Genomic DNA, 56840 nt, shown 5'->3' with positions numbered 1-56840 from the left:
ACGATGTGCTGCGCAGAATACCCACTCAGTGTGATTTTAATTTGGCCTTTAGCACTCAGCGTAGGCAAGCTATTCGTTCTGTTTTGCGCTGGTTAAATGCGCTTGATGAGTTTTTGTTGGGGCGGGGCTATCGCTTGTGTGCTAGCCAACAGGCTTTATTGCCGGACAGTCATTGTGAGGCAGAGTCTGGCAGAGCATTTTGTAGCACTAGTAGGCTGCCGAGCGGGCAAGCGATTACCATTATTGTAACAGAGCAAGGTAGCGCCAACACACGTAATGGCAAGGTTTATCTTAATGAACACGCTAGTTGGCAAGTATTGCTACATGAATTAGGTCATGCGCTAGGGTTGGCCGATGAGTACCCAATGGCACATGAGCTAGCTCAGCGCTTTTGCTCGGGAGATTACAATTTTAAGGCCCGCAACATAGTTTTAGCCGAGCCCCGTATACTAAGTGTTACCGCAGTGGAGCAACTGCGCGAAAGGTTACCCTGGCGTGAGCAACTTACTACGGCGATAGCCTTACCAGTTGCGATTGGAGCAGGAACCTATTTCCGCCTGGGCTCGAGCGAACCCGGTAAAATAGGGTTATATACCACCGCCACTTGCCAAGCTACTCGACTACAGGCGTGGAAGCCGGTACAGGCAGTGACCTTTATGGAGCAGCACGAGGTAAGCTATGTGCCCGACTTGTATTTACAGTGGATGGCAGAAGAAATGGCCAACCGCTAAAGGCTTAGCTTAAGGTTTATATAAACATAACGGCTCCCTTAGGAGCCGTTATGTTATTCAAATATTATACCAATTACTTCACTTCTACCCCAGCAGCCTGTAGGTCGGCGTGGTAAGAAGAACGCACTAAAGGGCCTGAAGCGGCTTGAGTAAAGCCCATTTTGTCGGCTTCGCGCTTAAACATGGCGAATTCTTCGGGGGTAACATAGCGTTTCACTGCTAAGTGGTGGCGGCTAGGTTGTAAGTACTGGCCAATAGTGAGCATATCGACGTTATGGCGGCGTAAATCGGCCATGACCTCTAATATTTCTTCGTTCGTTTCCCCTAAGCCAACCATTAAACCCGACTTTGTGCGTACGTCGGGGCGGCGCTCTTTGTACTTTTTAAGTAAGTCGAGTGACCATTGGTAACTGGCACCAGGGCGGGCAGCACGGTATAAACGCGGCGCAGTTTCCAGGTTGTGGTTAAATACATCAGGCGCTTCCGCTTCAAGAATATCTAGTGCAACGTCCATGCGGCCACGGAAGTCGGGTACTAATACTTCTACTTTAATGTCTGGTGTACGGGCGCGAATTTCACGAATACAGTCGGCAAAGTGCTGTGCTCCACCGTCGCGTAAATCATCCCGGTCAACGGAAGTAACCACCACATAATTTACGCCCATATCGGCAATGGTTTCGCCTAGCTTAATGGCTTCATTAGGATCAACGGGTAACGGCCGCCCATGAGCCACATTGCAGAAGGGGCAACGGCGGGTACAAATGGCGCCAAGAATCATAAAAGTAGCGGTGCCATGGTTAAAACACTCGGGTAAATTGGGGCAAGAGGCTTCTTCACATACAGAATGTAAACCGTGTTTACGCATAGCTTTCTTAATATGATCAATGCGCTCGGTATTGGCTGGTAAGCGTACCTTCAGCCATTCGGGCTTACGTAACATGTCTGCCCGCTCAGTAGGTACCACTTGTATAGGAATAAGTGCCATTTTGTCTGCGTCGCGGAGCTTTACTCCTGGTTCTATTCTAACTGGCTTGGACATAATTGTTTGCTAATCCCGTTGCTGTTGCCACTTCTGCATAGTGCATGTTAGCGGCGAAGTGTTTGGTAATTAATGAAGCAGCCTCTGCAACGGTTTTAGGACCGTTGTGATCAGCTGTTTGCGTCATAACCATGCCCGCGTAACCACAAGGGTTAATACGCAGAAATGGGCTTAAATCCATATTTACGTTTAAGGCTAAACCGTGGAATGAACACCCACGGCGTATGCGTAAACCTAATGAGCATACTTTTTGTTCGCCAATGTATACCCCTGGGGCGTCGGGCCGAGGTGCCGATTCAACACCATATTCAGCTAAACTTGCTACAACAGTGTTTTCAATCGCATTGACTAAACCACGCACACCAATTTTTTTCCGCCGAATGTTAACCAAAAAATAAGCTACCAATTGGCCGGGGCCATGGTAAGTAACCTGGCCACCGCGGTCGACAGGCACCACCGGAATATTGCCCGGCGCAAGTAAATGCTCTGCTTTGCCCGCTTGGCCTTGGGTAAATACGGGCGGATGTTCTACCACCCATAGCTCGTCGGCAGTTTGTTCGCTGCGCTGATCGGTAAAGGCCTGCATAGCTTCCCACACAGGTACATAGTCAGCACAGCCAAGTTGGCGAATAATTAATTTTTCCATGGGTTAATTATACTCTTTCAATAACAGAACAACACCCGGCCGTTTGTAAGGGCATTACAGTACGCGTCGTACACCTTCAATTGCGGCTAAACTTTTATAAAGGGTTTCGATATGCTCTTTGCTTTCAACGCGTACACAAATACTTACAGAGTGATAGGTACCTTTTGTTGAAGCACGTGTGGTTGGGGCATAATCGCCAGGTGCGTGTTGCTGCACTACTTGCACAACTTCGTCAGGTAGTGTGGGCCGAGCCGTAGCAACTATTTTATAAGTAAAGTCACAGGGAAACTCGAGATACTGGTCGAATTTAGTGTCCATTAGCGGTGCTCTTTTACGATTTGATGTGTTACATGGGGTCGGTTTGAACGAAATAGTTCAGCCAGCTGCTGTGTTATCGGCCCTGTTTTACCATTGTTAATTGGCTGGTCACCAATAAAGCCAACGGGCTGAATTTCACGAGTGGAGCTCGACAAAAAACATTCGTCGGCGTCCATTAACTCTTGAATTGAGAAAGCGTCTTCCTGTACTTCAATAGCGGCTTCTTCGGCTAAGGTAAGAATCCAGTCTCGAGTAATACCCGCTAAAATAAGTTGATCTGCCGGGGGGGTATACAGCACGTTATTTTTAACAATAAAGTAATTGCAGCTAGCCCCTTCAGTAATACGACCAGCCCGATGTAAAATAGGCTCGAAGGCGCCAAGCTTATCTGCTTCACGCTTTAGCATAATATTACCCAGCAAGCTGACACTTTTAATGTCACAGCGTAACCAGCGAATATCTTCCATTAGCTCAACCCGTACTGGCTCCGACGTGGCAGTAGGTGGTGCCCAATGGCTGGCAGTGGCCATAACTGTAGGTTCAATTTCTGTACTTGGTAAGTGTTGGCGTGGAAATTCAGCGCCACGGGTTACTTGAATGTAAACCACCGCGTTGGCGTCGGTTAAGGACTCGGCTAAGGTTTGGCAAATACTTAGCCATTGATCACGGGGGTAAGGGTTGCTAATGCCAACTTCACCTAATGAACGGTCTAAGCGGTCTAGATGGTCATTAAATAATAAGGCGTGGCCCGCATAAAAAGGCACTACCTCGTAAACACCATCGGCAAACAGAAAGCCCCGATCAAAAACTGATATAACCGCCTCTTCAGGTCGGTACCATTGGCCGTTTATAAATACATGGCTCATTCGTCGCTAAATCTCTGTTTAAGGCTGTCTATAATGCGTTTTATAAATCCACCGCGTTCGACTGCATGTAGGCTTACCAAAGGGAAACTGGCAATGTCTTCGCCTTGCAGAGTTAAATAAACCGTGCCTATAACTTCGCCTTGGGCAAGCGGAGCTTCAAGGGGGCGATCGAGAACGAAGTTAGCTTCTAAATGTTGGCGCTGATCACGAGGTAAAGTCACTACCACAGCGTCTTTTACGCCAAGTTGAATGTCGTCGCGGCTGCCGCCCCAAATTCGTTGGGTAACAAAGCTTTCACCCGCTTCATAGGCGGTAATCGTTTCGTAATAACGAAAACCATAATTCAATAGTTTCTTCGACTCAGTAGCCCGCGAGCGTTCGCTGTCTGCACCCATTACCACGGTAATTAAGCGCGTGTCTTGATCGGTAGCAGAGGTAATTAAGCTGTAACCAGATTCTGCCGTATGGCCGGTTTTAACGCCATCAACGTTTAAGCTGCGGTCCCAAAGTAACGAGTTGCGGTTATATTGCCGAATGTCGTTGTAGGTAAATTCGCGCTCGCTGTGCAGGGCATAAGCGTCGGGTAGTTCACGAATAAGTGCTTGGGTAAGTAATGCCATATCATACGAAGTAGTTACTTGTTCTGGCGCAGGTAAACCATGGGGGTTGGTAAAAAAGGTATTGGTCATACCCAGACGTTGAGCGTGAGTATTCATTAAGTCGGCAAAAGCGTCTTCACTACCGGCAATGTGCTCGGCCATGGCAACAGAAGCGTCGTTACCCGATGACACCACAATACCCCGTTGCAAGTCGGCTACTTTCACTTGCTTACCAACTTCAATAAACATTAACGACGAGCCAGGGAAATTTCGTGCCCAAGCCCGTTCACTTACGGTTACTTCATCGTCAAGGCTAATACTGCCGCGCTCTAACTCTTTACCAATAATAAAATTGGTCATAATTTTGGTTAAGCTGGCTGGCCCGTGTTGGTCGTGCTCGCCACTAGATGCAATAATTTGGCCCGTTGTGTAGTCCATCAGCACATAACTACGTGCATTAATGGTAGGGGAAGGGGGAACAATGGCAGCTGCGGTAAAAGAAAAAAGGCCGACCGCAAGGGTGCTGACACTAAGTAAAGACTTTCGACGTATATTGTTCATCTGTCGGAGAACTCTCTTCATAGTTAATGTGTGTTAACAAGCTCAAAAATGCACTTATTTTGCCGCCGATTATAGCAGAAAATTAGTGTACTTCGGTACTTTCTGAACCACTGGTTAGGCGGTTGGTCGTAATAGGTATTACTTCTTGCACCCGAAATACGCCTTGGTAGCCGTTTTCTTGCAGGGTGTCTAACCAACGTGCTGCTTCAAGCTCTGTAAATGGGCCTACTAATATACGGTGTAGACCTTCACGTTCAACAAGGGTTGCAGTTAAAGCATAAATATCATGTAAACGGCTACTTAACTGAACTGCATTGTCGCGGTTTGCGGTGGCGGCCACTTGAACAAAAAGTTGCGCTGTAGCTTTGGTCGTGGCGCTTTCGCTAACTTGCGGGGTAGTTGTTACAGTTTGTCCGAGATCTTTCAATGGCGGGGTAACTACGTCAATACGCACGTTAGCAGTACCCGTTGCGGTTACCCCAAGTTTATAGGCTGCTGCGTACGACAAGTCGATAATACGACCTGGATGAAAGGGCCCGCGGTCGTTTACTCGAACAATAGCTTCGCGGCCATTGTCTAAATTAGTTACTTTTACATAAATAGGTAAGGGTAATGACTTATGTGCCGCGGTCATATTAAACATATCGAAATATTCGCCATTTGAAGTTAAATGGCCATGGAACTTTTGTCCATACCACGAAGCTATGCCTTGTTCAGAATAGCCTTGCACGTTTTCAACAATGTTATATTGCTTGCCAAATAGGCTGTACGCTCGGTTTCCCTGGCGGCTAAAAGGCTCGTTACGCGGGATTGGATCAGCTAATTCTGCTGCTGTAGGTAAACGTTGCGGCGCAGTGTCTTGGGCCATTTTATAGCGGCTACTAGGGGTTTGGCTGCAACCATTCAAAAGGCCAATAAGCGCTATTAAACACAGAAGCTTCTTCATTATTAGAAACCTTGTGCGCCACGGCGTAACTGCTCAGACAGTTGAAAAACCACCATGGCATAAAGCGGGCTATGGTTATAGCGGGTAATAGTATAAAAGTTAGGCAGCGCCACCCAATAAGAGGCGTTGGCCGCCGGCTCGTCGAATTTAAACAAGCGCGCTTTGGTGTTTCGCTCTGCTTCGGTGGTGAAATGAATTCCGGCGTCTAATAACTCGCCAACTGTATGCGTAAGTTGCTGTCCACGGTTAGAAACGAAGTTGTCTACATTGGTGTCACGGCTTACCCAAGCGGGTGCTGCAATAGGTTGGCCTGCTTGCCAGCGGTGTTTGGCAAAGTAGTTTGCCACGCTACCTATGGCGTCGACGGGATTGGTAAGTAAGTCACGTTGGCCGTCACCGTCAAAGTCAACAGCATAGGCGCGATAACTAGAAGAAATAAATTGGCCAAAGCCCATAGCTCCAGCATACGAGCCTAATAATTCAGTGGCGGGTAGTTTCTCTTCATGTACCAAGGCAAGGAAATGGCCTAATTCGCTACGAAAGAATGTTTCCCGTGGTGGGTAGTGAAAGGCAAGGGTGTACAAAGCGTCGAGCACTTTATGTCGACCCAAGTATCCACCGTAAAAGGTTTCAACGCCAATAATAGCCACAATAATCTGTGCAGGAACACCATATTCTCGCTCGGCCCGTTCTAGCGTAGTTTGGTGTTCACGCCAAAACTTTAACCCGGCTTCTAGGCGCCGCTCAGTTAAAAATATAGGGTAATATTCAAACCACGGTTTTGCTTCCCAAGGTGTAGATATTGCTGTTAGTACGTCGTCGCTTAGCTTTGCATGTTGCAAAATTGCTATTGCATCGGCTTTATTAATATTGTGCTGGCTTTGTAGCTGTTGAAAAAACGCCCTATGTTGAGCCGAGTTAAACTGGGTGTCGGCAGCATAGGTGTTCGGTGCCAGTATAGGCTGAACTAAGCATAATAAACTCAACAGGGTAACCAGCGTGCGCTTCATAATATAAAATCCTTATTGACTCATAACTAAACGTCGGTGGGTAGCAATAGCCATTAAAATACCAAAGCCCGCCATCATGGTAACCATTGAAGTGCCGCCGTAGCTAATTAACGGTAGGGGCACGCCCACAACAGGCAAAAGCCCAGACACCATACCAATATTAACTAAAACATAAATAAAGAAAGTTAACGTTATGCTACCGCCAAGTAAGCGTGAATACATGTTTTGTGCACGCACAGAAATTAGTAACCCGCGAACAATAATAAAGCCGTATAAAGTAAGCAGGGCAACCACTCCCATTAACCCGAATTCTTCACTAAATACTGAGAATATAAAGTCTGTATGGCGCTCAGGTAAAAACTCTAGTTGCGACTGGGTTCCCTGCAACCAGCCTTTCCCTTCAATACCGCCTGAACCAATGGCTATTTTCGACTGAATAATATGATAGCCAGCGCCTAATGGGTCACGCTCAGGGTTTAAAAAAGTTAACACCCGGTTACGCTGGTAGCTATGTAAACCAAAAAACCATAATACCGGCAGGCTGCTTGCCACCATTAATATGCCTGCCGTAACTACACGCCAGCTCATGCCCGCTAAAAAAAGCACAAACACCCCAGACGAGGCCACTAGAATGGCGGTGCCTAGGTCGGGCTGTAAAAAAATAAGCATGGTGGGTATGAGTGTTAGTAGCATGCCCATAGCCACCTGCCACACCCTAATAGGGCTAGCGCCACGGCAACAGTACCAGGCAAGCATAAAAGGTACGGCAAGTTTTAGTAGTTCCGAGGGTTGAATACGAGTGATGCCTAGATCGAGCCAGCGCTGAGCGCCTTTGCCAGAAACACCTAGAACTAATACCGCCACTAATAAAGCAATGCCAATAACGTACAGGAAAACCGACCAACCCTTGTAATGCATTGGGTTTATTTGCGCAATAATGAACAACACGACAAAAGACACGGCAATGCGGGTTGCTTGCGCCCAAACCAACTCAAGCTCTTGGCCGCCAGCACTGTAAATAACAAATAAACTGGTAACACATAGGGCAACCAAGGCTAAAAATAGCAGCCCGTCGATATGTAAGCGTGCTAGCCATGGGTGCCTGTCGCGCTCTTCAGTTGTTTGCATCGGTTACCTCCGTATGGGCCGTGCCAGGAGCTGCAGCAGGTAGTTGTTCTTCTTGAGAGTTTATAAATGAGCGTGGGGCGTTATTTTCTCGCAGCGAAGAAAAGTAGCTGTCCATTAACACACGGGCAATAGGCGCTGCATTTCGGCCTCCACCACCAACGTTTTCGATGGCAATTGCAATAATTATTTCTGGCTGTTCAACGGGGGCAAAACCAATGTAAGTAGCGTTATCTCGTAGGCGCTCGGCCACGTCTTCATTTTTTATGCGATTGTCGTCGGCGTCAACGGAGAGTTCAGCAACTTGAGCGGTACCAGTTTTACTGGCCGCCGTATAGCTAGCGTCTTTAAACGAGTTATGCGCGGTACCATGAATATTTGTTATAACCTGAGCCATAGCCGACTGAATAGTAGCCCAGTGGCGTGGGTTGTTTATTTCTAGTGCGGGCCGCTCTTGTATAGGGTTAAATACAATTCCCTGTTCATGATTAGTCGCCCGTAATAAACGCGGAACATATTTACGTCCGTTGGTTGCCAACAGTTGGGTGGTGGTGGCTAATTGCATAGGCGTTACGGTCCAATAACTTTGCCCAATACCAACCGAAACAGTTTCGCCCGCATACCAAGCTTCACCATAACGGCCCCGTTTCCAGTCACGCGAAGGCAATAAGGCAGAATTTTCTTCATGAATATCGATACCGGTACGCTCACCAAAACCCATTTTGCTCATAAACTCTGAAATACGATCAATGCCGAGCTTCAAGGCTAGGTCGTAATAATAAGTGTTACAAGACTCAATAATAGCCTTGTCAATATTTACCCAGCCGTGGCCATAGGTTCGCCAGTCGCGGAAGCGGCGTTCAACACCTTCAATTTCAAACCAGCCGGGGTCCCAAACACGGGTTTCTCGGGTTACTATTCCGTCTACTAAGCCGAGCAAGCCCAAGTGTGGCTTAATAGTAGAAGCGGGAGGGTAACGGCCTTGTGTCGCTCGGTTAATTAGCGGGTTGTCAGGGTTCTCTAACAGCGACCGATAGCGAGCAGACGAAATACCACTAACAAACCAGTTAGGGTCGTAGCTAGGCGCCGAAGTAAATGCTAAAACGCCGCCTGTTTGAGCGTCGAGCATGATAATAGCCCCGCGGCGACCTTCTAGTTGCTCGTAAGCAAGGCGTTGTAATTCTAAATCAAGTTCTAAATAAATATCATGGCCGGGCTTTGGCGGGTTAAATTCGAGGGTACGAACCACACGGCCGCGGTTATTTACTTCAACGGTTTGATAGCCAACTTGGCCATGCAAAGTGTCTTCGTAATAACGTTCAATGCCAAGTTTGCCAATGGTGCGGGTGGCGGCGTAATTAGCGTAAGAGTCATTTTCTCGGAGCCGTTCTACGTCTTTACGGTTAATGCGGCCCACATAGCCAATAGCGTGGGTAAACAACTCGGCGTGAGGGTAATGCCGTTGCAAACGTGCTTCAACAGAAATGCCCGGGTAACGATGCTGATTCACGGAAAATCGGGCAACTTGTTGCTCAGTTAAATTGTCGGTAAAAGGAATTTGTGGAAAGCGTCTGCTTTGGCGTAGGGAATTAAAAAACTGGTCGACTAACTCTTCGGGTAAGTTAAGTAGCTCTACCACTTCTTCAAGGGTTGCGCGAAGCGTAGGGATTTCTTCTGGAATAACTTCCAAACTGTAAACGGGGGTGTTTTCAGCAAGTAATTCGCCATGACGGTCCATAATTAAACCGCGGTTTGGTGCTACGGGTAACACCATAATGCGATTGCTATTTGAGCGGGTTTGAAACTCTTTAAAGCTGGTTACTTGTAAGCGATACAAGTTAATTAGAAGAATAAGAAAAATTAACCCAACCAACACAATTGAAGTAACGGCACGCCGGAAAAACAATTGCGATTCAGCTTGATGGTTTCGTATAGCAACGCGCTTTGTTCTCATTGTTATTCGCGATGGTAAGGATGATTAGTTAATAAGCTCCAAGCTCTAAATAAAGCTTCGGCCATGACAATACGCACCAAAGGGTGTGGCAATGTAAGCGCCGACAAGGACCACTTTTCTTCGCTGGCATTAATACAGGCTTGTGAAAGGCCTTCAGGGCCGCCAATTAAAAAAGCCACGTCGCGGCCATCATGTTGCCAAGCTTCCATTCGCTGCGCTAACTTATGGGTGCTCCAAGGCTTACCGGTTACTTCTAGGGTAATAATACGTGCCGAGCGGGCTACAGCACTTAACATTTGCTCGCCTTCCTTGTCGGTTAAGCGCTGAATGTCAGCATTTTTACCACGCTTACCGGCAGCAATTTCAATTAGCTCTAGGCTCATGTCGGCGGGTAGCCGTTTACTGTACTCTTGAAAACCAGCGGTTACCCAAGCTGGCATTTTTTGGCCAACGGCAATCATTTGTAACCGCATAAGTGGTGTTTAGCCCCATAGTTTTTCAAGTTGGTAGAACTCACGAATGTCGTCTTGCATGACATGGAGAATAACATCACCAAAGTCTACCAAAACCCACTCGCCGTCTTTTTCTCCTTCGGTGCCTAGTGCCGCATGCCCTGCTTTTTTGGCTTCTAAGGCAACATGTCCGGCAATACTTCGAACGTGAGTTGTTGAAGTGCCAGAGCAAATAATTAAAAAGTCGGTAATGTCAGATTTTTTTTGTACATCGATAACACGTATATCACGTGCTTTTAAGTTGTCTGCTTTATCTAAAATAAAGTCGCGAAGTGCTTCAGCCTGCAATGCTTTAATTCCTAATAAGTTAATATGAGCTTAAGTTTACCACGAGTTCCCAACGAGGGCAGCTACCGATAAAGGTTATGACTCAGAATATAAGAGAAAGTTTCCGCAAACAGTAATGGTGGCAGGGGGTCACCGGGTTGCCAGTGTTTTATTAGCTGGCGTAATTCAGTTGCAGAAATGTTGGTTTCAGTAACAGCTGGAAAATGAATGTTGGTTTGTTCGGCTAGCCAGTGCTGAACGCTTGCAGCAGCCTGTGTAGCATTGTAGCCAGGCCGTGGCAAAACAACTAAGTCAGCAAATTGGTTTAAATGCTGCCAATTTAGCCATTGGTGCAAAGTTACCCAGCTGTCCATACCCATGACAAAATAAAGTTTATGGTTTGGGTAGGCGGTACGAAAATAGTCTAGCGTGCGCTTAGTGCGAGAAGGTTTGCCTTGGCTAATTTCCCAGTCGTTCACTATTAAGCGGTGGTCTTGTTTAGCCGCTAATTGTAACATGGCTAAACGTTGCTCGTCGCTTGCTTTAGGCTGTTCCCGGTGCGGTGGTAAGCAGCTGGGTAGTAAGTGAATTTGTTGCCAGTGAAAGGTGTCTGCTAACTCCAAAAGCGGGTTAATATGGCCCTGATGAACAGGATCAAAAGTGCCACCGAGAAACGCCAACGCAGGTTTAGATAAAGTCATAACACGCCGTTGAATGGGCAAATGGAATAAGTGCTTGCGCTTGGTCAGGGCGCAGCAAGGCAACCCCAAAGTGGGCGAAAAGCACCATCACGTCGTCGCCAGAGCCCCGTTTAATGGCTAACTCGGCACGCTCAACCAAAGTAACCAGCTGATGATTCAACGGTAACGTGTAACGTTGGGCAAGTGCCTCGTAGGCGCTTTGTTGCTGCGCCCAAATACGCTCACTATTAAATATAGCTCGAGGTGACTCTCGGCGCCCAATGCACTGGGCTAACTGGTCTAGCACCTGCTGCATTTTACTTAAGGTCCATAAAATTAATACCGGCTCTTCACCGGTTTCTGCCAGGCGCTCAAGGCAATGCAAGTAACGACTTAAATTACCTTCTAATAAAGTGTCCCGTAGTGTGAAAATGTCGTAACGGCTTTGATCAGAAGACGCCGCGCTAAGTTCATCAGCTGGCCACGGCAAAGTGCGATCGGGCTGTTGCAACGCTAACTTCATGAGCTCTTGCTCTAGGGCAAGTAAATTACCTTCATACCACTGGGCTAGCACTAAGGTTGCATCGCGCTCTAGCTTTACTTGGTGATGTTGTGCCCGCGTATTAATATAATTTGGTAAGCGGTCTTTATCGGGCGTATATACGGGAATAAATGCGCCATGCTGCTCGAGCGACTTAAACCACTTAGTATTTTGAGTGGTTTTATTTACATGCTTACCGCTTATAACAAGCAGTTGGTCGGGCGATTGTTGGGTAATAAATTGGCGCAAGGCTTCACCACCTTCACGGCCTGGTGCCGCCTCAGGCATGTAAAGCTCAATCAGCTGCTGCGACGAAAAAAGTGATTGTGTTTGACCTTCATTAATTAAGTCTTGCCAACTAAAGTCTTTGTCTTGCACGAACTGAATACGCTCTTCAAACCCACGCTGTTTTGCAGCTTGGCGAATTAGATCGAGGTGTTGCTGGCGCAAAAAAGGGTCGTCGCCGAAAACCAAATAACAAGGCGCTAGCTGCTTTCCTGTTAAGTGTTGTGCTAATTGTTCGGCCCTAACTTGCATGCAGCTTAATTCCTTAAATATTGATTCATAAGAATAAGAGTGCGGCGTACAGCGTCGTTACGCATTTCACTGATAACTAATTCAAACTCGCGAGTTTTAGCTAAGGCAAAATTGGGGTCGTCTTGGTAGTCGCGGGTAAGCTGAATAACTTGCTGTGAAACACGGCCTGAACTATCGGTAAAGGTAACCGGTAGGGTATAAATAAATTCGTATTCAGCAACTTGGCCCGAGGGCAACAGCGACAAAGTTCGACGATCAAGCTTGTCTTCGCCAATTTCAATTATTGGTATGTCTATAGCGTAGTTCACTACCGCTATTCCACGCAGTTCTAAAGCGTTGTGTAAAGCGGCAGCTACGTCACTACGTTTAGGCGCATTAATGGCAACTTCAGTTAAGTTGGGTGGTACCTGAAAGTCGCCGCGAATATGAAAGCCACAGCCTGCTAATAACAACAAAGCGACACCGGTTGCTAGTAACCGTGTCGCTTGTTGGTAAGTGTTTGTCAGCACTTTGCTCGCTAACATTTTAATTGGCAACAATGCTAAGTAGCTTGCCAGGCACATAAATTATTTTCCGAATCGTTTTGCCATCGGTGAAACTGGTAACAGAACTTTGTTCGAAAGCTAATTTCTCTAAGTCGGCCTGAACAATGTCAGCAGCAACTGTTAAGCGGGCGCGTACCTTGCCATTTACTTGTACAACAATAAGCTTTTCGTCTTCCACTAAAGCTGTTTCGTCTAACGTTGGCCAAGCTTCAAAGTTAATGTCGCTGTCGTGGCCTAATGCTAACCATAGTTTTTCCCCAATATGTGGAGTGATAGGGAACAGCATTAAAGTAATAGCATCGAGAGCTTCTTGCATAACTGCTTGGTCTTGCTCGCTTGCCACAGAGGCCTTTTGTAGGTGGTTACTTAGCTCCATAATGGCTGCTATAGCCGTATTAAAGTGCTGGCGACGGCCCATATCGTCAGAAACTTTGGCGATGGTACGGTGCACTTCGCGGCGTAAGGCTTTTTGTTCGCTATTCAAGCTGGCAACATTAAGCGTGCTATTGCCGGCATGGTCTTGAAACTCATACACTAGGCGCCACAAACGACGTAAGAACCGATGCGCACCCTCAACGCCTGAATCAGACCATTCCAGTGTAAGCTCAGGTGGGGCAGCAAACATCATAAATAAGCGTACGGTGTCGGCGCCGTATTTATCTACCATTACTTGTGGGTCGATGCCGTTATTTTTTGACTTCGACATTTTGCTAATACCCGCATGCACAACTGGCTTGCCGTCGGTTTTAAGGAAAGCTTTGGTAATGCCACCTTTATCGTTGCGTTCGTAGTTAATGTCGAGAGGTGAGAACCATTCTTTGGCCCCGCGCTCGTCTTCACGATAAAAGCTGTCGGCTAACACCATGCCTTGGCAAAGTAGTTTTTTATAGGGTTCGTCAGAACTTACCAAACCGGCATCGCGTAGTAACTTGTGGAAAAAGCGCGAATATAGCAAGTGCATGATTGCGTGCTCAATGCCACCAATGTATTGGTCTACAGGCAGCCAGTAGTTGGCTTGCTCAGGGTTTAACATGCCGTTTTCATAACGAGGTGAACAGTAGCGCGCGTAATACCACGACGATTCCATAAAGGTGTCGAAAGTATCGGTTTCATGTTCAGCTGGTTGGCCATTCCAAGTGGCTTCACGCCATTCAGTGTCGGTTTTGAGCGGTGAGGTAATACCGTTCATTACCACATTTTCAGGTAACCGCACTGGTAATTGGTCGTCAGGCACAGGTACTGAATCGCCATTCGGCAAGTTCAGCATCGGAATAGGAGCGCCCCAGTAACGTTGGCGAGATACACCCCAGTCGCGTAGGCGGTAGTTTACTTGGCGTTCACCAACTTCCATGTGCTCAAGTTTGTCGGCAATAGCATGAAAACCAGCTTCGGTGTCTAAACCGTTAAATTCAGCTGAATTTACCAATCGGCCAGCTTCAACAAAGGCACTTGCGGTAAAGTCATGCTCGCCTTCTATTGGCTCAATTACTTGCGTAATAGGTAAGCCATAGGCGTGAGCAAACTCCCAGTCGCGTTGGTCATGGGCAGGAACCGCCATAACCGCACCAGTGCCGTAATGCATGAGCACAAAGTTAGCGACCCAAATAGGAATGCTTTCACCCGTAAGTGGGTGAACAGCAGTTAGGCCGGTAGCTACACCTACCTTGTCCATGGTAGCAAGATCCGCTTCAGCAACCTTTTGCTGTTTACAATTTTTAATAAACTCGGCTACTGCTGGGTTATTTTCTGCAGCGCGAAGGGCCAGCGGGTGTTGTGCAGCAACGGCCATGTAAGTAACACCATAAAAAGTGTCTGGCCTGGTTGTGTATACATCTACTTTTTCGTCAGTGCCGGTTACTTGGAAGCTAATTTCAATACCTTCCGAGCGGCCTATCCAGTTGCGCTGCATGGTTTTAACTTGTTCAGGCCAACCGTCTAGCTGGTCTAAATCATTTAGTAGTTCTTCAGCATAGTCGGTAATGCGAATAAACCATTGCGGAATTTCTTTTTGCTCAACCAGTGCGCCCGAACGCCAACCACGGCCGTCGATAACCTGTTCGTTCGCTAGTACTGTTTGGTCGATAGGGTCCCAGTTTACGGTAGAGTTCTTTTTGTAAACTAAGCCTTTTTCGTATAAACGAGTGAAAAACCATTGTTCCCAGCGATAATATTCAGGGTGGCAAGTGGCAATTTCACGATGCCAGTCATAGCCAAAACCAAGAGCTTTAAGCTGGGTACGCATGTCGTCAATGTTTTTGTAAGTCCATTTGGCGGGCGCGGTTTTATTTTGTATGGCCGCATTTTCAGCAGGCAAGCCAAAGGCGTCCCAACCAATAGGGTGTAAAACGTTTTTACCTTGCAAACGCTGGTAACGAGAAACAACGTCGGAAAGAGTATAGTTACGTACATGCCCCATATGCAGCTTACCGCTTGGGTAAGGGAACATAGATAAACAGTAAAACTTTTCTTTGTTAGGGTCTTCGGTAACATTAAATGTTTGTTCTTTTTCCCAACGTGCTTGGGCTTCAGCCTCAATTACGTTGGGCTGGTAATTCTCTTCAATCTTTTTTGTCATCGACATACAACCTGTAGGTGCCGGTATAAAGTTAACTTTTTACAGTTCGCTTAAGATAAGTTGATTGCTAACAGCAATACGAGTGCGATAACAATACCAGCGAAGCCAAAGAAAGCGTACTCAACGCGCTCTTCGCCTTTAGCTGCTTTAGTTTGGCCTTCAACAGTTACCGGGAATAATGTCATTATAATGCTTGCAATACCCAAGCCAGCTGCTGCTGTCATGCCAGTGAAAAGTATAGCGTGAAATAGGTTGATCATCAGTTGGTTCCCTTATCCAAGAAATTAATATGAAAGTTACTGTTAGTTTATCCACTTTCGGGCGAATTGACTATGCTTGAGCGCGGTTTCTTCGCAGTAAGCTAACGCCTAGCAGTATTATGGCCATGCACCAGGTAGGAGTTGAGCCATAACGGGTATACCAAGTTGTACCCGTAACGTGAGGTACATTTGCGGTGGCCACGGCTACTTCGAACTGCGCGATACGCTGCATGATATAGCCTTGGTGATCAATAATAGCAGTGATCCCGTTATTAGTTGAACGCAACATAGGCCGGCCAAATTCCATAGCGCGCATACGAGCAATTTCTAAATGCTGGTGGGGGCCATGAGAATTCCCAAACCACGAATCATTGCTAACGGTGAGCAAAATGTCGGTGCCAGCGGTAACTTGATCTTTTATATAATGACTATACACCACCTCATAACAAATATTAGCCGCAATTTCCCTGCCGTTGGCGGTTAAGTTTTGTTGTGTAGGCTCGCCCCGACTAAAAGACGACATGGGCAAATTAAATAATGGCGCCAGTGGGCGTAGAATAGACTCGAAAGGTACAAATTCGCCAATAGGCAACAGTTTGTTTTTGCGGTAACGATTGGGGTTTTGCCATTCATAGGGCGTTTGTTGGTCGCCAAACACGGCAATCGTATTAAAAAACTGCTTGGTGTCTGGGTTGTAGTCAATAATGCCGCTTAACACCACAGCCTCGGTTGCATTTAAGCGCTGAGCAAATTGACCTAAAGTTGATTGCGCTAAAGGCTCAATAAAAGTAATGGCCGACTCTGGCCATATAATTAAATCAAAGTCTTCATACAGTGGTTCACTTAAATTTTTGTAGGTAAGAAAATTTGGCTCTTGTTGTTCGCTATCCCATTTAAGCTCTTGTTGAATGTTGCCTTGAATTAAAGCCACTCGTGAGCTAGTGCCAACAAATTCCATTGGGTTTAGCTGGGGGCTAAGCATGGCCACCGCATAAAGCAAAACCGGTACGGCAAACCATTCAAGGCGTTTAGTTAAGGCTACATAAGCAAAGCTTATAGCGGCAAGTAGAACCACAAAACTAATACCAGTTTCGCCAATGTGGGGTGCTAATGCACCAAATTGTGTTGCCGTTTGGGTATAGCCTAAATTAAGCCAAGGAAAGCCTGTCATTACCCAGCCGCGTAAAAACTCGGTTACTAACCAAATGAAGGGAAAGGTAAAAAGGGCATAACGGTTGGTTTTTTTACGCAGCTTTAACCAAAGCCAACCGGCCAGCGCTGGGTAAAGTGCTAAGTAAGCGAATAGCGCTAGCATAATGGCTAAGGTAGCTGGTAATGGCAGCCCGCCAAAACGGTCAACGCTAACAAATACCCAGCTAATACCCGTGCCAAACCAGCCTAAGCCAAATATAAAGCCAGTTAAGGCGGCTTGCTTCGGGGTTTGGCAACGCACTAGCAATAACAGCCAACTTGCTAGCAGCAGAGCGGCTAACCAACCTTGTTCAAAGGGGGCATAAGCAAACAGCATAAGTGCGCCAAGTACAAAGGATAACCCATAGCGCACTTTTGGTTTTTGTAAGTTTGGTACAATGGCTATATTACTCAGCGGCATGTTGTAGCTTGCTCACCTTAGACACTTGCAGCTGTTGAATACGGCGGCGATCTGCAGCGGTTACTTTAAACTGATACTGGCCAATTTCAACGGACTCGCCAATTTCAGGTAAATGGCCAAAGGCTTGGGCCACAATACCGCCAACAGTGTCGTGCTCTTCATCAGGAAAACTAGAATTAAAAAAGTCATTGAAGTCGTCAATTGGGGTTAATGCTTTCACCGAGTAGCGCGACGCACTCACACGGCGAATATTTGCGCGGCTGTCTTCATCGTCGGTTTCGTCTTCAATTTCACCAACAATTTCTTCAAGTACGTCTTCAATGGTTACTAAACCAGACACACCACCGTATTCGTCGACTACAATGGCCATGTGGTAACGCTTCGATTGGAATTCTTTAAGCAATACGTCTACCCGCTTGCTTTCAGGAATAATGACAGCAGGGCGCATAACACATTCGATGGAGAACGGTTCTTCCGACATGCCAAAACCGTAGGGAATTAAGTCTTTAGCCAGTAAAATACCTTCAATATGGTCTTTGTTTTCACTCACAACAGGGTAGCGAGAATGCTGCGTGTCGATAACAATGGGCAGAAACTCCTGCGGAGACTGGCTTTTATCAATGGTAATCATTTGTGAGCGCGGTACCATAATGTCGCGAACTTTCAGCTCGGCAACGTCGAGCACGCCTTCGAGCATTTCTTTGGTACCAGTATCTATTACATCACGGTTTTCAGCGTCTTGGATCATATCCACTATATCTTCGCGGCAACTTGGCTCGGCGGCGAAGGTTTGTAATAGTCGACTAGCCCAAGACTTTTTCGTAGCTTGTCCAGACGGAGGGTGGTCATCGCTCATGACGAGATTATATTCCTTTGTTAAATAAGTGCCCATACTCATTCGTCGAAGTATGGGTTGGGTATATCAAATTGCTGAAGAATGTTTTTTTCAACAGTTTCCATTTCTTCTGCTTCTTCATCCGTTATATGGTCATAACCAAATAAATGCAAGGTGCCATGTATAACCATGTGCGCCCAATGGTGTAGCTCTGGCTTATTTTGTTGTAGTGCTTCTGAGGCTACAACAGGGGCACAAATTACTAAATCGCCCAGTAGCGGTATATCAAGTGGAACCTCGGCGTTCATCTCGAACGATAGCACATTAGTGGGGCTGTTTTTCTGCCGATAGGCAAAATTAAGACTTTGGCTTTCCTCTGTGTCTACTAAACGAATGGTAAGCTCTGCCTGCGCCATGTTTTCCAAGGCCAGAACAGCCTCAACCCAGGCGCGAAAATTCTGCATGGTGGGAATGTTTTGGTGCTCTGTTGCTAGCTGTAAGTCAATGTGTGCTTTCATTAGGTGTTCCCGCGCTTTGCTCTTTCTTTCTCTTATCAAAGGCCTCGTAGGCCTGCACCACGCGCTGTACCACTGGGTGGCGAACGACGTCGGCGGCATTAAAAAAGGTAAAGCTAATGTCTTCTACTTCATGCAGAATTTCTATGGCTTGGCGCAAACCTGAACGCTGCCCACGTGGCAAGTCGACCTGGGTAATGTCGCCGGTAATGACCGCCTTTGAATTAAAGCCAATGCGGGTGAGGAACATTTTCATTTGTTCAGGGGTGGTGTTTTGACTTTCGTCTAAAATAATAAAGGCATCGTTTAAGGTTCGGCCGCGCATATAAGCTAGGGGCGCTATTTCAATAACGTTGCTTTCTATCAGTCGCTCTACTTTTTCGAACCCAAGCATTTCAAACAGAGCGTCGTATAAAGGGCGTAAATACGGGTCAACTTTTTGAGCTAAGTCGCCAGGCAGGAAGCCTAATTTTTCACCCGCTTCAACGGCAGGGCGGGTTAATAAAATACGTCTTACTTCTTGGCGCTCTAGGGCGTCTACCGCTGCGGCTACAGCTAGGTAAGTTTTACCGGTTCCCGCTGGGCCAACACCAAAGCTGATGTCGTGGGCTAAAATGGCTCGTACATAGTTTTGTTGGTTAGGGTTACGGGGTTTAACTAAGCCACGCTTGGTTTTTATGGTGGTGTGTTTGTCGTCGCTGAAACTATATGCTTGTTCTAACGCCTTACTTTCTTGAATTGCCATGTGTACCTGGTCGGGCTCAATATCGTGAGCGCGCCCTTTAACAGGTGCAGTTTCAATATATAAGTCGCGTAGAATTTGACTCGCCGCAAGGCGACCCGCAGCAGGCCCAATAATCTGGAACTGATTACCGCGGTAGTTGATTTCAACGCCTAAGCGACGTTCTAAATGCTTAATGTTATCGTCGAAAGGGCCACATAAGCTCGCGAGTCGTTTGTTGTCTGAAGGCTCTAAAAATAGTTCAAAGGTATCGAGTTGACTACTCAATCAATGTCTCCGCTACTATGGAATAAATTGTACAACACCACTAGGGTCGGTTACTTCGGCCTGGCGTTGCAAAATAGACTGTGGTGACATGCTTACGCGTAAACCCATATCGGCTTCTTCGCGAATGAGCGTTCCTCGCAAGGAGTTCGGCCGAGCTTCGGTAATCCGTATATCAACAAATTTGCCGATCATGTCGGGGCGGCCTTCAAAGTTCACCACGCGGTTGTTTTCCGTACGGCCTGCCAGCTCCATTGGGTTCTTCTTCGAGGGGCCAATGACTAATATACGTTGTTCAGTGTTAAGCATTTGGCGAGCATGGCGCTGGGCTTGTTGGTTAATACGGTCTTGTAAAATTTGCAGCCGTTGTTTCTTAACATCGTCGCTCACATCGTCGGGTAAATCGGCGGCAGGAGTGCCTGGACGTGCGCTATAAATAAAGCTGAAGCTCATGTCGAAGTCAATGTCTTGAATAAGATCCATGGTTTTTTGGAAGTCGTCGTCGGTTTCTCCAGGAAAGCCAATTATAAAGTCAGACGACATGGCAATATTTGGCCGTACTTTTCTTAATTTGCGAATTTGTGATTTGTATTCTAAAGCCATATGGCCGCGCTTCATCAGCGCTAAAATACGGTCTGAACCACTTTGTACCGGTAAATGCAAATGGTTGACCAATTCTGGAATAGTTGCATAAGCAGCAATAATATCGTCGGTAAACTCAACTGGGTGCGAAGTGGTATAACGAATACGGTCGATACCGTCGATGGCTGCAACAAGGTGTAATAATTCAGCAAAGCTACACTCAGTACCGTCGTGGTAGTCGCCACGGTAAGCATTCACGTTTTGGCCGAGCAAGTTTACTTCGCGCACGCCTTGGTCGGATAACTGTGCAATTTCATAAAGCACGTCGTCGACCGGGCGGCTAACTTCTTCACCGCGGGTATAGGGTACAACACAGAAAGTACAGTACTTACTGCAGCCTTCCATAATGGAGACAAAAGCACTAGGGCCATCGGCCACAGGATCAGGTAGGCGGTCAAACTTCTCAATTTCTGGAAATGAAATATCAATCACTGAACCTTCGCCCGACGCCAGCTGTGCCAACATAGAAGGCAGACGGTGCAGGGTTTGCGGGCCAAAAACCAAATCAACAAAAGGAGCGCGAGCACGAATAGCAGCCCCTTCTTGCGACGCTACACAACCACCCACCCCAATGACTAAACCGGGTTTGTTTTGCTTAAGATGTTTCCAGCGGCCTAGCTGGTGAAACACTTTCTCCTGTGCTCTTTCACGAATCGAGCAGGTATTAAGCAGCAATAAGTCAGCATCTTCCGCTTCAGCGGTTGGCTCGTAGCCTAGCTGGGCGTGTAATAGGTCAGCCATTTTGCTCGAGTCGTACTCGTTCATTTGGCAGCCCCATGTTTTGATATAGACTTTCTTAACCATGCTGTTCTCTTTGCCTTACTAGCTAACGTTCAAAAGGGCGCTCATTTTACCTTGTAACGGGCCTTGATGCCACCGTTAGGGAAATGTAGTTACGATTCCGTTGGAATACGTACCTTTTGTTTTTTAAGCGCGAAATACCCTGCTGTAATAATAATAGCTACACCAAGAACCATGTGGCCGGTAATGGCTTCACCCCAAATGAAATAACCAAGTAAAGCGGCAAATATAACCGAACTATAGGTAAATACCCCTACCTGTGAAGGTGGGGCAATACTAAAGGCCCGGGTCATGGCTAATTGGCCAATAACCGCAAGCAGGCCAATGCCAGCAATAGCAAGCCAAGTAGTGCTGGGAATGGGTTGCCACCGAATAAGCATGGGCAAGGCAGATAGAATAGAAGCGAAAAATGAAAAGTAAAATACAATTTTGCTTGGCGACTCTGTAGTGGAAAGTTTACGGATCATGGTTTTGGTCCAAGCGGCAAATATTGCAGCCACGAAAGCGACAAGAATCATGGGGTGAATGTCTTGGCCAAAAGGGTTTAGAAAAATAAATGCGCCAACAAAGCCTAAGCCAATGGTAGTTATAAGGCGTGGGGTAATTAGTTCTTTCAACCAGAAATGGCTAATGACCGGTATTATAAATGGAGCGAGCAGTAGTACTAATGTGGCTTGGGCTAATGGAATGGTGGCAATAACCAAAAAAAATAAATACATGGCGGCTATGCCAATAACAGCACGCAGAATATGTAAGCCAAATTGCTCGGTGCGAAAAGCCGTAGCGCGCTTACGGTAAAGCCAAGGCAGAAGTACTAAAAAAGCGAATAAGTTACGAAAAAACACTAAGTGTTCGTAAGGCAAAGTAGCTGAAGTATGTTTCACTAATGCGCTAACACCAGCGAAGCACATTTCCGCAAGCAGCACTAAGGCAGAAGCAAAAACAATGGGCGATATGTTGAACATAAACTCGTCGTAGTGGAAACTTTGTCGGCGTGAAGCTTATCATGCCCCAGGGCTTGCGGCATACTGTTAGCTACAGGGCAGAACAAACGATAGGGTTAACACAAGTTATGGGCTCAGAACAAAACATTCAAACATCGGCGTTGGTAGTTGGTGGCGGCATGGTCGGGGCGGCGCTGGCAATTGGTTTGGCCCGTCAAGGTAAACAAGTAACAGTGCTCGATTCTCACTTTGTGCGTCATTGGTGTGCTGAAAGTGAATACGACTTACGCATTTCTGCGGTAACCAACGACAACATTGAATTATTAGAACAACTAGGTGTGTGGCAACAGCTGCGGCAATTGCGAGTGTTTCCCTTTAACGAATTGGCCGTCAGCGACAGCCCCAGCCGTTGGTTAAAGTTAGGCGAGCTAGAAGCAGCAAAGCCGCTTGGCTACATGATAGAAAATAAAGTGCTACAGCATGCTTTATGGCTAGTGCTAGAACAACACAAAAACATTCGGTTAATAGAATCGTCTTTAGCGCAATTGTCGGTTACCAATAAACAAGCTACTACAAGCCATGGCGACACCATTGAGTACGATTTAGTGTTTGGTTGCGACGGTGGGCAGTCGCTGGTGCGTGCTGCTAGTGGTATTGGTGTGGCTGGGCGCGACTATGGCCAGCGCTGCTTGTTAAGTATTGTACAAACCAGTAAACAGGTACCCATGCGCACTTGGGAATTGTTTCAAGGCAATGAAATACATGCCCTATTACCCCTGGCGAATAACTACGCCTGTTGCATTGTGTATGGCAATACTCGGCAAGTTAGCCAGTGGCAACAAAACCCTGAAATATTAGCTGCGGTGCTTCAAACGCGTTTTGCTGAGCATATTGGTAACTTTAGCGTGCTAAAGTCTGGTAGTTTTCCACTGGTTCGGCAAAGCGCTTTAATTTATGTGCAAAGCCCAACGGTGTTATTAGGCGACGCAGCCCATACCATTCACCCTATGGCTGGCCAAGGTGTGAACCTAGGTTTTCGTGATGTGAAAGCTTTATTAAAGGCGGTAGCGAAGCATAGTTTGAACGACGAGCATGGGCTTGCGCCAGCATTAAAGCAGTACGAACGGTTACGGCGGCTAGACAACGAACTTATGGCCCATGCCATGGACGTTATAGACTGGGGTTTCAAACAAGACACCCAGCCAGCACCTAGTTTACGAGCGCTGCTGCTAACGGGCTTACAAGCTTTTGCCCCAGCACGAAGTGCCATGACAGCCTATGCCAGTGGGGTGTGGAAAGTATAGCTACAGCAGGGTAGGGGCGAACTTTATAATTACTTCAAAGCCGTCTGTTTGGCCTGTGGCCGGAGAGTTTAAAACCATGGACGCGTTAATGCCCTGCACAATAGCGCCGACAATAGCTAAACCAAGCCCCGCACCCTGCACCTGCCAGTTCGACCGCACAAAACGCTTATGTAACTGTTGTAACGTTGCGGCAGCAACAATAGGGCCTGCGTTCACCACCCGTAATACTCCCTCAGCGCTTAAGTACACACTAATTGGCGCTAGCGAGTCGCTGTGCTTGTGGGCATTATCAATTAGGTTACGAATTAAAATTGCAAAGGCGTCTTGATCGATGGTTGACATAAATACAGCATTGGCTGGCAGCTGCAGGTTTATTTTTATTGGTGAACTAGGGTGCTGCATGCTTGTAACAATAAAGCGTAATAATGCCATTAAGTCATGGGGTGTAGCAGCAAGCAAGCTACCACCTTCAGCTTTCGCCAGCTGCATTAATTGTTCTGATATGTGGGCTAAGTGGCGTAACGACATGGCTATTTTTTGCGCCTGGGCCTTACTTTTTTCTGTAATTAAACTTTGTTGTAAACGTTGGGTTTGGGCTAAAACCGTTGCAATAGGTGTGCGCAATTCGTGAGCGCTGTTGGCAGTAAAAGAGCGCTCTGCCTCTAGCGCTTGCTGTAGCCGCAGTAATAAACGGTTAACCGACTCGCCAATAATAACCACTTCTGCAGGCAACCCCTGAAGATTTACAGGTGTCAAATCATGGCTGTTACGCTGTTCTATTTCATTATGATAATGGCGGAGGTGGCGTAAACTGAAACGAATAAATAGCCAGCTGCAAATAAAGGCCAAAAAAATAAATATAAGTAAAGGCCATAGCAACATCAGTGCAATACTTCGGATTGCTTCTAGGCGTTGCGATAATGGCTCGGCTACCTCAATATGAACGGTGCCTTGTAGCGCGAATGCGCCATAAAACCTGTGGGTGCTAGATGAACTAAAGCCACTTATTAAAGTGTTATTAAACATGTTGGGAGCTGCCGTGTGCGACTGTAACAATACTTCACCGGCCTTGTTACGAACCAGGTAAATCAGCCGCTCTTCATGCTGATTGAATGACACTATATGTTGGGCAACACTGGGAGTATCGCGATTTATTATTTCAACCACTGCTAAAGGTAACAAACGCTGTGCCGTTTCAGCTAAGGCGCTGTCTAGCAACTGGTTTAGCCGATGCTGAGCAATACTCACCGTGCCGAGTGTGGCCATGCACCATAACAAGGCTAAACCGGCCGTTAAGCCAACAACTAACGTTTTTTGTAAGCTACGGTGTTTGGTTGTCATGTTTTTAACCGATACCCCAAACCGCGAACGGTTTCGATACATTCAGCGCCTAAACCAAGCTTCTTTCGTAAGCGGCTTATATACACTTCAATGGTATTACTTTCTATTTCTGCACCGAAGGCATACAAGTGGTTTTCTAGCTGCGCTTTTGACAGCACCGTGTTAGGCCGATGCATTAAGGCTTCGAATAAACTCCACTCTCGAGCCGACAAGTTTATGGCAGTACCATTATTCATAATAAGGTGTTTGCTTAAATCAATGGTTAGGGGGCCAAGTTGTAGCTGTGGGTTAGGGTTGCCCGTGTAGCGCCTTGTTACAGCGGCAATTCGGGCTGTTAGCTCGGTTAAATCGAAGGGTTTTACCAGATAGTCGTCAGCGCCGGCATTTAAGCCTTTTATGCGGTCTGAAATTTGGTCTTTTGCCGTTAGTATAATAACGGGCGTAACAACACCTTTACGACGCAGTTTATGCAACAAATCGACACCGTTGCCATCGGGCAGCATTATATCGAGTAAAATTAAATCATAAATAGTGCTGCGTAGGCACGAGTCGGCGTAAGCAATGGTTTGCCCCCAATCAACCGCATGGGCTTCATCGGTTAACTGATCACGAATAACCTCACCTAGGCCTTGAGTGTCTTCTATAAGCAAAATCCGCATTTTGCTTCCTTGTTGTTAATTACCAATAAACCTTACTAAATGCCCCGATTAAAAACTACCACAGCTTTCAGCTTCATGTTAGGAACGCTCGGTACCATGCATAGTGAACTAACCCGAGGAGAACACAAATGAAACATATTTACTTAATGGTATTCATTGTAGCTTGCTTACTAAGTGGTACCGCGCTGGCAGATGTAGATTGCACAGATCCAGTGTCTGACTGGCAACCAAAAGAAAAGCTTCACGAAATGATGTCGGCCATAGGCTGGAATGTAACACGCATTAAAATTGATGACGGTTGTTACGAAGTAAAAGCGATTGATCGTAAAGGCCACCGAGTAGAAGCAACTTTTGCTCCGGCAACGCTTACTTTACTTGAGCTTGAAGTTAAGTTTGTTGGTACCGGTGATACGTCGGACTATATACAACTTCCAAGCCAAGCAGAGCTGCAGCCAAGCGAGCCGACAGTAATTAACCAAGGGGAGCCAGGCCGATGAAAAAGATAACGCGGCTGTTTTACCTGCTGGGCTTTTTTTTCATGCCCATGTTGGTTTCGGTAACAGCCTTAGCAAGTAACGTACAAATGACGGTTCAGTTGCAAAACTACGGTGGCGACGGGGCTTACTTAGCTTTTTACCTTACTGATGAAAAGGGAGCTTATACAGACACTTTGTGGATAGCAGGTACTAAACCAAAGTATTACAAGCATTTACCGGGCTGGGCTAGGGGCAGTGGGCGGCGTGCAAGCGAATACGATGGTTTAACCGGGGCCAGCGTATCAGCGGGTGACACTTTTACGGTTACGGTACATATTGACGACGCCTTTATAAACGCTGGGTTTCAAATTCGTGTCGATGCGTCGGTGGAAGATATGCGCGACATAAGCAATGAAGTAGTGGTGCCTTTAACAACCAGTGGAGCAGGCTTGAATCACACTGGCCGCCATTACGTTAGAAACTTCAAGTACTCGTTATAAGTAGTTAGGAGGCGCCATTATGTTACGTCAACTCCATTCGCTATTAGGAATTTCAGCAGGGTTGTTGCTGGGGTTGCTGGTGTTAACAGCTGTGGCGGTATCTATTTACCCTACCTTAGAACGCTTTAACACTACGGTAATGGGAACGTCGCATATTTCGGTAGCAGAATTAGCTAGCAAAGCGATTAAACACCAGCCCGGCGTTGAAGAGCTTCAGCGTACGCCAGCGGGTGCGGTGGTTATTTATTATTCTGATAAGAACAACATGGGAACAGCAATTATTGACCCAATAACTGGTGTTGCGATTGCCAAGCCCACTAGTAGCCCGATAAAAAGTTGGCTGAAGAAGTTTCATCGCTCGTACTTATTAGACACCCCAGGTCGAATAGCCACGGCTGTTGGTGCGTTGGTGATGCTACTGCTTGGGCTAACGGGCCTTTATTTATTAGCTAATAGAGCTGGCGGCTGGCGTTATATTTGCCATAAACCGCAAGGTAACTGGCAACAGCGACTACACATACAAACAGCACTTATAGCTGTGCTTGGGTTAACAATATCGGCAACAACCGGCCTGTATATGTCGGCTGACACCTTTTCCTTATTACCTCCTATGAATAGTCCCGACCCTATGCCACCTAGTTTCTTAAGTACAGGTGTAAGCGCCGATGTTGGTACTTTGCCAGCGTTGAAAAACATTCCTTTAGCAGATTTACGAGAGCTGGTTTTTCCACATTCATTTATGGAAAACCAAGTGTATTACATACGAACTAACCATGGGGCTGGCATTATTGCCGCAGACACTGGCGCCATGCTGGTGTTTGAGCCTTACAACCTATGGCAACAAAGTTTTGAATTAATTTACCAGCTACATACAGGTGAAGGGTTGTGGTGGTTTGCTTTATTGCTAGGGGCAAGCGCCTTAGCAATGCCACTGTTGTTTTGTACGGGGATAATTATTTGGTGGCAGCGCCGACGCGGGCGAGTGCGTATCAGAGCAAATATAACTAGCCAATTAGCCGATACAATTATTTTGGTTGGCAGTGAAAACAATAACACCTGGGGTTTTGCTAATCATTTGCATAAAGCATTAACTAAAGTGGGCTATCAGGTACATACAGCAGCAATGAATAGTTTAGTGAATTACCCCAAGGCTAAACGGCTTTTTATACTGGCGGCTACCTATGGCAATGGAGAGCCACCCAGCTCGGCTAAACTGTTTTTAAACCGATTAGAAAAGCTAACTGTAAAGGCACCAATTCCCTATGCGGTACTTGGTTTTGGCGACCGACAATTTCCTCAATACTGTGCTTATGCAAAATCAGCAGCGGTGGCTTTACAGCATAAGGGCTGGCCAGAGTTGCTACCACCAGTGTTTATCGATCGCCAATCGAGCCAACACTTTAGCCAGTGGGGGCAAGCTATTAGCAAGCCGTTAGGTAGAGAAATAAGCCTGGACTACACGCCGAAGTTGCCTAAATCGATAGCATTACAGCTGGTGTCTCGCACTGACTATGGTGCTGAAGTGGGAGCGCCAACGGCAGTTTTGGTTTTTAAACCAGCTACAAAATTAAAAAATTATCAGGCCGGCGATTTATTCGCGGTAGTAGCGCCAGGTACCACAGTGCCACGTTACTATTCGTTAGTGTCGTCTCGCTCCGAAGGCACCGTAGAAATTTGTGTGCGCAAGCACCCAGCTGGTGTTTGCTCGGAATACTTACATAATTTAAAACGAGGTGACAGCGTGCACGGCTTCTTACAAGCCAATACAAAGTTTCGTTTACCGGCCAATAAAGCGCCGGTTATACTCGTTGGCGCAGGAACCGGTATCGGACCATTATTGGGCTTTATTCGTAGCAACGGCCGGCGCCGGCCGCTTTATTTATATTGGGGCGGGCGCGATCCTAAGTCAGACTTTCTTTATGAAAAAGAACTGAAGCAGCATGTAAATAGCGGCGGGCTTACTCAACTTAATGCTATTTTTTCTAGGGTGGAGCAAGGTCGGGGTTATGTTCAAAACAAACTCTTGAACGACCAAGCACAAGTAACCAGCCTTATTCAAGCAGGTGCCTATGTTTTAGTGTGTGGGGGCCGAAATATAGCCGCCGACGTAGTAAGCACGTTAAACCAAATGCTTGCACCAATAGGTATGAATGTAACGAGCCTAAAAGCAGAAGAGCGTTATCGGGAAGATATCTACTAGAAAGCAAAAAAGTCGCCTTGGCGACTTTTTCTAATGTACTGCAGTATATACGTTCTTTCTAAGTTGGTGCGGACGGAGAGACTTGAACTCTCACGCCGTGAAGCACTGGAACCTAAATCCAGCGTGTCTACCAATTCCACCACGTCCGCAAAACTTAGAAAAGTGGCTGGGGTACCAGGATTTGAACCTAGGAATGGCGGGATCAAAACCCGCTGCCTTACCGCTTGGCTATACCCCAACTGTATTACTTGCAGCTGTGGCAACTTCTAGCATTTTACACTTTAAAACTAAAGTGGCTGGGGTACCAGGATTTGAACCTAGGAATGGCGGGATCAAAACCCGCTGCCTTACCGCTTGGCTATACCCCAACTGCTTTAAAGTTGGTGCGGACGGAGAGACTTGAACTCTCACGCCGTGAGGCACTGGAACCTAAATCCAGCGTGTCTACCAATTCCACCACGTCCGCATGAAAAAATACTGGTGGCTATGGCGGGACTCGAACCTGCGACCCCATCATTATGAGTGATGTGCTCTAACCAGCTGAGCTACATAGCCTTCAATATTCATTTCTTTGTACACCTGAGTGTGCGGCGCACATTATGCGAATCCGCAGGCGCCTCGTCAACCTCTTTTAGTGAAAAAAGTGCATTTAGCAGTTCAACTGCTCAAAAAAGCGCACCTTTGTTTAAAAGACGAACGAAATTACCAGGGCAACACGTCGCCATTACTATGCCAGAAGGTTCCGCTGTTAGTTAACGTTAGTTCTTCAATTCGTTGGCGTAAACGTTTTGCTGCTTCGTCGGCAGAAATGTCGCCTGCATTATTCACCATATCGGTTTGCACAAAACCAGGGTGCAGCAGGGCAACGGCTATTTGTTTTGGCTTTAAATCGCAGGCTAAAGAAACTCCTGCCGCATTTAAAGCGGCTTTCGACATGCGGTAACCGTAGTACCCACCACTGCCATTGTCGGCTAATGAGCCCATACGGCTGGTAATAAGGGCAAGCTTACTACCCGCGGTCAGGTGCTTAAGTAAGCCTAAGGTAAGCTGCAGAGGCGCTAAAGCGTTTACTTCAAATTGCTTGGCAATGTCGGCTGCTGGCGCATCGTTAATATTATCGCGATAAAGAATACCCGCATTTTGCACCAAAATATCGAGCGTGGTATTGCCTAGCGACTGGCTAATTAAAGTAGCAGCATTGGGGTCGGTTACGTCAATGCCTTCAATTACAGTAACCTTGCTTAAGGCACGTAGTTCAGCTGAAGCGGCACGACACACCGCAAATACTTGATAGCCAGCGGCAGCATATTGGCTGGTAAAAGCCAAACCTATACCTCGGTTGGCTCCGGTAATAAGAACCTGTTTAGTCATTGATATAAACTCCTAACCTTGACTTTGAGTGAGATTGCTAGGGTTAAGCAGTTGCTCAAGCTCTGCCCGCGACAAATCCGTTTCTTCCGCTGCAACGTCTATTACTGAACGTTGCTGTTGGTATGCTTTTTTGGCAATAGCAGCGGCAGCGTTATAACCAATAACCGGGTTAAGTGCCGTTACTAAAATAGGGTTGCGGGCAAGATCTTCAGCCAATTTGTCGGTATTAACCGTTAAAGGGCTAATGCACTGGTCGGCAAGTGCGTAGGCACTGGTGGTCATTAACTCAATACTCTGTAATAAGTTGTAGGCTATTAACGGTAGCATCACGTTTAATTGGAAATTACCCGACTGGCCAGCAATATTAATAGTGGTTTGGTTGCCTAATACTTGGGCACTGGCCATACACACGGCTTCAGGTACAACAGGGTTTACCTTACCCGGCATAATACTTGAGCCTGGTTGTAACGTAGGTAGGGTAATTTCACCTAGGCCAGACAATGGGCCACTGTTCATCCAGCGTAAATCGTTACTAATTTTCATCATAACAGTAGCAAGCGAACTTAATGAGCCCGCGGTTGCTACGGCTATATCTTGCCCAGCGATACCGCTAAAAAGGTTTTTAGCCGCGGTAAAGGGCTGCTCGGTAAAGGCACTCATGCGTTTACTGAATTGCTCAGCGAAATCAGGGTGGCAGTTAATGCCGGTGCCAATAGCTGTACCACCCTGAGGCAAAGCACGTAATTGCGGCAATAGGGCCTCTAAACGCTCTACAGCAAGCTCAACTTGGTTAGACCAAGTGCGAAGCTCTTGCCCTAGCGTAAGCGGCATAGCGTCCATTAAGTGAGTACGCCCGGTTTTAACCACGCTGTCTAATTCCGAGGCTTTTGTTTCAATTACGGCAATTAAGTGCTCAAGCGCAGGTAATAGTTTACGAGTAATTCGGCGGGCTGCACTCAATTGAATAGCTGTAGGAATAACGTCGTTACTGCTTTGGCCAAGGTTCACGTCGTCATTCGGGTGAATATCAATATTGCCATGCCGGCTAGCTAAGGTTGCTAGCACTTCGTTTACGTTCATATTGGTGCTGGTGCCAGAGCCGGTTTGAAACACGTCAACGGGGAACTGTGCCTGCCATCGGCCTTCAAATACTTCTAGTGCGGCTTGCATAATAGCTTCGGCTTTATTCTTTGGTAGCACGCCAAGAGCGGCGTTAGTTTCTGCCGCACAGTACTTAATAAGGGCCACTGCGCGTACAAAAGCGAAGGGTAGCTTTACGTCGCTTATATTAAAGTTATCAATAGCACGTTGTGTTTGTGCGCCATACAAAGCATCGGCGGGAACCTTTACTTCGCCTAGACTGTCTTTTTCAATTCTAAATTCGGTCATAATGTTTTCCTTAGCCAACGAACCATAAGTGTATGGTGATGATGATCGCGACACAATTCAATTACTTTAGAAACAAAAATGCCGGCATAAGCCGGCATTTTTAGGAAGTGTAAATTTACACATTAAAACGGAAATGAATTACGTCGCCGTCTTTGACTATGTAGTCTTTACCTTCTAAGCGCCATTTACCAGCGTCTTTGGCACCTTGTTCACCGTTATTGTTGATGAAGTCTTCATAAGCTATCACTTCAGCGCGAATAAATCCTTTTTCAAAGTCGGTGTGAATAACCCCTGCCGCTTGTGGCGCAGTAGAGTTCTGCCTAATAGTCCAGGCACGTACTTCTTTTACCCCTGCAGTAAAGTAAGTATGTAAGTTTAGCAATTGGTAACCGGCTCGAATGACACGGTTTAAACCAGGCTCGTTTAAGCCCATAGAAGTAATGAACTCTTCCTTCTCATCGTCTTCAAGCTCGGCTATTTCAGACTCAATCGCCGCACAAACAGGAACCACAATAGCGTTTTCTTTAGCTGCAATGGCCATAACTTTATCAATATAAGGATTGTTCTCAAAACCGTCTTCAGCCACGTTGCAAATATACATGGTGGGTTTTAAGGTAAGCAAGTTGTATGACCGAATGGCTTTTTTCTCGTCTGCATCTAGCTCTATGGAGCGCGCCATATCGCCTTCCGCTAGTGCCGGTAATAGCTTTTCTAGCACGGTCATTTCGGTTTTCGCTTGCTTGTCGCCACCTTTGGCTTTTTTGCTTAAGCGGTAAATAGCCTTTTCAACAGAGTCGAGGTCTGCTAAAGCTAATTCGGTATTAATAATTTCAATGTCGTCTTGCGGGTTCACTTTACCTGCAACGTGAACAATGTTCTCGTCGTCGAAACAACGTACCACATGGCCAATGGCGTCGGTTTCACGAATATTGGCTAGGAACTGGTTTCCTAAGCCTTCACCCTTCGATGCGCCTTTTACCAAGCCTGCTATGTCTACAAATTCCATTGTTGTTGGCAGTACTCGTTGTGGCTGCACAATTTTAGCTAAGGCCGTAAGGCGCTCGTCGGGAACCGGTACCACGCCGGTATTAGGCTCAATGGTACAAAAGGGGAAGTTTGCGGCTTCAATACCCGCTTTGGTTAATGCATTGAACAAGGTTGATTTGCCAACGTTGGGTAAACCAACAATTCCACACTTAAAACCCATGAGAGTACCTTTAATTAGAAAGACAGTGCATTAACGCACTGAATGTAAATACTGTTTGGCGTCTAACCAGCCGGTTGCTAGCGCTATGTCTACGGCACGAACAGCGTCATCGATAATACTTATAATAGCTTCCCGTTCGCTTTGTGGTGGTCTGCCAAGTACATGCGGCGTCACTTGATCGCTATGGCCAGGGTGTCCAATACCAATACGCAAGCGGTGGAAGTTACTGTTATTACCAAAGCAGCGAATAATGTCTTTTAAGCCATTATGGCCACCATGGCCGCCACCTTGTTTAAAACGGGCAATACCTGGTGCTAAATCTAGCTCGTCGTGAACCACCAAAACCTGTTCGGGAGCAACTTTAAAAAAATTAGCTAACGGCGCCACTGCCTGACCACTTCGATTCATAAAGGTCATGGGCATAAGTAGGCGGGTGTCGGAGTAGGGGGTGGGCAAACGACCGGTTATGCCAAAATATTTGGGTTCGCTTGTTAATGGGGTCGAAAAATGGCGCGCTAACTCGTTAATGAACCAAAACCCGGCATTGTGCCGGGTTTGTTCATATTCTGAGCCAGGATTACCAAGCCCCACAATTAAGCGAATGTCTGCAGACATTCTCAGTTACTCGCTTATTCTGCGTTATCTTCGTCGCTGTCGTCAGCAGGTTCTGCATCAGCAGCCGCGTCTTCGGCTTCTTCTTCCTCTGTCTTCTGAGCTGCAATTGCAACAATCAGTAGGTTATGGTCTTCACCACGGCCTAATTCAACAGAAGTTACACCTTCAGGTAGCTTAATGTCGGCTAAGTGAACAGTGTCGCCTACTTCAAAACCTTCTAAGTCAATTTCAACTGACTCTGGTAAGTCTTTCGGTAAGCAAGAAATTTCAATGTCAGTTTCATGACGAATAACTACACCGCCTTCTTTCTGAATGTGCTCTTCGTTTAGCAAGTGCACAGGAATACGGGTAGTAAACTCTTCTTTCGCGCTTACACGTTGAAAGTCTAAGTGAACTAACTTTGGCTTAAATGGGTGGCGTTGCATGTCTTTCAAAATAGTTTGAATTTCTTCACCGCCAACATTTAAAGTAAGAATGCTGCTGTAAAAACCTTCGTGGTCTGCTGCGTTGTTTACTTTGTCATGAATTAAAGTAAGAGATACAGGGGCTACATCGCCGCCGTATAAAATAGCTGGAACTTTTCCTTCGTGACGCAGGCGGCGGCTCGCACCTTTACCTAGGTCAGTACGGATCTCAGCTTTAAAGCTGTAATTAGGTGTGCTCATTGGCATATCTCCAAAAATGATGAAGTTACTTTCCGCGACCAGAAAGTAACGAGAGCCCTCTTATTTAAGGGCGGCGCAGTCTATCATTTGCGCAGTTTATTTTCAATTACCAAAAAGTAGCTTTTACGTTTTAGTATTCGAACATGGCTGAAATAGACTCTTCATTGCTTACGCGGCGTAAAGCTTCTGAAAGCATGCCGCTTAAGGTTAGCTGCGTAACTAAACCCGTTGCCTTCATTTCTTCTGAAAGCGGGATACTGTCGGTTACAACTAATTTGTCTATTTGTGAATTACGTAAGTTTTCCACTGCGTTACCGGAAAAAACAGGGTGGGTAGCGTAAGCGAATACGCGCTTGGCACCGCTTTTCTTTAATGCTTCGGCTGCTTTAGCAAGGGTGCCTCCGGTGTCGATCATGTCGTCAACCATCACGCAGTCGCGACCGGCAACGTCACCAATAATATGCATGACTTGTGACTCGTTCGCTTTCGGGCGGCGCTTGTCAATAATAGCTAGGTCGGTGTCGTTCATTAATTTAGCCATGGCCCGAGCTCGAACTACGCCACCAATATCGGGTGACACCATAACTGGATCATCGAAGGTTTGTAGTTTCATATGCTCAAGTAGCACGGGGCTACCGAACACGTTGTCTACTGGTACATCGAAGAAGCCCTGTATTTGTTCGGCGTGTAAGTCAACGGTTAAAACACGGTCAACACCAACACTGGACAAAAAGTCGGCAACTACTTTTGCGGTAATAGGCACACGGGCAGAGCGAACACGGCGGTCTTGGCGAGCGTAGCCAAAGTAAGGAATGACAGCTGTTATACGACCTGCCGAAGCGCGTCGTAAGGCGTCAACCATAACCACTAGTTCCATTAGGTTATTATTCGTTGGGGCGCAAGTTGATTGAATTATGAAGACGTCCGAGCCGCGGACATTTTCGTTGATTTGAACACTGATCTCGCCGTCGCTAAAACGTCCTACCTCAGCGTCACCGAGTTTGATGTAGAGTCGATCAGCAATTTTGCGAGCCAGCTCGGGTATTGCGTTGCCGGCGAAAAGCTTCATGTCGGGCACGGTAAACCTCAACCTTTTAATATGTGGGTGCGGAAAACGTCGGGATTAGTTTGCCAACTGTGCATTTAATGCTTGGTGCGCAGGAGAAATGTTTTTCCCTTGGGCCACAAAACCACTAAATTTACTTGGTAGCTTTGCCAATGCGCGTTCTGCGGTTGCTTTTGAAGCAAAAGCCGCAAATAAACAGGCACCGGTTCCCGTCATTCTGGACGGAGCGTATTCTAGCAACCACAGGCGTGCTTGCGCAACCTGCGGGTACAGTGATTCGACCAACTGCTCACAGTCGTTGTGGCAATCAGACCATACAACATGGTTGCTTGCTAGTGGTTTTGTATTGCGTGGTAAGTTTGGATGACCAAATATCTCGGCGGTACTAATAGCCACACCGGGGTGCACAACTAAATACCATGCTTCAGCTGGTGTCATGGGCACAAGTTGTTCGCCAACACCGCGGGCTAGAGCTGCATAACCATGAACGAAGATGGGCACGTCGGCGCCTAAAGCAAGGCCAATGTCGGCTAGTTGTTGGTGGCTAAGCTTAAGTTGCCAAAGCTCATTTAATGCAAGTAATACGGTGGCAGCGTCTGATGAACCGCCGCCCAAACCCCCACCCATAGGCAAATATTTGTTGAGCTCAATATGTACACCCGCGGTTAAGCTTGAACGAAATGGCAATAATGCGGTGGCGGCTTTCACGATTAAGTTGTCTTCCTGAGCAACACCCGGCAAGTTGGGTTCAAGGCTAATTGTGCCCGTTTGGGTGTACCAAAAAGACAAGCTATCGCCATAGTCTAAAAACTGAAACAGCGTTTCTAAATTATGGTAGCCGTCGTCGCGTTGACCAACTATATGTAAAAATAGATTTAATTTGGCGGGTGCGGGTAACACTAAGTTGGGGGCTGTCACTCAATTTGGCTCCAGTCATTAATTTGTAAACGTATTTTATAGTCAACATGAGTGATTTCAAGTTCGTGGGGCAGCATAAGCAGGCCGTTTGCACTTTGTACCCTTTGATAGCGGCTCAAGTTAACATGCCATTGCTGCTTGCTACGCCGTGGTCCATTACGTGTAGTAACCATATACTTTGCGACAGTGCCGTCGGCGTAAAAACTAAATTCAGAACCGAACTGTTGCGGTAACTTGCCAGTCATGGCGGTTTCAACCAAGTTGAAGGGCAAGGTTAAGCCCAGTTGCCAGGCCAATAAGTGGTCAATGCTTGGGGCAAAGTGTTGTTCCCCTTTGTTATCAATCAAGCTGGCTTGTACTGGTGTTTGTTCAAGTTGTGCTAAAGTACCACGCAAAGGATGCGACAGGCGTAGCATTGAATGAGCTGAAGTTTTAGCCCACGACAAAGAAGCAGCGTTGCGGTCGTTTTCGCGTAAGTTAAAAAATGCAATGCGGCCCCGAATATGCCAGGCCTGAATGCGAGCAATGTTGTGTTGATGTTGCTGAACTAAAGCATTGGCAACATGTGGGCTAAGTTCGCTATGATTTGGCCGCGAAGAGCACGCAGTTAAAATAACCAAGCTGAAAAAAGGCATAAAAAACATTAAAAGTGTATTTCGCATATTGTTTCGCATTTTTATAGAACAAGAGAGTCGTTTGTCCCGTTTTACCCAGTGGCTTTCAATAGACCCGTGCTTCGCTTACAATATGCCACCCAAATCACGTCATCTGCAGCAGGAAATAACGAACTATTCATGAGCATCCTTGCTATTGGAATTAATCACACCACGGCTACCGTAGACGTGCGCGAAAAAGTTGCTTTTCAGCCGGAGCAGCTCGAGCATGCATTACAATCATTGGTGCAGCAAGGGCGTGTTTCCGAATCGGTCATTGTATCAACGTGTAATCGTACCGAACTTTATTGCCACACCAAAGACGCCGACATAGAGCATATTCTAAACTGGCTGGCAACCTTCCATGCTATACCAGCGGAACGTATTGCGCAGCATATCTACCAACATGAAAACGAGCAAGCAATTAGCCACTTAATGGCCGTTGCTTCAGGCCTTGATTCGTTAGTGTTGGGTGAGCCACAAATATTTGGTCAGGTAAAAGACGCTTACGAATATGCCCGCAAAGCAGGCACTGTTGGTACTGTATTTGAACGTTTGTTTCAGTCTACCTTTTCCGCGGCTAAAGACGTTCGTACAGAAACCAGTGTGGGTCAGAACGCGGTGTCGGTGGCTTATTCAGCAGTGAATTTAGCCAAACACATTTTTGGCGACTTAAATCAAGCGGAAGTGCTTATTGTTGGTGCGGGTGAAACAGCTGAGCTTGCGGCTCGCCATTTGCGTGAACAAGGCGTTAAAAAGCTAAATGTGGCCAACCGCACCATTGCTCGTGCGCAAGAATTAACCGACTTAGTGGGTGGCCAAGCCCATACTCTGGATCAAATAAAAGCATTATTACCCAAGGCCGATATTGTTATAAGCTCCACGGCTAGCCCAGTGCCTGTAATTGGTAAAGGCTGGGTTGAAACGGCCATAAAGGCTCGCCGCCATCGGCCAATGTTGTTTATCGACTTAGCAGTGCCCCGCGACATTGAAGAAGAAGTGGGCGAATTAAACGACGTTTACCTGTACACCGTTGACGACTTACAGAAAATAGTAAGTGAAAATATACAGCAGCGCGAAGAAGCAGCACAAGAAGCCCGTGGCATAATAGAACGACATGTAGTGGACTTCGGCAAATGGTTACAAAGTTTAAATAGTGTCGATTTACTTCGAGAATACCGTGCTACAGGGCAAAGTATTGCCAATAAACAAAAAGAGCGTGCATTAAATGCCATTGCCGCAGGAAAAGATCCTGAGCAAGTTATTCAAGAGCTAACCCAGCGTTTAGCCAATACATTAATGCACAAACCAACGACGGCGATTCAGCAAGCAGGGCGCGAAAACGACTTGAATGCGCTTGCTGCGTATCAAAAACTAATTCACCACGAGGCCGACGACTAAGTATGCTAAAAGCATCATTGATACATAAACTAGAAGCACTTCAAGAGCGTTACGAAGAAGTGCAAGTACTGCTTGGTACGCCAGAAGTTATTTCGAACCAAGATCAGTTTCGTGCTTTGTCGAAAGAATATGCGCAGGTTGAAGAAACCGTACAGTGTTTTAATCGCTGGCAAGAAGCGAAAGCCGACCAAGAAGCAGCGGAAGAAATGCTTGCTGATCCTGAGTTAAAAGAAATGGCCGAGGAAGAGCTTGCCGACACGCAAGAGCGTTTAGAAACCTTAAGCCAAGAGTTACAAATATTATTATTACCGCAAGATCCAAACGACTCGCACCCATGTTATTTGGAAATTCGCGCCGGGGCAGGTGGCGACGAAGCGGCTATTTTTGCCGGCGACTTGTTCCGTATGTACAGCCGTTATGCCGAACAAAATGGCTGGCGCATTAGTATTGTTAGCTCAAACGACGGTGAACACGGCGGCTTTAAAGAAGTGATTGCCCACGTTATGGGCGACGGTGCTTATGGCCGCATGAAATTTGAGTCGGGTGGCCACCGAGTGCAGCGGGTACCAGAAACTGAATCGCAAGGGCGGGTACATACGTCGGCGGTTACAGTAGCCGTATTACCTGAAATACCAGAAGCAGAAGCCATTGAAATTAACCCTGCCGACTTACGAATAGACACCTACCGTGCGTCGGGTGCAGGTGGTCAGCACGTGAACCGTACCGATTCGGCAGTACGTATTACCCATATTCCAACGGGTGTTGTAGCAGAATGTCAGGAAGAGCGCTCGCAGCACAAAAACCGTGCTAAAGCCATGTCGGTATTAACGGCTCGTTTGCAAGCAGCAGAAGACGAACGCCGAGCTGCAGAAGAACAATCTACTCGCCGTAGCTTAGTGGCCAGTGGCGACCGTTCAGAACGAATACGCACCTATAACTATTCGCAAGCACGGGTAACCGATCACCGTATAAACCTAACCTTATATCGGCTAGAGGAAATTTTAGAAGGTAATTTAAACCTTATTCTTGACGCGATTCTACTCGAGCACCAAGCCGACTTGTTATCGTCGCTTGCCGATGGCGGCGAATGAATATAAATGATGCCTTACAAAAGGGTATTGCGCTTTGTTGTGGTAGTGAAACAGCAAAGCTCGATGCCCAACTGTTACTGTGTCATGTATTAAATGTTAACCGCACCTTCTTATACACCTGGCCAGAGCAAACCATAAGCGCGAGCCAGCTCACAGATTATCAAGCGTTATTACAACAGCGCGCCCAAGGCAAACCCATTGCCCATTTGCTCGGCTACCGCGACTTTTGGAGCTTTCGTTTACAAGTAAACGACAGCACCCTTATTCCGCGGCCAGAAACTGAATTGCTAGTTGAGGCTTGCTTAGCATTACCGCTACCCAATAATGCGGTGGTGCTAGAATTAGGTACAGGAACTGGGGCAGTAGCGTTAGCCTTGTCGACAGAGCAGCCAAACTGGCAGCTAGACGCCGTTGATTTGCAACCGCAGGCAGTACAATTAGCCATGCATAATCGCAATACATTGGGTTTAAACCAGGTTAACATTTTTCAAAGCGATTGGTTTAGCGCGGTGGGTGAGCGTACATATCATCTTATTGTGTCAAACCCGCCTTATATAGACCCTGACGATCCCCATTTAACCCAAGGCGACCTGCGTTTTGAACCGCGTTCGGCATTGGTGGCTAAACAGCAGGGGCTAGCTGCTATACAACTTATTATTCAGCAAGCAAAACAGTACTTAAAAGCAAGAGGTTGGCTTGTTTTTGAACACGGTTTCACGCAAGCTGAACAAGTTCGAAAAATCTTTCTAGCAAACGGCTATAGCAACATTACAACACAGCAAGACTATGCAAAGTTAGACCGTATTACCTATGCTCAATACATACCGCAAATAAACAGGTTTACAGCAGATAATGCGGTTAGCTAGTTCAGTAAATCAGCTTGCTGAACAAACAAATAGTTGGCATTAGGTGCATTCTATGGCCATTATCAATTGAGTAGGATGCATGGAAGGAGTAGATAATCCGAATGAATAGTAGATACCTTTTCGCAGATGAGTCGGTGCAACAGCAAGAATTGCCTGAAGATCACTGGAAAATACTCATTATCGACGATGAGCCAGAAGTTCATGCAGTAACCAAGCTTGCATTAAGTGACTTTCAATTTTTAGGCCGTGGGCTTGAGTTTCACAGTGCATATTCGGGAGTTGAAGCCTGCGAATTGGTGAAGGCACACCCCGACGCTGCCATTGTTTTACTCGACGTAGTGATGGAAACAGACGACGCCGGTTTAAATGTGGCGCGGTATATTCGCGATGATTTAGGCAATCGTTATACTCGCATTATTTTACGCACTGGGCAGCCAGGGCAAGCGCCAGAGCGCACGGTTATCGTCAACTATGATATTAACGACTATAAGTCGAAAACAGAGTTAACTGCGCAAAAATTATTCACCGCGGTTATGGCCAGCTTACGTTCTTATCGAGACATTATTTCCATCGTGCATAGCCGCAATGGGTTAGAGAAAATAATTTCGTCAATGAACGACTTATTTGCTTTGCAGTCGATGGACCATTTTATTGCTGGCGTAGTGCAACAGTTAAGCTGGTTGATTGGCGGTGCGCGACAAACTTTATATGCAGCTGCCAATGAAACGAATAAAGACGGCGATTTAAAAATACGCGCCGCCTACGGTGAAGACGCCGACCAACTGGTGGGCCAGCCGATAAAAGCCGCCTTACCAAAAGAAGCCCTGGTGGAGCTATCGGGGGTAGTGAAAACACACAGTATTTATTATGCCGACGACTTTGTTCTTGCCTATTGCCCAAGCCAATGCCGCCCACATGGAGCTTTATTATGCTTAACGGGCTTATCGCGGCCTTTAACAGACAAAGAGCGTGAGTTGTTACAAGTGTTTGCCGACAATGTGCAACTGGCCCTCGACAATGTTATTTGCTTACAAGACACGGACCACCTTTTTGCGCAGCTAGTAACGCGACTTATGGCGCTAGAGAAAGAGCATTATGCCTTATACCCCAAGCAACGTACGTCGTTTGTAAAGCTAGTCGACAAAGTAACCGAACTGCTAGCGTTGCCTTTAGAACAGCGGCAACGAGCGGGTACGGCGGCAGGGCTTTATGAACGTACCGAGTCGTTAATTACCGTTATTGAAGCTCAGCCCGTTAGCAGAGTTTCACCCTGCCAACAACGACTAGTGCGTGCAATTCGACCCTTACAAATGGCTAAAAATAAAGAAGCGCAAATAGCTGTGCGGGCACTGGAAGAGCGGCTTGAACGTTATGACGGAATGGGCTTGCCCGTGGGTAAGCAAGGCGAGGAAATAGCAATAGAAACCAGTGTTTTCAATATTTGCCGAACCTTTTATGAGCTGGTTCAACAAGATATACCCTTAGAAGATGTGTTAAGCCGCCTTGACGCTGAACGTGGCAAACATTATGCGCCGGAATTAAGTGATGCTATTAAGGCAAACTCGCAGGCTTTATACCAGTTTTTAGTTAATGAAAATAAAGTAAGCCATTAACGCCAATAATTATAATAAAGGACGTTTTATGTACATGATGGTTAAGCATTTACACGCTACATTTGCGGTATTAAGTTTAGTGTTTTTACTTTTAAGAGTGTTTTTAGCTTGGAGTAGTGCAACCAAATTAGACAAGCCTTGGCTTAAAGTATTACCACACGCCATCGACGGCTTGCTGGTTGCTTCTATTATTGGCGTGGTAGTGGTAACAGGAATGTATCCATTTAGTGTGCCTTTTGTAACAGAAAAACTGGTTGGCTTTATTGTTTATGTCGTTTTTTCTGTACTAACGGTGTTGGCCTTACGTGGACGCTTTTCTGCCAAGCTAAAAGCACCTTTTGCTGCCTTGGCTATTATGTCGTGGTTTTGGTTGGCTAAAGTAGCGTTTATGAAACATGGTGTTTTATTAGCTGCTATTTAAAGCACAACCGCCAAAGGTTATTTAATTTTTGTTCATAGGAAAAAAGATGAATTTGCAAGAAGTACGGGTTGCAGGAATTGACGTTGCCAATCATAAGCCTTTTGTGCTTTTTGGCGGTATGAATGTTTTAGAGTCAGCAGACTTGGCCATGGAAGTTGCAGCCCATTATGTGGCAGTAACAAGCAAACTAGGCATTCCTTATGTGTTTAAAGCGTCTTTTGATAAAGCCAACCGGTCGTCAATGCATTCATACCGTGGCCCTGGGCTAGAAAAGGGGCTACAAATTCTGGCCGACATAAAAGCAAAGTTTAAGGTGCCGGTTATTACCGATATTCATGAACCTTTTCAGGCGGCGCCCGTTGCAGAAGTGGCTGATGTATTGCAATTGCCAGCATTTTTAGCGCGCCAAACTGATCTGGTGGTCGCTATGGCGAAAACAGGTGCTGTGGTTAATGTAAAGAAACCTCAGTTTTTAGCTCCCCATGAAATGCGTCATATTATTAATAAGTTTGTTGAAGCGGGTAATAATCAAGTGTTGCTGTGCGAACGAGGCAGTAGTTTTGGTTACAATAACCTGGTGGTTGACATGCTTGGTATGGATGATATGAAGCCAATGGCACCGGTTATTTTTGACGCTACTCACGCGCTACAGCGGCCAGGTGGCCGAGCCGACTCAGCAGATGGTCGCCGTGCGCAAGTAGCGCAATTGGCCCGCAGTGGTATGGCTCTAGGTATAGCAGGTTTATTTATTGAGGCGCACCCAAACCCCGAGCAAGCTAAATGCGACGGTCCTTGTGCTTTGCCACTAGCAAAACTTGAAAACTTTTTGCACCAAATAAAGGCAGTAGACGAATTGGTGAAGGGTTTTCCACATTTAGACACTTCCATTTAGCTAACTGCAAAACATCGTTTTCCTTGTCTTTATCTTGTTCGGCAGAGCGCTCTAAGGTATGGTAGAGGTGTATTTAAACACCTGTTTTAAACGAAGGGCGCTATGAGCAAAGCTGCAAAAACAAGTGAGCGAATTCTTCGAGCTGCAGAAAAACTATTTTCCGAAAAAGGCTACGAAGCAACTTCACTAAGAGAAATAACCCAGCTAGCGGAAGTCAATTTAGCCTCCGTAAATTATCACTTTGGCTCTAAGAAAGGCCTTATTCAGGCCGTTTTAGAGCGTTACCAACGCGTTTTTATGCCCGCACTAAGTGCTGAACTAAAACTGCTGGAAGCAACACAAAACATTACCACAGAGCGTATTCTCACCTGCTTCATAGGGCCGTTAGCGGCACTTGAAGAAGTGCGCCAAGGTGGGGCAGAAATATACCTTAAATTACTAGGTTATGGTTATAGCGAAATTCAAGGGCATTTGCGAAAGTTCACTATGAATCGCTTCGGCGACGTGGTTCAGCATGCTTTTCGATTATTTACTCTAGCAAACCCACATTTTGCTGCTGAAACTTTATTTTGGCGACTACACTTTGCGTTAGGTACAGTATTATTTGTACAGGTGTCGGGAAAGGCATTGAATGAAATTGCACGAGCTGATTTTTCTGATCCGAATCCAGAGCTATTTATGACCCAGCGTTTATTGCCGTATGTAGCGGCTGGAATTTCGGCACCAGAGTTGTAAATTTAATCTACCTGTTGGAGTAAGACGGTATGTCTATTGTACTCATTCTTCTTGTTGCGTTAGCGGTTGTATTTGGTGTGCCCGATGTACGGCGCAGCTTAGTTTCGCGGCCTGCGTTTAAATTTTTTAAACGGGTGCTGCCGCCAATGTCGAGCACTGAGCGTGAAGCCATTGAGGCCGGCGATGTGTGGTGGGACGCAGAGCTTTTTTCTGGGCGACCGAATTGGGAGTCTTTACTGGCAACCAAAGCACCAGTGTTTACTGACGACGAACAAAGCTTTATAGACAACCAATTAGAAACGCTGCTAGCCATGCTAGACGACTTCGATATTGTGGCCCATGAGCGTGATCTGCCCGCAGAGGTTTGGCAATATCTAAAGCAAGAAGGCTTTTTTGCCATGATTATTGGTAAACAATACGGTGGCCTCGACTTCTCGCCTGCAGCCAACTCGCATATTGTGGCACGTATTGCCAGCCGCTCCATTAGCACTGCGGTTAGTGTCATGGTGCCAAACTCATTAGGGCCAGGTGAACTGCTTACCCGTTACGGCACTGAAGAACAAAAACAACATTGGCTACCCGCCTTGGCCAAAGGTGACGAATTACCCTGTTTTGCATTAACCAGTCCTGAAGCAGGCTCCGACGCTGGTGGTATTCCCGACACGGGTATTGTGTGTAAAGGCGAGTTTGAAGGCGAAGAAATTGTAGGTATACGCTTAAATTGGGACAAGCGATACATTACTTTGGCGCCTGTTGCTACTGTTTTAGGTTTGGCTTTTAAACTTTACGACCCAGAACAACTGCTTGGTGAACAGGAAGAAATAGGCATTACCTGTGCGCTAATACCCACGTCGCACCAAGGTGTTGAAATTGGTGAGCGGCACTTACCTTTAGGCTTGGCGTTTCAAAACGGTACTACCTACGGTAAAAACGTGTTTATACCCCTCGACTGGATTATTGGTGGTGCAGAGTACGCCGGTAAAGGTTGGCGCATGCTGGTTGAATGTTTGTCGGCAGGGCGTGGCATTTCACTGCCGGCTCTGGCTACTGCCACCGGGCATACGGCTGAACGTATGACAGGCGCTTACGCCTTTGTACGCCAACAGTTTGGTTTGCCCATTGGTATGTTTGAAGGTGTGCAGTCGGCTATGGGCCGTATTGGTGGCTTAAACTACAGCTTAGAAGCTACCCGACGCTTAACTATTACCGCTTTATGTGAAGGCTATAGCCCGTCGGTGATTACTGCTATTACCAAATACCATATGACAGAAATGGGCCGCATGGTGATCAACAAGGCCATGGATATTCATGCGGGCAAAGGTATTCAAATGGGGCCGCTGAACTATTTGGCTAGTGGTTATATGGGTACTCCTATTTCTATTACGGTGGAAGGGGCTAATATTTTAACCCGAAATTTAATGATTTTTGGCCAAGGCGCTACTCGTTGTCATCCGTATGTATTGCAAGAAATGGCGGCTGCGGCAAACCCAGATGAAGAACAAGGCCTAAAGGATTTCGATGGGCTTTTATTACGCCACCTTGGTTTTGCCGTTAGTAATACTTTTGCTAGTGTGTGGCATGGTTTAACAGGAGCTCATTTTGCTCGTGCGCCTGTGGGGGGGGAAGTTGTGCGTTATTATCAGCAGCTTTCCCGCATGAGCCGCGCCATGGCCTTATGTGCCGATGTGGCCATGCTTACCCTTGGTGGCGACTTAAAGCGTCGCGAAATGACTTCGGCGCGGCTAGGCGATGTGCTTTCGCACTTATATATGGCTTCTGCGGTATTAAAGCGCTTTGAAGACGAAGGCCGTATGCAAGTAGAACTGCCGTTTGCTCGTTATGCTCTCGACTATCACTTGCATGCAATTGGTGTCGCTTTCGAAGACTTTTTTAACAATTACCCAAGCCGCTTTGTGGGTTGTTTAATGAAGTTATTAACCTTCCCCTTAGGTGTGCGTTATAAATCTCCTAGCGACAACGACGCACGGGTAGTAGCCAATGCCATGATGAAACCAAGTGTGCAGCGAGACGGGCATACATTCCTTTGTTATTGGAAAGACGATCCGCAAGACACTACAGGCCACATGGAACTAGCTTTCCAGCTAATGCATAAGCTGAAGCCTGTGTATAAGCGCTTACATAAGGCGGAAAAACTAGGTGAGCTAGACGGCAATTTAAGTGGTAAAGCTTGGGTTGACGCAGCGCAACATGCAGGCTTGCTAGACGACCATGAAGTAGCAACTATGCAAATATGTGAAGAGCTACGCCAGCGTGCAATTGCAGTTGACAGTTACGCCTTTGCCGACGTAAAGGCCGGAAACTTTAACAATAGTAAAGCGAACTAAGTTGAAAACTTAGCTCGCTATTACCTGGTGTGTAGGAATAAATAGTTAGTGTTCGTTGGCTAACTTATCCAATAAAGGGTCACGCGTAAGCGGGGCCCTTTGTGTTTGTTGGGTTATGCTTAAAGCCGATAAGGCTGGCGTTGGGCAGCTTCCTTGCTGCACATGATGGTATGCAGTAGCTAATAATGGGTCTTGGCTTGAGCCCCAATCGGCTACCACAGTGTCGGTTGCTGCGCAGGTGGCGGGTATGCCGTCAAAGTAATTTCCAAACCCAGCCGAGTTAACGGTTTGGAAGTTAATCGCAAATAATACCTCATCACAAATTTGTGTTGGGTACTGGCCAACAGGCTTACCACAGGTTGCTTCACCAATGGTTACCACTTCAATAAAGGGCGTTAGGCTATTAATAATAAGCTCAGAAGCAGAGCAGCTGCCTTGCGTGGTTAGCACATATACTCGGTCAAGATTCAGCCGGGTAATGCCTGCACCTAAATCAAACAGTACCGACTGGTCGCTAAAGTTACTGTTGTACTTATAAGTAACAAAGGTTTCATGCTCTACCTTATGCCAAGCGGTTTGTGACGCAATTTGGTTGGCGATACGAATTAAGCCGCCGCCATTATAGCGTAGGTCGATAATCAGTTCGTCAACACCAACAAGCTGATCGAGTGCGTTATTTACATCGTCTTTAGAACGATCAATAAAGGTATCGAACACAAAGTAGCCCACATCGCTATTACCAATGGTTTCGCGTTGGGTATGAAATACCGTGTTGGTTTCGACGGAACGTTTACTCATGGTAGCCGCACTAACGGAATCATCGGGGCTGCGCCACATAATATCGACCGAAACCCCAGCTTTATTTGGCCCAAACATATCTTCGTTAGTGGCAGTACCGTTGGCAAGGCGGGCCAGCCAAGTGGCCATGGCAATGCCGTTTACTTCTATAATTTCATCGGCCCGCTTTAAGCCTATTTCTGCGGCTGGCGAGTCGTCATACACATAAAGAACTTTCATTTTGCCTTCATCGTAAAGGCTTTGTGTACCAAATCCGTAGCCAAAAAACACCGCATTAACATAGCGATCTTCATACTGCTGTTTGGTCATGGTGAACGAGAAGCGATCTCGTGGGCTTTTAATATCATTAAGCAGGTCGGTAATACTACGATAGCTGGCTAAATTCACCTTGCGCGGAAGGTCGGTATTCCACAAATAGTTTTCGTGCATTATATTGAATAGCTGTGTGTTTTTACCAAGTTGTGTACAGCTTGAGCCAATGACCGGAAATTCGGCCGGGTCATCGCTACCACATGCCGTTAATACTAAACTTAAGCTCACTAGGGCAAATAATTTCTTGTTCATAAAGCATGCCTATTAATCAAGAGTAATAACAAACATAATGAGTTAGCATAGACAAATATACAAGTTTGCGAAAGAAAGGTAACCCACAGCATGAGTGGCTTGATTATTGACTTTGAAGGCTTAACGCTAACGGCGGAAGACAAGCTGTTATTAGTCCATCCGGTGGTACAAGGCGTTATTTTATTTAGTCGAAACTACAGTAATAAACAACAACTAGCTCGCCTTATAGCCGAGTTGCGCGCCCTCTGTGGTAGTGAACTGTTGATTACAGTTGATCATGAGGGTGGTCGTGTGCAACGGTTTCGAAAAGAATTTTCGGAACTACCCGCTATGGCCGACATAGGCTTGCTTAACGCAAATGATTCGGCTCAAGCGGAAGCCGACGCTTACGACTTAGGTTGGCTCATGGCAGCCGAATTACGCCAGTTCGATATTGATTTAAGCTATGCGCCAGTGCTCGACTTAATTGGTCCAAGTACGGTCATTGGTAATCGGGCTTTTTCGGCAATACCGGAACAAGTGATATCGCTTGCCAGTTCGTTTATTGATGGCATGGCCGCTGCAGGTATGTGCTGTGTAGGAAAACATTTCCCTGGACACGGTATTGTGGTGGCCGACTCGCATATTGATATTCCTATCGACGAACGGAGCTTTGCTGAAATTCAAAATCAGGACTTAAAAGTGTTTAAAGCCTTAGCTCATAAGCTCGACGCAGTTATGCCTGCGCATGTTATATACAGTGAAGTTGATGCTTTACCGGCGGGTTTTTCACCCTATTGGTTACAAAAAGTATTGCGTGAAGATTGTCAATTTAATGGAGTTATTATCAGCGATGATTTGCTTATGGAGGGGGCACGAGTAGTTGGAAATGTTCCTGCTAGAGCGCAAGCCGCCTACCAAGCGGGTGGTGAATTGCTATTAGTGTGTAATAACCGCCAAGCGGTTAAACAAGTGTTAGAAGAAGTTGAAACGCCATTGTATACTCGCAACGCAGCCCAGTTTTTGCTGCCACAAATAGTTGAGCTGTCGGCTGCTCAAATGGCAAAAAGCCAAGCAACCCTTGCGAAATATAACAACTAAAAAAACGTGCTGGCTATTTTATAGTTGGCACTTACCCTCTAAAAACCTTTTGCATTAGGTCAAAACACAGGCCAATAGATTAAGCCACCTTTCTAAACTCGCTCTTTTCCGCTTCCATTGCTAAACATTTAAAGTAACTCACATCTCATTACCTTGAGGTGCGGGTCACTGAAAAACTAACCGCATGGAGGCGCTATGTTAATTCCTCGTTCTAAAAAGCAACAAGGTCAAGGCATGACCGAATACATTGTAATCTTGGCACTGGTTGTGGTGTCGGCTATTGGTGTGTATTCATTACTTGGCAAAACGGTTCGTAATCAAGTAGCGGGCGTGGCTAAAGAAATTGCTGGTCAGTCTGCACAACAAGACATAAATGATGCCCGAACGGCTGCGCAAAGTGCATCAACGACAGCTAACCGCGATTACGGTTTAAATAACTATGACGATTCAAACAGACGCTAAGGGTATATTACAACGCGGCCAGGTGCTTATGCTGGCTGCGTTTGTCCTTGCCGGGCTTATGTTTGCAGGCTTAGCAGTGGTGCGAATTGCTTTGCAATCTCAAGAGCAATTACATGTGCAGCATGTGGCCGACCATGTAGCCGACGCGGCAGGTATTATTGCTACCCGCGACCTAAATTTCAAAGCCGTTACTAACCGCGCTATGTTTGCCAATGAAGTGGTCATAGGGCAACTAATGGGCTTAAGCTCATGGTTTTCAATGACCAGTCAAACAGCGATGAACGTGGCCTTAGTAACGAGCTGGCTGCCCTATTTAGGCCAAGCACTGCGCGTCACTGCACAAGCGGTGAAATATGCCGACCGTGCCTTCCAAAGAGGCTTGCGCACAATGATAACCGTGCAACAAACGGTTATTAAAGGCTTAGAAACAGCCCAGACTGTTTTTCATACGGCTAGTTGGCTCGCAACCTTAACTACCATGGAAGATATCGTTCAGCAAAGTCATCCGGAATACGAACTCGCCCTGTTAAATCATGCCACGTTACAATCAATTGATAGTGTTTGGTTGCGCTTGCAAACGCGTCGCAGTGAACGAGCTGATGAAATTGAATATGTTGAAATGGTGGGGGCTAGCCGCGATGGCTTTACTGAGCAGAGAACTTACCGGTGGTTTACTACATCATTTATAAAAGCTAATAAGCTTGGTGCCAGTGAAGTGGGGTTACAGCGTGGCAAAGTATATTGGCAAGCCATTGATGTAACAGCATTACAATCTAGGCAAAGATTTAAAGACGTAGAATTACCCTTCGGTTGGGGAGGTAATTATTTAGACAAGCCTTTGCCCGCTCGGCAGCGTGGGCTGGCTTATGGTGGTAGTTATAAAGTTCTTCCAGTTACCAGTGGCTTAGCTTCTCGTTATGCGTTGCGTATGGTCGGTGGTCATTCTGTCCCGCGCCAGTTTGTTTTGCAGCCCGATGCCAGTGCTCCCACTATTACCATTGTGGTGCGTAAACCAGCGAATGAAGAAACGGGTAAGCCGCGGCTGTGGGGCGCAGGGCGTACCCGTCTTGTTTATTCTCGGCCAGATCGTTGGTGGCCACGAGCAGACCAAGCAACCGAACGGGCTAATTTATTTAATGCTCTTTGGCGGCGCCAAAAAGCACCTATTAATGTTCTTGAGCTTACATTGCTGGAGGAACAAGTATGAAGTACCAAAGGGGGCAGGCTTTAGTCGAGCTGTCGTTGGTTGTCACCGTGCTAGGGTTGTTTCTGGTGTGGGCGTTGCCTTTATTACATGAGCAGTTGCTCGAGCGGGCAGAAACACAAGAGCAGGCACAAATTATACTTCGGCAAGCATCTTGGCGTGATAGCCACGAGCTTCCACAGTTAAGCTTCGAACAGTTGCAAGAGCACTATGGCTATGAGCAGCGAGAAGCGCCCAATGTAGACATAGCTGTTAGCGACAACTATGCCTTTTCCGCTGCAGTGGCGCCCCTATGGGATCGTGTCAGTGAGGGTTATGGCCTTGCTATGCCAATCCGCAACTTATATTCCATGAGTCTTACCCAGCCTAATGAGGAAAATGCATGGTTTAAGTTTGTGAGGCTGAGCGATGATTGGTCACCACGACAAGTGGCTGATCTTGAAGCGCGGCCAAGAAAACTTACTACTTCGCATCTTTTTGAAGAAATAGGGGTGCATCGGCTGCAAAATTTTTTAGCTATTCTTCCATTTGCTAAAGAGCTTCATTCGAATCAATTAAAGCTGGGTTATATTGCTTCAGATGTGGTGCCCGCAAGAGCTATTTGTACGCGAGAGCCTTGCCATGACTAGTTTGTTTTTAATTAGTATTTGGCCAGCTGTGCTTAGTCGCGAACTCCTTATTGAGCCCGTCGAAGTTATGGGGCTGAGTGTGCAAAGCTGGTTCAGCGAAGAGCCAAATGATCGTATAAAGGCGCAATTAAAAAACGCCAGTTGCTTGGTACTGCCAGAAGTTCAATACGACACCTGGCAGTGCCTTACGGCTGAAGCTATTTATAGTTGGGACTATTCAGTTCAACCAAGTATTTGGAGTGAAAGTCGCCGTGTGGGAGACCCCAACAAACCCTATCAGTTACAGTGGGGAGCTGGAGAACTAACAGTAGAATCAAGTCGTCAAGCACTCTATCGAATTTATTATCAAGTACGACAAGAAGCCCATGTGGCGGGCGCTAATATTTATCTTGAACAACAATTTCAAGGCGCATTTGTTTATGGGTGGAAGCGCAATGGGCGCGACTACGTTGTTACGGCATGGCGTAACGATGACGGTAATGTTCTTATTGTTCGCTTAGATCGCGAGGAACAACAATGAGTACACCGAGTAAAACGCCTGGTCGAATTCCTCTTTGGTTTTGGCTGCCCGCTGTACTTGGGCTTATTGCCGCCTTTGCTACGTGGTGGCTCATGGGCCTATATATAGAACAAAAAGTGGAAGAGCGACCACGGTTACCTGCCCTGCCAGTGGAAGAGCATCAAGTAATAGTGCCGCGCGAAGACCTTCTGCCCGGTGTGACTATTGAATTAGAGCATTTAGCTATACGCCAACTAGCTGCCGCTGCTTTACCCACAGATGTATTTTTTGGCGAGCGTGTTGAAGAAGTGGTTGGTCGAGTTGTTATTAGTCACATTAACCGTGGTAAGGCGATCCAAGAATTACATTTAGTGGAGCAAAGTAGCCAAACCTTGAGTGAGCAAATTGCAAAAGGGCATACAGCATTTACTTTGCCATTAGAAGCCAGCTGGACCCATGCCCATAGTATACAAAACGGTGATGTGTTTGATTTCTACGCTGCCGATTTAGGTCGTTGGCGGCGGTTATTAAGCTCGGTAAGGCTTATTAGTTTAGCGCCGCAGTTACCGGCTAACGAACGGGCTTTGGGCTCGCAGCGGTCGTTTACTCATGCGGTGTTTGAAGTACCAGTGCAAGCTTATGCTCACTTACTGATTTTACATCAGCAGCAACAGCTTGTGCCAGTGTTGCAAACGGCGCACAAAGAAGTGGGACCAGAGTTTTTAAGTTTGCCGTTAACGGTTGAAATTATTCAGCCGGGTAGTCAAGTGCAAACCAATGAGGAGTGGCCATGAAATATTTAATATTATTGCTTTGGTGCGGTGGTGCTTTGCTGGCTACTGCTGTTCATGCAGGTGACCAGCAAATAATAAAGCTCACTCAGGGCAATTCACATATTTTAACAAGCCATAACACTATGGCGAGTAATGAAGAGGTGGTCAGAATTGCTATTTCCAACCCTGAAGTAGTGAATGTGCAACTACGGCAGGGCGACATTTTACTTTTTGCCCTAACACCTGGGCAAAGCAAAGTACATTGGTGGCTAGAAAATGGTGAGCATTATGAAATAGCAGTTGCTGTGTATTCAGAGCAACGTTATATGCTAAATCAATTTCTAGAGTTGTTGGTGGAAAGTAACACTATTTATCGTCGTCAAAACCCCTCTACTATTTGGTTAAGTGGCCAAGCGACAGCTGCTGAAGGAGAACGCTTAACCGCGCTAGCAAACACTTTTAGTGAACTTAATATTTCGCAATTAGAAATAGCAGAACAACAGCCCCGCATGGTTGAAATGGAAGTTCAGGTGGTCGAATTAAGGCGCAGTTACTTAAAGCAAAAGGGGCTAATGTGGAGCCCAGCGGCACAAGGGCCGGCGGTGGGTTTGCTTTCCGATTGGTTAGGAGGGCGTAGCTTTCGCCTGTTTAATGATCAGTCAGAAGCTTGGCAGCCTAATATAGCCGAGCTTGGGCAGCAATCTTGGTCTGGTCTAAATGGCTATGTTGGCTTACAAACCAGCTTGTCGTCTACGCTTAGGTTGCTTGAAGAGCGCGGTGAAGCACGTATTTTGGCTACCCCACGCCTGCGACTAGAGTCTGGCGAACAGGCTAATTTTTTAGCCGGGGGTGAATTACCTATTCCGCAATTAAATAAAGACGGTGCCATGGATGTTACCTTTCATCCCTACGGCATTAAAATAGTGACCGCGGTTGATATTCAAAATAATGGTTTTCTTCGGACCGAAATAGAAGCAGAGCTTAGCCGTATTGACCATGCGGTTGCAGTGCAAGGTGTACCAGGCCTACTAACACGCCGAAGCCGTTCAGTGGTTGTACTTCCGGCTCGAGAAACAGTGGTTCTTTCTGGCTTGAAAAGTACCGAAAGCCAAACCCAGCGCAGTGGTCTGCCAGGACATAGAAATGTTTGGAGTATGTTTACTGGGCTTACATCAGGGCACGAAGATTCACGACAAGACACCGAGTTGTTAGTTTTTATTACCCCGCGGCTAGTAGCTGAAGAAGAGCAACGCCAACATCGTCGCACCCAACGTACCCGTGCGTACCGAGCTCATTTGAACCTAGCTGGTTGCCGCGGATTAACGGCACAAGCGATTTAATTGAAGGAGCGAGACATGGATGTCTTTCAACAATTAAAGCAGCAGGCACTTACGGTGCTTGATTTGCACCGTGCAAAAATAGATCACTTTTCAGATGACGAAGTGCGTACCTATTTAGCCGATATAATTCGAAGCGTGGCAGAGCAGGTGCCTGGTTATAGTCTAGAACAAGATAAAGAAGGGCTTATTGATCGTGCACTCGACGACTTGCTTGGGCTTGGTCCTTTAGAATCTTTGCTTCGCAATGACAAGGTGTCTGAAATAATGGTGAATCGGTATGACACGGTATTCATTGAGCAGAATGGCCAATTACAGCGTTCCGACGTTACATTTAATGATGAGGTGAGTGTACGGCGAGCAATCGAGCGTATTGTAACCCCGCTTGGCCGCCGGATTGATGAAAGTTCACCAATGGTAGATGCACGCTTAGCTTGTGGCTCGCGGGTTAATGCCGTTATTCCACCATTAGCCATCGACGGTAGCTCTATTACTATTCGTAAGTTCTCACAAACGCGGCTATTACTAGCAGACTTAGTTGCCAACGGCAGTTGTAATGAAGCCATGGCAACCGTACTTGCTCATGCAGTACGTGTGAAACAGAACATTATGATTAGTGGTGGTACCGGTAGTGGCAAAACTACCTTATTAAATGTTCTAGCAGACTCTATTCCTGCTAGGGAGCGTATTGTCACCATAGAAGATGCGGCTGAATTGTCTTTGCACAAAGAAAATTTGGTACGCCTAGAATCACGACCAGCGAACCAAGAGGGCGAAGGCAGTATAAGTATTCGCCAGTTAGTTATGAATGCGTTACGTATGCGGCCAGATCGCATTATCGTTGGCGAGTGTCGTGGTGGCGAAAGTCTCGATATGCTTCAAGCAATGAATACAGGCCATGATGGTTCGATGACGACCTTGCATGCCAACACCCCACGCGATGCCTTACGCCGGCTAGAAACCATGGTGCTTATGGCGGGCATCGACTTACCTCTTTTAGCGGTTCGACAACAGGTTGCAAGTGCGGTGCAGTTAGTGGTGCAAATATCCCGAGATGCGCAAGGCAAGCGGCGAATTACTTCTATTACCGAAGTACAAGGTATGGAAGGGGAGGTGGTGAGGCTCTCAGAAATATTTAAATGGAACGACATGCAACACAAGCATAATGCCTGTGGTGAAATACCGTTGTTTGTTAGTCAGGCTGCGGAAGCAGACAAAGCACGCTTAATGAAGTGCTTAATAAGCGAAGGGTTAAATTAATGGCAGCCATTATCATTGTTCTTGTTTGGGCCTTAAGTACGGCGGTGCTAGCGGTAGCGGTAATTACCTTTAAGTATTTAGTGAAACGAGTTGAAACTGAATACGAGGTGCGCTTGCAACGTGGGCTAGCAGAACTGTTTATGTTTTTGCCGGCAAGGCAACTATTAGTTTTTTGGGCTCTGTTAGTGCTTTTTCTGACTACAGTACTGTTGGTATTCAAGGTAAGTTGGATTATGGCTATTGTGCTTTTAACGGGCACAGCCATATTGCCGCCTTATATCTATAAGCGCCTGGTTAAAAACAGAAGAAAACGGTTTGTGGCACAACTACCCGACGCTTGCATGCTAATAGCCAACACGCTTCGAACCGGCGGCACGGTGGCGGGTGCTATACACTTTGTTCGCAGCAATGCAGCGGCGCCTTTATCCCAAGAGTTCAGCTTAGTGTCGCGTAGTTTGCGTTTAGGCTCAAGCTTAGCCGATGCATTGCTGGCGCTATACCAAAGGCTTCCTTCCGACGAGCTAGAGCGCATGGTTACAGGCTTATTGTTGGGGCAAGAGTCCGGTGGTCAGCAAGCCCGATTGTTAGAGCAAATTTCAGCTAGTTTACGGTCGCGAGCGCAGCTAGCACGGCGTGTACATAGCCTTTCAGCACAAGGCAAAATGCAAGGCAAAGTTATGTCGGGGCTACCCTTTTTTCTTGCTACGGCATTGTGGTTTCTAGAGCCAATAGCAATGGAACACTTGATGAGCACGCCATTAGGCTGGATCTTGCTGGCAACTATGGTGTTACTGATTGTGGTGGGGCATTGGCTAATAAAACGTACGGTAAACATTGAGGTGCCGTTATGAATGTGTTTGTTGTAGCTATGGGCATGAGTGTGTGGGGCCTATCGGCGTCGCTCACAGCTTGGTTTAGTAGTAGCTATGGCCATGCATTTTGGTGGCCCAAATGGTGCGTGTTCTTATTTGGCAAATTACCAAGAACACTACAACGCAGGTTCAAAAAAACCATGACTTTGGCTGGGTACACAAAGCAGGGGGTTAAGTTATGGTTTGGCAAAGCTAGTGTAATGACCACCATAGGAATAACAGGCGTATTGTTTAGCCCAATTGGAATAGTACAAGTGCTAGGCTTGTTTGTAGTTTTTTGGTCTTGGCTACCTCTTATTAATGCCGGGCGTAGTGCTGCTGCTAGGCAACGGCAAGCGGTGTTGGCATTACCCGTAATGATGGACGCTTTAGCTATGCTTCTGGCTACGGGTATCCCGTTAGTTTCGGCATTACAGCGTGGCATGAGCCGGAATCGTAGCAATGCTCTGCAAGATGAATTACAAATTGTGTTACAAGACATTCGCATGGGAACAAGCTTAGCCAATGCCCTAGATCTGTTTTGTAGTCGCTTACCTCGCCCTGAAATACGGTTATTTGCGAATTTGTTGCTGCAGTCAAGCCAGCAAGGGAATAGCTTAGCACCGCTATTAGAGCAGCAAGCCAAAACTCGCCGTGAAATAACTGCTGCAGAAATTGAACAGTATGCACAAGAAGCGCCTGTGCGTTTGCTTGGCCCCTTAGCCATCTGCATTTTCCCCGCCACTATTTTGCCCTTTGTCGGCATTATCATTGCGAAAATAACTATAGGAGGCTAAAGCATGGACTCCTATAAAACGAATAACGTGGTGCTTAAGTTGGGCTGCAACAGCCAGTTTAATCTGCATACTGCTACTAGTTTTAGGGCGCGATTACTAGGCTGGCGAGCCCGCGGAAAGTGCGATGGTGTTTGGCTGAAACCTTGCTCGTCTATTCAAACGTTCACGGTAAAACAGTCATTTGACGTTATTTGGCTGAACAAAAAAAATGAAATTGTTCGTTTAGACTTTAAAGTGCGGCCCAATCGTATTTTAAGCTGTAGGCAGGCGCATAGTGCAATTGAATTGCCCGCGGGCGCCTTAACTTGTTTGCGGCAGCAACTCAATCTTTTAATATAAGGATATGTTAAATGAGGGAACTAATTGTCGTTGTAACTACCTGCTTTATGCTGGGTTGTAGTGCTGTTGGCGAGTCGGACTATGCATTGCAGTTAACCGAATCGCGCATTCAACAAGCATATAAACGAGGCGACTTAACTGCAACGGAAGCCTTGTTAAGGAATCGTTTAAAGCAACAAGGGAGTGACTCAGCGTCTTGGTTAATGCTGGGCCAAGTGCTTATGCGCACACATGATTACGCTGCTGCGCAGCAGGCGTATGAAACAGCGACACGACTTGATCCAGCTCATGGGCCGAGTTGGTATCACCTAGCTATCAGTCATTTGCGGCTAGCAACTGAAGCGTTAATTGAAGCCGACGGGCAAATGGATAATGACGCCCCCTTACCGTTACTGTTGTGGTTGTTGGAACTACAAACAGGTAAACCTATGGAGCCACTGACGCTTTGAATA

General features: G+C 46.6%; 59 protein-coding genes and 5 tRNA genes (2 of these 64 cut by a window edge). 26 read left to right on the top strand and 38 right to left on the bottom strand.

The window, feature by feature from the left end; translation table 11 throughout:
- Positions 1 to 731, top strand: the 3' portion of a protein-coding gene (locus M1L23_RS10060) for a hypothetical protein (RefSeq protein ID WP_252627237.1). It extends 544 nt beyond the left edge of the window; only the last 731 of its 1275 coding nucleotides appear in the window; its start codon lies beyond the left edge, outside the window; the stop codon is at positions 729 to 731.
- A gap of 73 nt (positions 732 to 804) precedes the next feature.
- Here M1L23_RS10060 and lipA read toward each other — a convergent pair whose 3' ends face one another.
- The 22 genes from lipA to M1L23_RS09950 all read right to left on the bottom strand — a co-directional run bounded on the left by lipA (position 805) and on the right by M1L23_RS09950 (position 22088).
- Positions 805 to 1770: a lipoyl synthase gene (lipA, locus tag M1L23_RS10055; protein ID WP_252627236.1), complete on the bottom strand. Its 966-nt coding sequence runs from the start codon at positions 1768 to 1770 to the stop codon at positions 805 to 807.
- A complete protein-coding gene (gene lipB / locus M1L23_RS10050) occupies positions 1754 to 2416 on the bottom strand; it encodes a lipoyl(octanoyl) transferase LipB (RefSeq protein WP_252627235.1) in 663 nt (220 codons plus the stop codon). The genes lipA and lipB overlap by 17 nt, the downstream gene beginning before the upstream one ends.
- Positions 2417 to 2470: 54 nt before the next feature.
- The gene (gene ybeD / locus M1L23_RS10045) at positions 2471 to 2734 is read right to left on the bottom strand and encodes a DUF493 family protein YbeD (RefSeq protein WP_252627234.1); all 264 of its coding nucleotides are present in this window, start codon (positions 2732 to 2734) and stop codon (positions 2471 to 2473) included.
- A complete protein-coding gene (locus M1L23_RS10040; RefSeq protein ID WP_252627233.1) occupies positions 2734 to 3600 on the bottom strand; it encodes a D-amino acid aminotransferase in 867 nt (288 codons plus the stop codon). Before M1L23_RS10040 ends, ybeD begins: the two co-directional genes overlap by 1 nt.
- Positions 3597 to 4760 (bottom strand): serine hydrolase, encoded by a 1164-nt coding sequence (locus M1L23_RS10035; RefSeq protein ID WP_252627232.1) that lies wholly within the window; start codon positions 4758 to 4760, stop codon positions 3597 to 3599. The genes M1L23_RS10040 and M1L23_RS10035 overlap by 4 nt, the downstream gene beginning before the upstream one ends.
- A gap of 82 nt (positions 4761 to 4842) precedes the next feature.
- Positions 4843 to 5706: a septal ring lytic transglycosylase RlpA family protein gene (locus M1L23_RS10030; protein WP_252627231.1), complete on the bottom strand. Its 864-nt coding sequence runs from the start codon at positions 5704 to 5706 to the stop codon at positions 4843 to 4845.
- Positions 5707 to 5708: 2 nt separating this feature from the next.
- On the bottom strand, positions 5709 to 6716 hold the full coding sequence (gene mltB, locus M1L23_RS10025; RefSeq protein ID WP_252627230.1) for a lytic murein transglycosylase B: 1008 nt from the start codon (positions 6714 to 6716) through the stop codon (positions 5709 to 5711).
- A 12-nt stretch (positions 6717 to 6728) separates the two neighbouring features.
- The gene (rodA, locus tag M1L23_RS10020) at positions 6729 to 7844 is read right to left on the bottom strand and encodes a rod shape-determining protein RodA (protein ID WP_252627229.1); all 1116 of its coding nucleotides are present in this window, start codon (positions 7842 to 7844) and stop codon (positions 6729 to 6731) included.
- Positions 7831 to 9795 carry a penicillin-binding protein 2 gene (gene mrdA / locus M1L23_RS10015; protein ID WP_252627228.1) on the bottom strand — a complete coding sequence of 655 codons (1965 nt, stop codon included), beginning with the start codon at positions 9793 to 9795 and terminating at the stop codon, positions 7831 to 7833. The genes rodA and mrdA overlap by 14 nt, the downstream gene beginning before the upstream one ends.
- 2 nt (positions 9796 to 9797) lie before the next feature.
- On the bottom strand, positions 9798 to 10268 hold the full coding sequence (gene rlmH / locus M1L23_RS10010) for a 23S rRNA (pseudouridine(1915)-N(3))-methyltransferase RlmH (RefSeq protein WP_252627227.1): 471 nt from the start codon (positions 10266 to 10268) through the stop codon (positions 9798 to 9800).
- A 9-nt stretch (positions 10269 to 10277) separates the two neighbouring features.
- On the bottom strand, positions 10278 to 10595 hold the full coding sequence (rsfS, locus tag M1L23_RS10005) for a ribosome silencing factor (RefSeq protein ID WP_252627226.1): 318 nt from the start codon (positions 10593 to 10595) through the stop codon (positions 10278 to 10280).
- Positions 10596 to 10657: 62 nt separating this feature from the next.
- A complete protein-coding gene (nadD, locus tag M1L23_RS10000) occupies positions 10658 to 11275 on the bottom strand; it encodes a nicotinate (nicotinamide) nucleotide adenylyltransferase (protein ID WP_252627225.1) in 618 nt (205 codons plus the stop codon).
- Positions 11262 to 12332, bottom strand: coding sequence for a DNA polymerase III subunit delta (gene holA, locus M1L23_RS09995; RefSeq protein ID WP_252627224.1), 1071 nt, complete (start codon positions 12330 to 12332; stop codon positions 11262 to 11264). The genes nadD and holA overlap by 14 nt, the downstream gene beginning before the upstream one ends.
- Before the next feature lie 5 nt (positions 12333 to 12337).
- Positions 12338 to 12841, bottom strand: coding sequence for an LPS-assembly lipoprotein LptE (locus M1L23_RS09990; protein ID WP_252627223.1), 504 nt, complete (start codon positions 12839 to 12841; stop codon positions 12338 to 12340).
- Positions 12842 to 12857: 16 nt separating this feature from the next.
- Positions 12858 to 15440, bottom strand: a complete 2583-nt coding sequence (gene leuS, locus M1L23_RS09985) for a leucine--tRNA ligase (RefSeq protein ID WP_252627263.1) — start codon at positions 15438 to 15440, stop codon at positions 12858 to 12860.
- Positions 15441 to 15502: 62 nt separating this feature from the next.
- A complete protein-coding gene (locus tag M1L23_RS09980; RefSeq protein WP_252627222.1) occupies positions 15503 to 15712 on the bottom strand; it encodes a hypothetical protein in 210 nt (69 codons plus the stop codon).
- Positions 15713 to 15782: 70 nt separating this feature from the next.
- Positions 15783 to 17324 carry an apolipoprotein N-acyltransferase gene (lnt, locus tag M1L23_RS09975; protein WP_252627221.1) on the bottom strand — a complete coding sequence of 514 codons (1542 nt, stop codon included), beginning with the start codon at positions 17322 to 17324 and terminating at the stop codon, positions 15783 to 15785.
- Entirely contained in the window at positions 17311 to 18180 is an 870-nt protein-coding gene (locus M1L23_RS09970; RefSeq protein WP_252627220.1) for an HlyC/CorC family transporter, read from the bottom strand. Before M1L23_RS09970 ends, lnt begins: the two co-directional genes overlap by 14 nt.
- A 38-nt stretch (positions 18181 to 18218) precedes the next feature.
- A complete protein-coding gene (gene ybeY / locus M1L23_RS09965; RefSeq protein WP_252627219.1) occupies positions 18219 to 18677 on the bottom strand; it encodes an rRNA maturation RNase YbeY in 459 nt (152 codons plus the stop codon).
- Positions 18661 to 19683 carry a PhoH family protein gene (locus tag M1L23_RS09960; RefSeq protein ID WP_252627218.1) on the bottom strand — a complete coding sequence of 341 codons (1023 nt, stop codon included), beginning with the start codon at positions 19681 to 19683 and terminating at the stop codon, positions 18661 to 18663. The genes ybeY and M1L23_RS09960 overlap by 17 nt, the downstream gene beginning before the upstream one ends.
- A gap of 15 nt (positions 19684 to 19698) precedes the next feature.
- On the bottom strand, positions 19699 to 21126 hold the full coding sequence (miaB, locus tag M1L23_RS09955) for a tRNA (N6-isopentenyl adenosine(37)-C2)-methylthiotransferase MiaB (RefSeq protein WP_252627217.1): 1428 nt from the start codon (positions 21124 to 21126) through the stop codon (positions 19699 to 19701).
- Positions 21127 to 21215: 89 nt separating this feature from the next.
- Positions 21216 to 22088, bottom strand: coding sequence for a DMT family transporter (locus M1L23_RS09950; RefSeq protein ID WP_252627216.1), 873 nt, complete (start codon positions 22086 to 22088; stop codon positions 21216 to 21218).
- A gap of 107 nt (positions 22089 to 22195) precedes the next feature.
- Between M1L23_RS09950 and M1L23_RS09945 the strand changes: the two genes are divergently transcribed.
- Positions 22196 to 23371 carry an FAD-dependent monooxygenase gene (locus M1L23_RS09945; protein WP_252627215.1) on the top strand — a complete coding sequence of 392 codons (1176 nt, stop codon included), beginning with the start codon at positions 22196 to 22198 and terminating at the stop codon, positions 23369 to 23371.
- Here M1L23_RS09945 and M1L23_RS09940 read toward each other — a convergent pair whose 3' ends face one another.
- Positions 23372 to 24712 carry a sensor histidine kinase gene (locus M1L23_RS09940; RefSeq protein ID WP_252627214.1) on the bottom strand — a complete coding sequence of 447 codons (1341 nt, stop codon included), beginning with the start codon at positions 24710 to 24712 and terminating at the stop codon, positions 23372 to 23374.
- Positions 24709 to 25371, bottom strand: coding sequence for a response regulator transcription factor (locus tag M1L23_RS09935; protein ID WP_252627213.1), 663 nt, complete (start codon positions 25369 to 25371; stop codon positions 24709 to 24711). Before M1L23_RS09935 ends, M1L23_RS09940 begins: the two co-directional genes overlap by 4 nt.
- Positions 25372 to 25499: 128 nt before the next feature.
- On the opposite strand from M1L23_RS09935, the gene M1L23_RS09930 reads away from it, so the two are divergent.
- From M1L23_RS09930 to M1L23_RS09920, 3 genes are read left to right on the top strand one after another with little or no spacing between them, the layout of a single operon-like run.
- Positions 25500 to 25868: a PepSY domain-containing protein gene (locus M1L23_RS09930; protein ID WP_252627212.1), complete on the top strand. Its 369-nt coding sequence runs from the start codon at positions 25500 to 25502 to the stop codon at positions 25866 to 25868.
- Complete coding sequence (locus M1L23_RS09925; protein ID WP_252627211.1) at positions 25865 to 26347, top strand: DUF2271 domain-containing protein; 483 nt, start codon at positions 25865 to 25867, stop codon at positions 26345 to 26347. The genes M1L23_RS09930 and M1L23_RS09925 overlap by 4 nt, the downstream gene beginning before the upstream one ends.
- A gap of 19 nt (positions 26348 to 26366) precedes the next feature.
- A complete protein-coding gene (locus tag M1L23_RS09920; RefSeq protein WP_252627210.1) occupies positions 26367 to 28547 on the top strand; it encodes a PepSY domain-containing protein in 2181 nt (726 codons plus the stop codon).
- A gap of 64 nt (positions 28548 to 28611) precedes the next feature.
- Here the strand turns inward: M1L23_RS09920 and M1L23_RS09915 are convergent.
- From M1L23_RS09915 to lolB, 13 genes are all read right to left on the bottom strand, one after another.
- Positions 28612 to 28696, bottom strand: a tRNA-Leu gene (locus M1L23_RS09915).
- A gap of 14 nt (positions 28697 to 28710) precedes the next feature.
- Positions 28711 to 28785 (bottom strand) — tRNA-Gln (locus M1L23_RS09910).
- 55 nt (positions 28786 to 28840) lie between these two features.
- Positions 28841 to 28915, bottom strand: a tRNA-Gln gene (locus tag M1L23_RS09905).
- Between the two features lie 13 nt (positions 28916 to 28928).
- Positions 28929 to 29013 (bottom strand) — tRNA-Leu (locus tag M1L23_RS09900).
- A gap of 12 nt (positions 29014 to 29025) precedes the next feature.
- Positions 29026 to 29102 (bottom strand) — tRNA-Met (locus tag M1L23_RS09895).
- Between the two features lie 147 nt (positions 29103 to 29249).
- On the bottom strand, positions 29250 to 29918 hold the full coding sequence (locus tag M1L23_RS09890; RefSeq protein ID WP_252627209.1) for an SDR family oxidoreductase: 669 nt from the start codon (positions 29916 to 29918) through the stop codon (positions 29250 to 29252).
- A 12-nt stretch (positions 29919 to 29930) separates the two neighbouring features.
- Complete coding sequence (locus M1L23_RS09885) at positions 29931 to 31307, bottom strand: class II fumarate hydratase (RefSeq protein ID WP_252627208.1); 1377 nt, start codon at positions 31305 to 31307, stop codon at positions 29931 to 29933.
- Positions 31308 to 31422: 115 nt separating this feature from the next.
- Entirely contained in the window at positions 31423 to 32514 is a 1092-nt protein-coding gene (ychF, locus tag M1L23_RS09880) for a redox-regulated ATPase YchF (protein ID WP_252627207.1), read from the bottom strand.
- Between the two features lie 30 nt (positions 32515 to 32544).
- A complete protein-coding gene (pth, locus tag M1L23_RS09875) occupies positions 32545 to 33129 on the bottom strand; it encodes an aminoacyl-tRNA hydrolase (protein WP_252627206.1) in 585 nt (194 codons plus the stop codon).
- A 14-nt stretch (positions 33130 to 33143) separates the two neighbouring features.
- A complete protein-coding gene (locus M1L23_RS09870; RefSeq protein ID WP_252627205.1) occupies positions 33144 to 33794 on the bottom strand; it encodes a 50S ribosomal protein L25/general stress protein Ctc in 651 nt (216 codons plus the stop codon).
- 130 nt (positions 33795 to 33924) lie between these two features.
- Positions 33925 to 34872 (bottom strand): ribose-phosphate pyrophosphokinase, encoded by a 948-nt coding sequence (locus M1L23_RS09865; RefSeq protein WP_252627204.1) that lies wholly within the window; start codon positions 34870 to 34872, stop codon positions 33925 to 33927.
- 45 nt (positions 34873 to 34917) lie between these two features.
- Positions 34918 to 35778: a 4-(cytidine 5'-diphospho)-2-C-methyl-D-erythritol kinase gene (gene ispE / locus M1L23_RS09860; protein WP_252627203.1), complete on the bottom strand. Its 861-nt coding sequence runs from the start codon at positions 35776 to 35778 to the stop codon at positions 34918 to 34920.
- Positions 35775 to 36440 (bottom strand): lipoprotein insertase outer membrane protein LolB, encoded by a 666-nt coding sequence (gene lolB, locus M1L23_RS09855; RefSeq protein ID WP_252627202.1) that lies wholly within the window; start codon positions 36438 to 36440, stop codon positions 35775 to 35777. The genes ispE and lolB overlap by 4 nt, the downstream gene beginning before the upstream one ends.
- 132 nt (positions 36441 to 36572) lie before the next feature.
- On the opposite strand from lolB, the gene hemA reads away from it, so the two are divergent.
- The 8 genes from hemA to M1L23_RS09815 all read left to right on the top strand — a co-directional run bounded on the left by hemA (position 36573) and on the right by M1L23_RS09815 (position 45795).
- Positions 36573 to 37832, top strand: coding sequence for a glutamyl-tRNA reductase (gene hemA, locus M1L23_RS09850; RefSeq protein ID WP_252627201.1), 1260 nt, complete (start codon positions 36573 to 36575; stop codon positions 37830 to 37832).
- Positions 37833 to 37834: 2 nt separating this feature from the next.
- Positions 37835 to 38923, top strand: coding sequence for a peptide chain release factor 1 (prfA, locus tag M1L23_RS09845; protein ID WP_252627200.1), 1089 nt, complete (start codon positions 37835 to 37837; stop codon positions 38921 to 38923).
- A complete protein-coding gene (prmC, locus tag M1L23_RS09840; protein WP_252627199.1) occupies positions 38920 to 39789 on the top strand; it encodes a peptide chain release factor N(5)-glutamine methyltransferase in 870 nt (289 codons plus the stop codon). The genes prfA and prmC overlap by 4 nt, the downstream gene beginning before the upstream one ends.
- 101 nt (positions 39790 to 39890) lie before the next feature.
- Positions 39891 to 41402: a response regulator gene (locus tag M1L23_RS09835; protein ID WP_252627198.1), complete on the top strand. Its 1512-nt coding sequence runs from the start codon at positions 39891 to 39893 to the stop codon at positions 41400 to 41402.
- Positions 41403 to 41436: 34 nt separating this feature from the next.
- A complete protein-coding gene (locus tag M1L23_RS09830; RefSeq protein ID WP_252627197.1) occupies positions 41437 to 41823 on the top strand; it encodes a SirB2 family protein in 387 nt (128 codons plus the stop codon).
- Between the two features lie 46 nt (positions 41824 to 41869).
- Positions 41870 to 42715 carry a 3-deoxy-8-phosphooctulonate synthase gene (kdsA, locus tag M1L23_RS09825; protein ID WP_252627196.1) on the top strand — a complete coding sequence of 282 codons (846 nt, stop codon included), beginning with the start codon at positions 41870 to 41872 and terminating at the stop codon, positions 42713 to 42715.
- A gap of 102 nt (positions 42716 to 42817) precedes the next feature.
- On the top strand, positions 42818 to 43450 hold the full coding sequence (locus tag M1L23_RS09820) for a TetR/AcrR family transcriptional regulator (protein ID WP_252627195.1): 633 nt from the start codon (positions 42818 to 42820) through the stop codon (positions 43448 to 43450).
- 29 nt (positions 43451 to 43479) lie between these two features.
- Positions 43480 to 45795 (top strand): acyl-CoA dehydrogenase, encoded by a 2316-nt coding sequence (locus M1L23_RS09815; protein ID WP_252627194.1) that lies wholly within the window; start codon positions 43480 to 43482, stop codon positions 45793 to 45795.
- Positions 45796 to 45840: 45 nt separating this feature from the next.
- On the opposite strand, the gene M1L23_RS09810 is transcribed toward M1L23_RS09815, so the two are convergent.
- Positions 45841 to 47157, bottom strand: a complete 1317-nt coding sequence (locus M1L23_RS09810) for a S41 family peptidase (protein WP_252627193.1) — start codon at positions 47155 to 47157, stop codon at positions 45841 to 45843.
- 90 nt (positions 47158 to 47247) lie between these two features.
- On the opposite strand from M1L23_RS09810, the gene nagZ reads away from it, so the two are divergent.
- The 13 genes from nagZ to M1L23_RS09745 all read left to right on the top strand — a co-directional run.
- On the top strand, positions 47248 to 48237 hold the full coding sequence (gene nagZ, locus M1L23_RS09805; protein ID WP_252627192.1) for a beta-N-acetylhexosaminidase: 990 nt from the start codon (positions 47248 to 47250) through the stop codon (positions 48235 to 48237).
- Positions 48238 to 48432: 195 nt separating this feature from the next.
- On the top strand, positions 48433 to 48699 hold the full coding sequence (locus M1L23_RS09800; RefSeq protein ID WP_252627191.1) for a Flp family type IVb pilin: 267 nt from the start codon (positions 48433 to 48435) through the stop codon (positions 48697 to 48699).
- Positions 48677 to 49906 carry a hypothetical protein gene (locus M1L23_RS09795; RefSeq protein WP_252627190.1) on the top strand — a complete coding sequence of 410 codons (1230 nt, stop codon included), beginning with the start codon at positions 48677 to 48679 and terminating at the stop codon, positions 49904 to 49906. Before M1L23_RS09800 ends, M1L23_RS09795 begins: the two co-directional genes overlap by 23 nt.
- Positions 49903 to 50532, top strand: a complete 630-nt coding sequence (locus tag M1L23_RS09790) for a type II secretion system protein (RefSeq protein ID WP_252627189.1) — start codon at positions 49903 to 49905, stop codon at positions 50530 to 50532. The genes M1L23_RS09795 and M1L23_RS09790 overlap by 4 nt, the downstream gene beginning before the upstream one ends.
- The gene (locus M1L23_RS09785; protein WP_252627188.1) at positions 50525 to 51052 is read left to right on the top strand and encodes a hypothetical protein; all 528 of its coding nucleotides are present in this window, start codon (positions 50525 to 50527) and stop codon (positions 51050 to 51052) included. Before M1L23_RS09790 ends, M1L23_RS09785 begins: the two co-directional genes overlap by 8 nt.
- Entirely contained in the window at positions 51049 to 51825 is a 777-nt protein-coding gene (locus tag M1L23_RS09780) for a CpaB family protein (protein ID WP_252627187.1), read from the top strand. The genes M1L23_RS09785 and M1L23_RS09780 overlap by 4 nt, the downstream gene beginning before the upstream one ends.
- Positions 51822 to 53144, top strand: a complete 1323-nt coding sequence (locus tag M1L23_RS09775) for a pilus assembly protein N-terminal domain-containing protein (RefSeq protein ID WP_252627186.1) — start codon at positions 51822 to 51824, stop codon at positions 53142 to 53144. The genes M1L23_RS09780 and M1L23_RS09775 overlap by 4 nt, the downstream gene beginning before the upstream one ends.
- A 15-nt stretch (positions 53145 to 53159) precedes the next feature.
- Positions 53160 to 54401 (top strand): TadA family conjugal transfer-associated ATPase, encoded by a 1242-nt coding sequence (locus tag M1L23_RS09770; protein ID WP_252627185.1) that lies wholly within the window; start codon positions 53160 to 53162, stop codon positions 54399 to 54401.
- Complete coding sequence (locus M1L23_RS09765; RefSeq protein ID WP_252627184.1) at positions 54401 to 55252, top strand: type II secretion system F family protein; 852 nt, start codon at positions 54401 to 54403, stop codon at positions 55250 to 55252. Before M1L23_RS09770 ends, M1L23_RS09765 begins: the two co-directional genes overlap by 1 nt.
- Positions 55249 to 56049, top strand: a complete 801-nt coding sequence (locus M1L23_RS09760; protein WP_252627183.1) for a type II secretion system F family protein — start codon at positions 55249 to 55251, stop codon at positions 56047 to 56049. Before M1L23_RS09765 ends, M1L23_RS09760 begins: the two co-directional genes overlap by 4 nt.
- 3 nt (positions 56050 to 56052) lie before the next feature.
- Positions 56053 to 56388: a DUF192 domain-containing protein gene (locus tag M1L23_RS09755; RefSeq protein WP_252627182.1), complete on the top strand. Its 336-nt coding sequence runs from the start codon at positions 56053 to 56055 to the stop codon at positions 56386 to 56388.
- Between the two features lie 11 nt (positions 56389 to 56399).
- Complete coding sequence (locus tag M1L23_RS09750) at positions 56400 to 56837, top strand: tetratricopeptide repeat protein (RefSeq protein ID WP_252627181.1); 438 nt, start codon at positions 56400 to 56402, stop codon at positions 56835 to 56837.
- On the top strand, positions 56834 to 56840 hold the 5' portion of the coding sequence (locus M1L23_RS09745; RefSeq protein ID WP_252627180.1) for a hypothetical protein. 1481 nt of this gene lie beyond the right edge of the window; only the first 7 of its 1488 coding nucleotides appear in the window; its start codon is at positions 56834 to 56836; the stop codon falls past the right edge of the window. The genes M1L23_RS09750 and M1L23_RS09745 overlap by 4 nt, the downstream gene beginning before the upstream one ends.

Origin of the sequence: Aliidiomarina quisquiliarum (assembly GCF_023922585.1) — a bacterium.
GTDB classification, from domain to species: Bacteria; Pseudomonadota; Gammaproteobacteria; order Enterobacterales; family Alteromonadaceae; genus Aliidiomarina; species Aliidiomarina quisquiliarum.
This window is presented reverse-complemented; position numbering and strand designations above follow the sequence as displayed.

Coding starts and splice junctions, on each gene's coding strand:
- lipA (WP_252627236.1), bottom strand. CDS start 1,770: ATGTCCAAGCCAGTTAGAATAGAACCAGGAGTAAAGCTCCGCGACGCA.
- lipB (WP_252627235.1), bottom strand. CDS start 2,416: ATGGAAAAATTAATTATTCGCCAACTTGGCTGTGCTGACTATGTACCT.
- ybeD (WP_252627234.1), bottom strand. CDS start 2,734: ATGGACACTAAATTCGACCAGTATCTCGAGTTTCCCTGTGACTTTACT.
- M1L23_RS10040 (WP_252627233.1), bottom strand. CDS start 3,600: ATGAGCCATGTATTTATAAACGGCCAATGGTACCGACCTGAAGAGGCG.
- M1L23_RS10035 (WP_252627232.1), bottom strand. CDS start 4,760: ATGAACAATATACGTCGAAAGTCTTTACTTAGTGTCAGCACCCTTGCG.
- M1L23_RS10030 (WP_252627231.1), bottom strand. CDS start 5,706: ATGAAGAAGCTTCTGTGTTTAATAGCGCTTATTGGCCTTTTGAATGGT.
- mltB (WP_252627230.1), bottom strand. CDS start 6,716: ATGAAGCGCACGCTGGTTACCCTGTTGAGTTTATTATGCTTAGTTCAG.
- rodA (WP_252627229.1), bottom strand. CDS start 7,844: ATGCAAACAACTGAAGAGCGCGACAGGCACCCATGGCTAGCACGCTTA.
- mrdA (WP_252627228.1), bottom strand. CDS start 9,795: ATGAGAACAAAGCGCGTTGCTATACGAAACCATCAAGCTGAATCGCAA.
- rlmH (WP_252627227.1), bottom strand. CDS start 10,268: ATGCGGTTACAAATGATTGCCGTTGGCCAAAAAATGCCAGCTTGGGTA.
- nadD (WP_252627225.1), bottom strand. CDS start 11,275: ATGACTTTATCTAAACCTGCGTTGGCGTTTCTCGGTGGCACTTTTGAT.
- holA (WP_252627224.1), bottom strand. CDS start 12,332: ATGCAAGTTAGGGCCGAACAATTAGCACAACACTTAACAGGAAAGCAG.
- M1L23_RS09980 (WP_252627222.1), bottom strand. CDS start 15,712: ATGATCAACCTATTTCACGCTATACTTTTCACTGGCATGACAGCAGCA.
- lnt (WP_252627221.1), bottom strand. CDS start 17,324: ATGCCGCTGAGTAATATAGCCATTGTACCAAACTTACAAAAACCAAAA.
- M1L23_RS09970 (WP_252627220.1), bottom strand. CDS start 18,180: ATGAGCGATGACCACCCTCCGTCTGGACAAGCTACGAAAAAGTCTTGG.
- ybeY (WP_252627219.1), bottom strand. CDS start 18,677: ATGAAAGCACACATTGACTTACAGCTAGCAACAGAGCACCAAAACATT.
- miaB (WP_252627217.1), bottom strand. CDS start 21,126: ATGGTTAAGAAAGTCTATATCAAAACATGGGGCTGCCAAATGAACGAG.
- M1L23_RS09950 (WP_252627216.1), bottom strand. CDS start 22,088: ATGTTCAACATATCGCCCATTGTTTTTGCTTCTGCCTTAGTGCTGCTT.
- M1L23_RS09945 (WP_252627215.1), top strand. CDS start 22,196: ATGGGCTCAGAACAAAACATTCAAACATCGGCGTTGGTAGTTGGTGGC.
- M1L23_RS09940 (WP_252627214.1), bottom strand. CDS start 24,712: ATGACAACCAAACACCGTAGCTTACAAAAAACGTTAGTTGTTGGCTTA.
- M1L23_RS09935 (WP_252627213.1), bottom strand. CDS start 25,371: ATGCGGATTTTGCTTATAGAAGACACTCAAGGCCTAGGTGAGGTTATT.
- M1L23_RS09930 (WP_252627212.1), top strand. CDS start 25,500: ATGAAACATATTTACTTAATGGTATTCATTGTAGCTTGCTTACTAAGT.
- M1L23_RS09925 (WP_252627211.1), top strand. CDS start 25,865: ATGAAAAAGATAACGCGGCTGTTTTACCTGCTGGGCTTTTTTTTCATG.
- M1L23_RS09920 (WP_252627210.1), top strand. CDS start 26,367: ATGTTACGTCAACTCCATTCGCTATTAGGAATTTCAGCAGGGTTGTTG.
- M1L23_RS09890 (WP_252627209.1), bottom strand. CDS start 29,918: ATGACTAAACAGGTTCTTATTACCGGAGCCAACCGAGGTATAGGTTTG.
- M1L23_RS09885 (WP_252627208.1), bottom strand. CDS start 31,307: ATGACCGAATTTAGAATTGAAAAAGACAGTCTAGGCGAAGTAAAGGTT.
- ychF (WP_252627207.1), bottom strand. CDS start 32,514: ATGGGTTTTAAGTGTGGAATTGTTGGTTTACCCAACGTTGGCAAATCA.
- pth (WP_252627206.1), bottom strand. CDS start 33,129: ATGTCTGCAGACATTCGCTTAATTGTGGGGCTTGGTAATCCTGGCTCA.
- M1L23_RS09870 (WP_252627205.1), bottom strand. CDS start 33,794: ATGAGCACACCTAATTACAGCTTTAAAGCTGAGATCCGTACTGACCTA.
- lolB (WP_252627202.1), bottom strand. CDS start 36,440: ATGCGAAATACACTTTTAATGTTTTTTATGCCTTTTTTCAGCTTGGTT.
- hemA (WP_252627201.1), top strand. CDS start 36,573: ATGAGCATCCTTGCTATTGGAATTAATCACACCACGGCTACCGTAGAC.
- prfA (WP_252627200.1), top strand. CDS start 37,835: ATGCTAAAAGCATCATTGATACATAAACTAGAAGCACTTCAAGAGCGT.
- prmC (WP_252627199.1), top strand. CDS start 38,920: ATGAATATAAATGATGCCTTACAAAAGGGTATTGCGCTTTGTTGTGGT.
- M1L23_RS09835 (WP_252627198.1), top strand. CDS start 39,891: ATGAATAGTAGATACCTTTTCGCAGATGAGTCGGTGCAACAGCAAGAA.
- M1L23_RS09830 (WP_252627197.1), top strand. CDS start 41,437: ATGATGGTTAAGCATTTACACGCTACATTTGCGGTATTAAGTTTAGTG.
- kdsA (WP_252627196.1), top strand. CDS start 41,870: ATGAATTTGCAAGAAGTACGGGTTGCAGGAATTGACGTTGCCAATCAT.
- M1L23_RS09820 (WP_252627195.1), top strand. CDS start 42,818: ATGAGCAAAGCTGCAAAAACAAGTGAGCGAATTCTTCGAGCTGCAGAA.
- M1L23_RS09815 (WP_252627194.1), top strand. CDS start 43,480: ATGTCTATTGTACTCATTCTTCTTGTTGCGTTAGCGGTTGTATTTGGT.
- M1L23_RS09810 (WP_252627193.1), bottom strand. CDS start 47,157: ATGAACAAGAAATTATTTGCCCTAGTGAGCTTAAGTTTAGTATTAACG.
- nagZ (WP_252627192.1), top strand. CDS start 47,248: ATGAGTGGCTTGATTATTGACTTTGAAGGCTTAACGCTAACGGCGGAA.
- M1L23_RS09800 (WP_252627191.1), top strand. CDS start 48,433: ATGTTAATTCCTCGTTCTAAAAAGCAACAAGGTCAAGGCATGACCGAA.
- M1L23_RS09795 (WP_252627190.1), top strand. CDS start 48,677: ATGACGATTCAAACAGACGCTAAGGGTATATTACAACGCGGCCAGGTG.
- M1L23_RS09790 (WP_252627189.1), top strand. CDS start 49,903: ATGAAGTACCAAAGGGGGCAGGCTTTAGTCGAGCTGTCGTTGGTTGTC.
- M1L23_RS09785 (WP_252627188.1), top strand. CDS start 50,525: ATGACTAGTTTGTTTTTAATTAGTATTTGGCCAGCTGTGCTTAGTCGC.
- M1L23_RS09780 (WP_252627187.1), top strand. CDS start 51,049: ATGAGTACACCGAGTAAAACGCCTGGTCGAATTCCTCTTTGGTTTTGG.
- M1L23_RS09775 (WP_252627186.1), top strand. CDS start 51,822: ATGAAATATTTAATATTATTGCTTTGGTGCGGTGGTGCTTTGCTGGCT.
- M1L23_RS09770 (WP_252627185.1), top strand. CDS start 53,160: ATGGATGTCTTTCAACAATTAAAGCAGCAGGCACTTACGGTGCTTGAT.
- M1L23_RS09765 (WP_252627184.1), top strand. CDS start 54,401: ATGGCAGCCATTATCATTGTTCTTGTTTGGGCCTTAAGTACGGCGGTG.
- M1L23_RS09760 (WP_252627183.1), top strand. CDS start 55,249: ATGAATGTGTTTGTTGTAGCTATGGGCATGAGTGTGTGGGGCCTATCG.
- M1L23_RS09755 (WP_252627182.1), top strand. CDS start 56,053: ATGGACTCCTATAAAACGAATAACGTGGTGCTTAAGTTGGGCTGCAAC.
- M1L23_RS09750 (WP_252627181.1), top strand. CDS start 56,400: ATGAGGGAACTAATTGTCGTTGTAACTACCTGCTTTATGCTGGGTTGT.